We start from the raw sequence: 57,671 nt of genomic DNA on the forward strand, positions 1-57,671 counted from the left end.
CCTCGTTTGCTGGCGGTTACCAGGCTGTCGCAGCGGGGGAAAGCGCAGTCGCAGTCGGCAACTCCGCCAATGCCGCATTTGAAAACTCCATCGCGATCGGCAATAACGCGATCGCAAACAACTCGAATAGTGTCGCGCTCGGCGCGGGATCGGCAACGACCATCGGCGCTCAATCGGGGTACGCCGCTTATGGTCTGACCGGATCGCAGACGTCAACGGGTGAAGTCAACGTCGGTAGCCGCACGATCAGCGGCGTTGCGCCCGGCGCAGCGGACACCGACGCTGTGAACGTCGCACAGTTGAAGGCCGTCAGTGACCAGACGACCGCAGCAATCGCGAACGCGACCACCGCGTCGGAAGGCGCGGTCAAATACGATCGCAATGCCGACGGCTCAGTCAATCACGACAGCGTGACTCTCGAAGGCACTAGCGGAACGGCGCTTCACAACGTCGCAGCCGGCGTGGAGTCCACCGACGCCGTGAACGTCGGCCAGTTGAACGACGCTATCGGTCAGGTCAACGCGTCAGTTGGCGATGTTGTCAATAACGCCGTGAACAACGCAGTCACAGCGGCGGTGAATAACGCCGTGATCGACGCCAGCGACCCCTTATTCAGCGCAGATGGCGATCGCAACACAGACGCGGCATCAGCCACCGGCACGAAAGCGGTTGCGGTAGGTGCGCAGGCAGTGGCTACGGGCGCTGGCTCGATCGCAATGGGCAGTGGCGCTCAGGCTACAGCCGATAACGCTATGGCGCTCGGTCAAAACGCTGTGGCAAGCGGCACAGGTTCAGTCGCCATGGGCAACGGCGCTCAGGCTTCCGCCGAGAGCACTACAGCAGTCGGCCAGAATTCGGTGGCGTCCGGCGCCGGTGGTGTTGCCTTGGGTAACGGCGCGCAAGCAACTGCCAACAACACGGTAGCACTGGGCCAGAACTCAGTCGCGGATCGTGCGAACACGGTTTCGGTGGGTGCGGCAGGGAGCGAGCGTCAAATCACGAACGTCGCAGCCGGCACGCAAGGCACCGACGCGGTCAACGTGAATCAGTTGAACCAAAGCGCGGGCAGTACGCTCAAGTCGGCCAACGACTACACCGACTCGCAGACCGAAGGTGCTCGTCGTGACGCATACGCCGGCACGGCGGCAGCATTGGCAGTCGCAGGCTTGCCACAAGCGGTATTGCCAGGCCGTGGCATGGTGGCGTTGGGCGGCGGCACTTACGGCGGACAGTCGGCTGTTGCTATCGGGATTTCGCAACTGTCCGAGAACGGCATCTGGGCCTACAAGGTCAGCGGCACGACGAGCACGCGCGGTCAGTTCGGCGTTTCCGTCGGCGCGGGCATGCACTGGTAATTCAGCGCAGTCAGGTAGAGGTAGTGTCGCGGGCGAGCTGCAAAAAGCCCGCGACATCGAGTCAATGAAAACAACGGATCCGATCAAGAGATGAACTTCACCCTCCGCAAGCCATCGCGTGCACTTCCTTTCGCTGCGTCGCTCGTCGCGGCCCTTCTGTTGTCGGGCTGCGGTACGGGCAGCCGGTTGTCCAGCAATGGCAGCCAGGACCAACTGGTATTTCCGGCAGTCGACTCGGCATCGAGCCACGGCGGTAGCTACCCGTTGACTGAGGCCCTGCGCAAACTCAAGCCCGGCATGAACAAAAACCAGATTGCGGCTCTCCTGGGCCGTCCGCAATTCCAGGAAGGATTCTTCGGCGTCCGCGAATGGGACTATGTTTTGAACGTCACGAACGAGGCTGGTGCGCCGCAAATGGTTTGCCAGTTGAAAGCAGTGTTCACTTCAACGGACGAAGCGCGCAATTTTTATCGCAAGTGCGGCGATAGCGTGGAAACGTTGGCCGACGGAAAATGGCAAAAGTATACGGTGACGCCGGTCAGCACGCAGGCCAGCGGTTCGGTAAACACTGGCACTGAGCCCAGCGTTTTAACAGCTGCGCCACTGAGTCTCGAAGTCATACAGGCCTCAGGCGAAACAACAAAGTAACGCTGTAGAACCTGTAAAGCGCGAGCCGGCTACCCGCCGCGTCTCGCGCTTTTTTACGTCCGTTATCGCTGCATTGATTCCCATACTTTGTACAAACGCTTGACCGAAATTGGCATAGGCGTCCGAAGCTCTTGGGCAAATAACGACACACGCAACTCTTCCAATAGCCATCGGTATTCGCTCAATCGCGCGTCCGGCACCCCGCCTCGTTGCGCAATCGCCCGCTGATAGTTTTGCACTAGCGGCGCAATCTCCGCCGACAACCGCGCGTCCCGCACCGCATCCGCTTTCAACTTGTCGATACGCAACACCATTGCGTTCAGATAACGCGGAAAGTGAGACAACTGCGCGTAAGGCGTATCAATAATAAAACGCTTGCCGATCAGCGCGTTCAACTGACCGGCCATATCCGCGTACGGGGCACCGAACGATTTAGCCTGCGCCAATTTCTTCGACACCACCGCGTAATCCGCCAGAACCTGTCCGGCCAACCGAGCAATTTCCTGAGCCAACAGCGTCAAGCGGCTCTTGCCGGAATCGCGACGCGCATAGAAATCGCGGTCGTTATCGGGAAGCGGATCTTGCAGGCACGCACGATCCAAGGCCGTTTCTATGATCTGGCTACCCAACTCTTCCTGTGAACCCAGCGCCATGTACTGCAAGGACATCTCACGCAATCCGCTCAGATTGCGCTCGAGATACCGGATGGGCTCACGCAGTTGCAATGCAAACAACCGACGCAAACCGGCCCGATGAATCCGCGCCGCTTCTTCCGGCGAATCGAATACTTCAACGTCGCAATGCGTTCCCCGATCCACCAACGCGGGATATCCGAACAGCGTCTGACCACGCCGCCGGATTTCAAGCAATTCGGGTAACTTACCGAAATCCCACGTGCTGAGGTTTTCGTAGAGCGCGGTACTCGAAGAATCTGATGCCGGAGCGCTTCGAGTGACAGGAGCCGACGCGTCATTGCCGACATCCAGCGTCGCGCCCGCAGCGAGCTTCTGGAAATGCTGCTGTGCCTGACCGCCCAGTTCAGTCCGCAACTGGGCAAGGTTACGGCCCATCGCGAGTTGCCGGCCGTGTTCGTCGATGACCTTGAAGTTCATGAACAAATGCGCCGGCAGCGTTTCGAGCTTGAAGTCCGACGATTTCATCGCGATTTGCGTCTGCTCGCGAATGTCGGCAATCAGCGCTTCAAGCAAACCGCCCGCGCCGAACGTCTTGCCGCTGTGCCGCTCGACCACGCCCGCCGAAAACTCGGGCAGCGGCACGAGATGCCGCCGCAATTTCTGCGGCAACGACTTCAGCAGTAACTGAATTTTCTCTTTCAGCATGCCGCGAACCAGCCATTCCGAGCGCCGGGCATCGACTTGATTCAAGCCGAACAGCGGCACGGTTAGCGTCACGCCATCGCGAGGAGAACCCGGTTCGAAATGATAGGTCAGCGTCATTTCGATGCCGGCCATCGTCATCCGCTTCGGAAACAGGTCGGTCGTGATGCCGGCGGCTTCGTGGCGCATCAGGTCATCGCGGGAGAGGAACAACAGGCGCGACGCGCCCTCTTTCTTTTCCTCATCGCGATACCAGCGCTCAAACGCGGCGCCCGAATAGATGCCCTTCGGCACCAGCGAATCGTAGAAACCGAAGATCAATTCGTCGTCAACCAACACATCCTGCCGACGCGACTTGTGCTCCAGTTGTTCGATATCCGCGAGCAGCTTGCGGTTATGCGCGAAAAACGGCAGCTTCGTCTCGAACTCACCATCTACAAGCGCGCCGCGAATGAACAACTCGCGCGCCCGCACCGGATCCTGTTTCCCAAAACTCACCCGCCGACGTGCATAGACAGTCAGACCATGCAACGTTGCGCGTTCGAACGCCGCAACCTGCGCGGCTTTCTTTTCCCAATGCGGCTCGGAAATCGATTTGCGCAGCAAATGCGCACCGACTTGCTCAAGCCATTCAGGCTCGATCTTCGCAATACAGCGCGCGTAAAGTCGGCTCGTTTCCACGAGTTCGCCCGCTACAACCCAGCGCCCTGCCTTCTTCAACAAAGCCGAACCCGGCCACAGATAAAACTTGATCCCCCGTGCGCCAAGGTAATACGGCTCGTCATCGGCCTTGAGGCCCACGTTTCCGAGCAAACCGGTCAGCAACGCGAGGTGAATCTGCTCAAACGTTGCCTCGGATTCGTTCAGACGCCAGCCATGTTCACGCACGACGGTCAGCAATTGCGAATGCACGTCGCGCCATTCACGCAGGCGCACGTGGTTCAAGAAGTTCGCGCGACAGGCATCGGTGAGCTGCTTGTTCGACTTCTTGTGCGTGATCGCATCCTCGAACCACGCCCAGATTTTTGTCCACTGCAGGAATTCGGAGCGCTCATCGGCGAATTTCTTGTGCGCCAGATCCGCTTGTTCCTGCGCTTCGATCGGCCTATCGCGCGGATCCTGAACGGACAACGCGCTTGCGATGATCAACACTTCACGCAACGACTGATGGTCGCGCGCAGCGAGAATCATCCGGCCGACGCGCGGATCGAGCGGCAAACGCGCGAGTTCGCGGCCGAGCGGCGTGAGCGCGTTGTCGTCATCGACGGCGCCGAGTTCGTTCAGCAGTTGATAACCATCGGCGATTGCACGACCCGGCGGTGGTTCGAGAAACGGAAACGTTTCGATGGCCGTCAGGTGCAGCGACTTCATCCTCAAGATCACTGCGGCCAGCGATGACCGCAGGATTTCCGGATCGGTGAAACGCACGCGAAGGTTGTAATCGTCTTCTTCGTAGAGACGAATGCACACGCCGTCGGCCACGCGTCCGCAACGGCCCGCGCGCTGGTTCGCCGAGCTTTGCGAAATTGGTTCGATCTGCAACTGCTCAACTTTGTTCCGATACGAGTAGCGTTTCACGCGCGCCAAGCCGGTATCGACGACGTAACGAATTCCCGGCACCGTCAGCGAGGTTTCCGCGACGTTCGTCGACAGCACGATGCGCCGAGCATTCGATGTCTTGAACACGCGCTCCTGCTCGGTCGCGGACAGACGTGCGAACAACGGCAGGATTTCCGTGTGCGGCGGATGGTGTTTGCGCAACGCTTCGGCGGCGTCGCGGATTTCGCGTTCGCCGGGGAGGAACACGAGGACGTCGCCGGGACCTTCCCGGCAGAGTTCATCGACGGCGTCAACGATCGCTTCCATCAGATCGCGGTCGTTTTCACGCTGATTTCTCGGACGATCAGGCCGCTCTTTTTGCTGCGTGCCGGGCGTGGTTCCTTGCGCGGCTTTCACCGCCGGACTGTCCTCTTCAACGGGCCGATATCGCACCTCGACCGGATATAGCCGCCCACTCACTTCAATGACCGGCGCAGGTTTTTCATCGCTGCCGAAATGACGGGCGAACCGATCAGCATCGATCGTCGCCGATGTCACGATCACCTTCAAATCCGGACGCCGCGGCAGGATTTCACGCAGATAGCCGAGCAGGAAGTCGATGTTCAGGCTGCGCTCGTGCGCTTCGTCGATGATGATGGTGTCGTAGGCGGCGAGCAGCGGATCGGTCTGCGTTTCAGCCAGCAAAATACCGTCGGTCATCAGTTTCACCGATGCCCCCGGCGACAAGTTGTCCGTGAAACGAACCTTGTAGCCGACGACTTCGCCGAACGGCGTGCCGAGTTCTTCAGCGATCCGCCGTCCTGTCGCCGATGCCGCGATACGTCGTGGCTGCGTATGACCGATCAGTCCTGAGCCGCCTGCGCCAAGACCACGGCCGAGGGCCAGGCAGATTTTGGGTAGCTGCGTTGTTTTTCCAGAACCCGTTTCGCCGCTGACGATCACGACCTGATTTGCCTGGATCGCGGCAGCGATTTCATCGCGTCGAGCGGAAACAGGAAGCGTTTCAGGAAAACGAATCGGCGGAATGGGATTCGGCTCGACCACTCGGCGCGGACGCGGCGTGTCGCGACGCGGCGCGCTTGGAGCGTTGGTTGGCGCGTTCGAGCGTTGCTGAGTGTTTTGGGACGCACGTGCTTCTTTAGGCGGTCGTGCTTCTTGAACGACTGAACGGGCAGCGGTGCCGGCCGATCCGGTCCCGCCGTCTGGTGGACCGCGACGCACGCGCTGCTCGCCGCTCGGCCCGGCGTGTTCCGCCTTTTCCCGTGAGGGGTGCGCCGGCGCCGAATCAGGTGCAGCCAAAGCTTCGGCCACTGCCGCCACAGGCGGGTTGCGCGAACGGTTTGCTTCCCGCGGTCGCTGCGCTTCAGGATTACGTCCCGCCTTCGGGCCACGTTCGTGGCGTTCCGGGCGCGCATCGGCAGTGGCCGTTTTAGGATGAACGGCGGATTGAACACCGTCGCGCGCTGAATCTCGATCAGCCACGGCCTTGTTCACCACGTCCGGACGTGCGTGCGTGCGTGCGTCGTGAACCGTGTGTTTTTGATCCGGAGCCCGGTTATGAACCGGCGCGGCTTTTCCGCCAAGCCCCCAATGTTCCTGCGCGCGATTGCTCGTTGATGCTTGTCCGGTAGCGCCGCGGCTATCGATGCCAGACGCTGGTTCGCGCCGAACCTCTTCGGCATGTGCCGGACGCTTTCCTGGGGCCCGCTGTTGTTTCGATGCGTCAGTAGCGGCATCAACAGGGTGAACTGTGGGCCTGGACGTATTGGCTGCCGGGGACGTTACTGGAACCTTGACGCCCGCCCGTTTCGCCACCGATAAATCGCGCTGGCTCGAAACCCGTGCATCCGCACTCTGGTCAGATGAAACAACGGGACCGACCGCCTTTTCGGACAACAAAGTCGATAACAAGTCCAGACCGCCGCGCTCGTCTTTTCGCCGCGCGGGCTCCCGGGGAGGCGGAGCTGCACTAGAAGACCCAGTCGATTGATTGCGGGAAGACAACGGCGAAGGCGAAGCCGAGGACGAAACCCCCGCGCCCTTCTGAACATTTTTCTTCGCGGTCTGCGAGGAAGTTGAGCTTGTGCCCGCACCACCCGCCGCCGCTTTCGAAGCCCCGGCGGCAGACTCACCCGAGGCACCCGCAAACCGCCGCGCAGCCGCTTCCTTCTTGCGATTGACGGCGTTATCGGCGGATTCCTCCCCCTCGTTTTCCCCATCGCTTTCGCGCGCCGCTGCATCGCGCAGCAGCGCTTCACGCAGCTTTTTCAACTGCTCCTGGGGGTCAAGCTTGTCCGCATCGGCGGGACGTTTGGAAACATTCGGCATAGCACGGCATTATAATCCCGGCATGAATTCTCAAACCGACCTCCCCGCCGCGCCTCCGCCGGTTATCGCCGAGCCTGAAGCGCCCGATCAACACGGCCAGTTCGTGGAATGGATGCGCTCCGTCGCACCCTATATTCACGCGTTCCGAAACAAGACCTTCGTGGTTGCGTTCGGCGGCGAACTGGTACAGGAAGGACGTCTGAACGCGCTCGTTCAGGACGTCGGCCTGTTGCATGCCATGGGTATTCACGTCGTGCTCGTGCACGGTTCGCGACCCCAGGTGGAAGAACAGCTGAACCTGCACGGCGTGGAGTCAGAGTTTTCGCACGGCTTGCGCATCACAGACGCCCGCGCGCTCGAATCCGCGAAAGAAGCCGCCGGCGAAGTGCGCCTCGACATCGAAGCGGCGATCAGCCAGGGCTTGCCGAACACGCCGATGGCGCATGCGCACATCAGCGTGGTATCGGGCAATTTTGTGACAGCGCGGCCGGTCGGCATTCTCGACGGCGTCGATTTCCAGCACACCGGCGTGGTGCGCAAGATCGACGGCGACTCCATTCGCCATTCGCTGACCAGCAGCAAACTCGTGCTGCTTTCGCCGCTCGGTTTTTCGCCGACGGGTGAAGCGTTTAATTTGTCGATGGAAGATGTCGCGTCGGCAGCAGCGATCGCGTTGCGCGCCGACAAGATCATTTTCCTGACCGAAACACCCGGTCTCGTCGATGAAAACGGCGAGTTGGTGCGCGAAATGTCGCTCGACGATGCGTACCGGCTGCACGAAGGCGGCGAGCTGCAAGGCGACGCCGCGTTCTACCTGAAGCACACCATTCGCGCGTGCCGCGGCGGCGTGGCGCGGGCGCACATCATTCCCTACGCACTCGACGGCAGCATCCTGCTCGAATTGTTCCTGCACGACGGCGTCGGCACGATGATCTCGTACGAGAACCTCGAAAGCCTGCGCGAAGCGACGCCGGATGACGTCGGCGGGATCCTGACGCTGATCGAACCGCTGGAAATGGACGGCACGCTCGTGCGGCGCGGCCGGCACCAGATTGAACGCGATATCGACCATTTCTCGGTGATCGAGCACGATGGCGTGCTGTTCGGCTGCGTGGCGCTGTATCCGTACACGCAGGAACGCATTGGCGAAATGGCCTGCCTGACGGTCTCGCCCGAAGCGCAAGGTTCCGGCGACGGCGAACGCCTGCTCAAGCGCGTCGAGCAGCGTGCGCGGGCTCGCGGCCTCACGCATATTTTTGTGCTGACCACGCGCACCGAGCACTGGTTTCTCAAACGCGGATTCGTCAAGGTCACGGTCGACGACCTGCCCGAAGATCGCCGCCGGCTCTACAACTGGCAACGTAAATCGCTTGTGTTGATGAAGCAGCTTTAAGCTTATTTCGAGACGTCCGTCCGGCTGCGAGCGCGATCGATTGACGCGGGTCGCTTGGCCCAGCGAGGCGTCCGGTTACCCCGCTACAGGAGAAATACAGATGGCCCGAACGATTCAATGCGCGAAACTCGGCAAGGAAGCCGAAGGACTCGACTTTCCGCCCCTGCCGGGAGAACTCGGCAAGCGGATCTACGAAACGATCTCGAAGGAAGCGTGGCAGGGCTGGCTCAAGCAGCAAACCATGCTGATCAACGAAAATCGCCTGAACATGGCCGATCCGCGCGCGCGTCAGTATCTGCTCAAGCAGACGGAAAAATACTTTTTCGGCGAAGGCGCCGATACCGCGCAAGGCTACGTGCCGCCGACACCAAGCTGATCGGACGAGCCATTTTCTGGCGATAAGAAGCCGGCCTTTCTGGGCCGGCTTTTTCTTTTTGAGAGTGCGGCACGGTCGGGCGAGAGCATCCTTCTCAAGGGCCCGGTTTGCGCATCGTCTTGCATTCTGCTATCATCTCCATCTTTCCAACTGCAATTCAAACTCAATTTCTTAGCAATGACGCGCCTGAAGCTTTCGTTCGAGCGCTAATTCGAGATATCGGCGAGTGGTTGTGGAGGCTTCCACAGGTCTGGATTTGCCGGTGGACAAGTTGCTCTCAAGCCTTCTCAATCCGTGACACAGCACGCAACCGGACTGCATCGCGTTTCATGCACTCCTCGCAAGCGCTCCTCGCGCCTCCGTTGCTCAATTTAGCTGCGTCCAGCCATCTATCCCCGTAGCACCGAGTACCCGTGCACCTGTGCACCATCCACGAAGTGCCATTTCGCGACATCGCCGCGAGGCGTCAGCATTGGCTTTATGCATCGAGGCATCGAGGCGCCGTCAGCGCATCTTTTTGCGCTCCGCGTGCGGGCAATCGCCTTCCGAGGATGCACTGACGTCCGTGCACTGACACTCGCCTCGTCGCGAAACTGCACTTTCCCGGCAATGTGCGCTTGCGCGCACGCCGAACCGCCCCATGGGCGGCCCGGCAACAACCTGGAGCTTCTCTTCATGGCAACACCGAACGACGGCCTCTGGCGACAACCCCAACCCGAAAAAGACCTGACCCTCGACGACATCACCATCGTCGATAAATCGCTGCTCAAACGCGCGGTCGGCGCCATGGCGATCGGCAATGCGATGGAATGGTTCGATTTCGGCGTGTACAGCTACATCGCCGTGACGCTCGGCAAAGTGTTCTTCCCGTCGGCGAATCCGGGCGCGCAGCTGATTGCCACGTTCGGGACCTTCGCGGCGGCATTTCTCGTGCGCCCGCTGGGCGGCATGGTGTTCGGACCGCTGGGAGACCGCATTGGCCGCAAGCGCGTGCTCGCGATGACCATGATCATGATGGCGATCGGCACGTTTTGCATCGGCCTGATTCCGGCGTACGGAAGCATCGGCATTTTTGCGCCGATCCTGCTGCTCGTCGCGCGTCTGGTCCAGGGCTTTTCGACGGGCGGCGAATACGGCGGCGCGGCGACGTTCATCGCGGAATTTGCGACCGACAAGAAGCGCGGTTTTATGGGCAGCTTTCTCGAGTTCGGTACGCTGGTTGGCTACGTATTGGGCGCCGGATGTGTTGCAGTGCTGACCGCGACGATGTCCGAGCAATCGCTGCTCTCCTGGGGCTGGCGCATTCCGTTCCTGATCGCCGGACCGATGGGGATAATCGGCTTGTATATCCGGCTGAAGCTTGAAGAAACGCCTGCGTTCCAACGCGAAGCAGACAAGCGCGAAAGCGAAGCGCACAGCACGCCCAAAGAGCAATTCCGCGACATGTTGGTCAAGCAATGGCGGCCGATGCTGCAATGCGTCGGGCTGGTATTGATCTTCAACGTGACAGATTACATGGCGCTGTCGTATCTGCCGAGTTATATCTCCGCTACGCTGAAATTCAACGAAACGCACGGGCTCTTCATCGTACTGCTCGTGATGGTCCTGATGATGCCGATGACGCTGGGCGCCGGCCATCTGTCGGACAAGGTCGGACGCAAACCGGTGATGCTGTTCGGATGCGTCGGGTTGCTGCTGCTGTCGATACCCGCGCTGAACCTGATCCGCATGGGCACTCTGCTGCCTATTTTCGGCGGCATGCTGATCCTCGGCGTGTTGTTGTCGTGTTTCACGGGCGCCATGCCGTCGGCATTGCCCGCGCTCTTCCCCACCAAGATTCGCTATGGCGCGCTCGCAATCGGCTTCAACGTGTCGGTTTCGCTGTTCGGAGGCACGACGCCGCTGGTCACCGCGTGGCTGGTTTCATCGACGGGAAACCTGATGATGCCGGCGTACTACCTGATGGGAGCATCGGTAATCGGCATTGTTTCGGTGCTGGCGCTTCATGAAACGGCCAGGAAACCGCTGAAGGGTTCGCCGCCGTGCGTGGGTTCGCGCTCGGAAGCGCATGCCGTGCTGCGCGGTGTTCGGCAAGCAGCCGAAATGGACGACCGGATGCCCGAGGCGACCGCACACGCATAACAGCCGTCGATCTGATTGTTAAAAAAGAGGCCATCAAGCGTTCGCTTGATGGCCTCTTTTCTTGTCGCTCAAAAGCGGAACTCGGCCGCCATTCATTTGATCAGCTGCACGATCTCGACTTGTACCTCGCCGTTGTCGATCAGCATGATGCCGAGCGTCACGGGCAGTTTGAATCGACGCGGCCCGGCACTTCCCGGATTGACGAACAGCGTCGCGCCGCGGCGTTCGATCAAAGGTTGGTGCGAATGTCCGGTGACGACCACGTCAATGCCATTCAGCTGCTTCGGAACGTCGGCTATGTCGTGGACGAGATGAATCGCCGTTCCGTCGATATGAAATGTCAGCGCTTCCGGCAGGTCATCGATCCGCGCGCCCGAGTCGTTATTGCCGCGAACCGCTGTGACGGGCGCGAGTTCGTTGAGCGTATCGAGGACAGCGGGATTGCAGATATCGCCGGCGTGAATGATGTGCTCGCAGCCGCGCAACGCCGTGAGCGCCTCGGGGCGCACGAGGTTGTGGGTATCGGAGATGATGCCGATGCGGATAACAGATGACATGAGCTTCGCTCGCAGGACTTTATGGCCCGAGCGTAGCACTGTTCATGTCGATGAAATCACCTTGGCGCAGATCGTTACTCTTGCGTCAGCAGGACTTTCTCCACGCGCCGGTCCGGGACAAGCCATACGATCGCCACAACCGTATATAAGGCCGCGGCGACCCACGGCTCCCAGAATGAGGCAGCAATGGCAACGAGATACAGCACCACCGAGATCTTGCCCTTGCGATCGGCGCCAATGGCGCGCTCCAGCATCGAGTTGGCGCCATGCAGCCCGATCAGCGCGCGCGTGAGGAGGTACCACGCGACGGCCGTCATGAAGAGATCGAAGCCGTAGAGCGCAGTGGGCAATGACGCCATGTGGTTCTCGCCCATCCAGTTGGTGGTGAACGGGAGCAGCGAAAGCCAGAACAGTACGTGGAGGTTCGCCCATAGCACGCTGCCGTTAACGCGCTGGGCTGCGTGCATCAGGTGATGGTGGTTGTTCCAGTAAATACCGACGTACACGAAACTGAGCACGTAGGCGCAAAACACGGGACCGAGGGCGCTGAGAGACGCCAGATCGGCGCCGTGCGGCACCTTGAGTTCCAGCACCATGATCGTGATGATGATGGCGATCACGCCGTCGCTGAATGCCTCGATCCGATTCGTGCCCATCCTCTTCCTCTCTCGTGCTTTTGGCTTTGTTGTCAGCGCCCCGCGCGCGCAACAAATTATGCGCGAGCAACCTGGCGCTGTCGATTTAGCCTGAACGAGAGAAAGGAGCGCCGGGTTTTATCCAGGAACGGAGGAATGGAGCCATTGCAGCAGTTGTAACCCTGCCCCCGCCGCGAGAATTGCCAGCCCGAGGCCCAGACGCGTCCGTTCACGCCATGCGCCAATAGAAATTTCTTTCATTCTCGCCTCCTGACATCGATGGACCGACTTGTTGATCCCGCCGTGGCGGATTTTCATCTACCTGAATACGCGTGCTCAGGTCCGAATGGATGCAGAACGGGAGGCTATCTATTAATTTCCATCCCGCGGAACACGTCGAAAGCTGCCGAAGAGAATTTATGCGCCCGATGAAAACCGGCCGCACAATCGCCGAAAGGCAGCCAGGAGCGAGACGTTCGCGCCGCTCTGGATTGGCCCGTCGGCCGTCCGATGGTAGAATCCCGTCCGCTTGGCGGGGTGATGAAATTGGTAAACATAGCGGACTTAAAATCCGCCGCCTAACGGCTTGCCGGTTCAAGTCCGGTCCCCGCTACCAGCGTCAGATTGATTGAACGTCCCCGAAGCTCAACGCAATAATTACTGTATGTTCATACAGAAGCGGCTCAACGCCGTTGCGCACTTTCCGGATTTCATTTGGCCTGGCTGAAAGGAACGAAGGAAACGAGAAAGCGAACGAAAGAAGCACCGGTCGCGCACTGCAGATCCGTTTTATCGATGCTGAAACCGCCAGTCATCCTGTCTTCGCTTAACCGACTGAAGTAGACTGCGCGTCCCACCTAGCGCGAGCCATCATGAAACATCGAACCTTTTATGCGGTGGCCGCTGCTGCCGTCCTTACCTGCACCGCAGGCTGCACGACCCCGTACCGCAACGGCCAGGAGTGCAAGGCCAAGATGGTGGAAACCTACCCGGACTCCAAGCCCAAACTGACGTATGAAATACCTCGTGTCGCATACCAGGGTGCGCGCGTGGTGGTCGAAGGCAGCTACACCAAACAGATTCCGCCCGTGGGCGTGACCCCTATCAAAGTAACATCGACGCAGGTACAGGCAGCCGTCGAATGCACGTTTGAAGGCGATCAGATCAAGACATTCCAGTGGCTGACACCGGCGGATCTCGCTGAAAAGTACCCGCCGAAACCGGACGCCTCTGCCACGGAGTAACGGTATTCCGCAACGTCGGAAGACATGGTCAAGCCGACACGTCAATGAACCCAGCGGCTCGCGCACCGGCCGACGCCGAACCGATCCACCGTCAGCGGACGTCCGTCGTCTTTAGTATCATCAGCGGCTCGCTTCATGCGTTGAATCCTCGAGCCCTCGCCCATGTCCGCTGCCGCCACCGATTCAAATTCCCACACCCCGCATCAGCCGGAACACCAGCCCCACCAGCCCCACCAGCATTACTCGCGGACAACGCTGCTCGTCCTGGCGACGATCGCAGGCGTATCCGTCGCTAATATTTATACGAATCAGCCGCTGCTCGCGGCGTTTCGTGCGTCGTTCCCGGAAAGCGCCGAGCTGATCGGCGCGGTGCCGGCCGTCACGCAGCTCGGCTACGCGATCGGCATGTTATTGCTCGCGCCGCTCGGCGATCGCTTCGACCGCCGCCTGATCATCCTTCTGCAACTGGCCGCACTTGGCATCGCGCTCGTCGCGGCAACCGCCGCGCCCACGCTCGGCGTGCTGATCGCGGCGAGCCTGGCGCTCGGCATCGTGGCGACCATCGCGCAACAAGCCGTGCCGTTCGCCGCCGAACTCGCGCCGCCGGCGCAACGCGGTCACGCAGTCGGTACGGTCATGAGCGGCTTGCTGATCGGCATCCTGCTTGCACGCACGGTCTCGGGCTTCGTCGCGGAGTATTTCGGGTGGCGAGCGGTGTACGGCGCCTCGGTGGCCGCGACCATCGCGCTTGCCGTACTCGTGGTGATGCGCCTGCCGCGCAGCAAGCCGACTTCGACGCTGCCCTACGGGAAGCTCCTCGCGTCGATGTGGCATCTCGTGGTCGAATCGCCCGCGCTGCGCGAGGCATCGATGACCGGCGGTGCGTTGTTCGCGGCGTTCAGCATATTCTGGTCGGTGCTCACGTTGCTGCTCGCGGGCGAGCCGTTCCATCTCGGGCCGCAGGCAGCCGGTTTGTTCGGCATTGTCGGTGCAGCGGGTGCGCTGGCCGCGCCGCTCGCCGGCAAGTCGGCGGACAAGCGCGGGCCGCGAGCGGTGGTGTCGCTGTGCATCGTGCTCGTGGCCGTCTCGTTCATCGTGTTCGCGATGTCGGGAAGCAGCCTCGTGGGTCTGGTGATCGGCGTGATCGTGCTCGATATCGGCGTGCAGGCCGCGCAGATATCGAATCAATCGAGAATCTACGCGCTCAAGCCGGAAGCACGCAGCCGCGTGAATACGGTGTACATGGTGGTTTATTTCATTGGCGGCGCGGTGGGATCGGCGGTTGCATCGCTGGCGTGGCACGCGTTCGGTTGGGTCGGCGTGTGCGTCGCGGGACTCGCGGCGACTGCGCTTGCCGGCCTGAGCCATTCGCGAAGCCGTTCAAAGAGCGCCGTGCCGGAGGTCTGAAAGGCGGCCGCGCCCGTGCGATTAATTCCGCGCGCGGGCGTAGTGATGCAACGCGTCGAGAACGCGATCGAATTCCAGGGATTTATCGAAGAAATGGCGCACGCCGTATTGCAGGCAGCGCTCGCGGTAGGCCGGCAGTGCATGGTTCGTCAGCACGGCGGCGAAAGTCGAATCGATCATTCCGGTGCGTTGCAAATATGCCAGCACCTCGACGCCCGAGCCCTGCTTGAGCTGCAGATCGACGATGATCGCGTCGAAGCTCTGCGCTTCCAGCAACGCGATCGCCGTCTCCGGCGTATCCGCCCAAGCGGTGACCCGCAGTTCGCCGGACGCATCGATCGCCTCCACCAGGCTGCGCCGGATCAACGGCGAGTCTTCGATCAACAGCACGCGCAGTGGCCGCTTATGCGCGAGACCGGTTTTATCGACGATCGGTTGTTGGCCCACGGCGGGCATCCTCCTTACTCGATCAAACCGTTCTTGATCGCGTAATACGTAAGATCGGCATTGTTCGCGAGCCGCATTTTTTCAAGAACGCGTGCGCGATACGTGCTGATCGTCTTCACCGACAAATGCAGTTCCTCCGCTATTTCGGTCGGAATCTGGCCGCCCGCGAGCTTGCAAAAAATCTGGAACTCACGCTCGGACAAGGCTTCGTGCGGGCGCTCGGTAGCGGGTTTTTCCAGCTTGTCAGCGAGTGCGTCGGCGATGAATTCAGACAAGTAACGATGGCCCCGCGCCACCGTCCGGATGGCCCGCACGATTTCGTCGGGCGCCGCATCCTTGTTCAGATATCCGTTGGCGCCGGCGCGCAGCAGATTGATTGCGTACTGGCTTTCCGGATACCCCGACAGCATCAGCACGCCCTGCTCCGGGCGGATCTGCTTGATCACGCGCAAGGTGTCGATACCGTTCTTGTCCGGCATCGCGATGTCCAGCAACACGACGTCGAACGCACTTTCACGCACGCGCGCGATGGTTTCATCGCCGGTGGACGCTTCGGCGGCGACTTCCATGTCGGGTTCATCGGCGACAAATTGCCGGAACCCGCTTCGCACAATGGCGTGATCGTCCGCTATCAACACTCGAATCATCTGCGCTGCCCGCGGCCTTTTTACAGTGAATCATTGTACCGACGACGCGCGGCGGGATGAACCCGCCGCGCGTCGTCCTGGAGCTTCAGTATTCGCTTTCGCGCGCTTTTACAGCTAACGCGCAATCAACCGTCGAGGCCGTCGAGCAGGTCGGCCATGTCATCGGCGTGCTCTTCTTCGACCGCGAGGATCGTTTCGAAAAGCCGGCGCGTGGTGACATCTTTTTCGCCGAGGTAGCGAATGATTTCGGCATACGTGTCGATCGCAATGCGTTCCGCGATGAGATTCTCGCGAATCATATCGATCAGATTGGCGCCTTCCTTGTACTCGGAATGCGCGCGCGACGCGAGACTATCGGGTGCGAAATTCGGCTCGCCGCCCAATTGGACGATGCGCTCGGCAATGGTATCGGCGTGTTCCTGCTCTTCGGTCGCGTGCTGCGCGAATTCCGATGCAACGGCTTCCGAATGGATGCCCTTCGCCATGAAGTAATGGCGTTTATAACGCAGCGTGCAGACGATCTCCGTGGCGAGTGAATCGTTCAATAGCTTCAGCACGACTTCCTTGTCAGCGCCGTATGTCGACGTAACTGAGCCATCGTCCATATGCTGACGCGCGTTGGCGCGGATTTTTTCCATGTCCAGTACGAAAGGATCGGACTTGCTGCCGGCTTCTTTCGATTGTGCGGGTGCAGCTTTTACAGCAGAGGATTTCGACATTGATGTGCTCCAGAAAGAGAATGGATCTTTTGTTCGGCGGTTGGACGGGTTCGTGGAGGCAGCCTCGCTGGACAAACACATGGACCGCCATCCACAGTCGCTTTCAGTACCGCTCGCATACGGCGTGCCTGCTCGCGAACATCACGTTCGGAATACACCCAGCAGCAACGTAACAACGAAAACCACGAGAAAGATGTAGAAAAGGATCTTCGCAATCTCTGCAGCGCCTGCTGCAATGCCGGTAAAGCCGAACACAGCCGCGATAATCGCAATGATGAAGAAAACAACGGCGTAATGAAGCATGGCGATCTTCCCTCCTGTGAGTTCTTATAGGCTTCGGATCAAGCATTGAATCCGGCTTTCGGGATGAGTCGAGTCGCTTTAAATAACGGTGGTTAAGACCGCTAATCGACAATTTTCTTCGACACGATAAAGCCGAGCACAAGGAACACGACGCACAAGATCAGGAACAGCACGAACAGGAACTTCGCGATACTGGCCGCGCCCGCTGCCACGCCGGTGAAGCCGAGCAAACCAGCGATAACTGCGACGATGGCGAAAAACAATGCCCACTTCAACATGATCCGTTCCCCAATAAGGATGACTAGTAACAGGATGTTAGCGAGGCGGTCATGAGGCGGCATCTGGATGCACGCCGTTTTTCGTGTAGGACTTCACCGACAAACGCTTTCAACTTCAATTCACTTCCGGCTAATGCGGCTTGGCGCCAATCAGCGCTGATTAACGTAAGTCAGCGCAATTCGATCGGCCCTATACGGCGTGAAAAGTTACACTGGCCGCACAGAAAACCCGGCAGCTCCCTATGACTTCCTCTTTACACGAAGGCGGCGCGACGAATCCGGCGGCGGGCGTCACGCGGCGCGCAACCCGGTTCAGCGCGCGTCTGAATGGCTGGATGCGCCGCTGGAGTTGGGCCGTCGCGATGACCGTCGCTATTGTGATTACTGTTGGCGGCCTGGTGATACTCGAATCCGGCCGCATGCGGATTGCCGCGGAATACGAGACCGCGCTCGACGCGAAAGGTGCTACCACCCAGTTGACCGCGCTAGCGGCGGATATCGCGTCCCTGACTGCCGATGAACGCGCGTTCCGTCTCGCGCCCGACAACACCTACACCGACCACTACAACGCGGCGGCAGCGCGGATCAAACAAACGGTTGCGTCGCTCGATGCGTACTATCGGCGCAAAGCGGACGACACCGCGCTCGCCAGTTTCAACCAGGTCAGCACGATCCTCGACGCGCGAATCAACTCGGGACTCGCTGCCCGCTCGGGTTCAGACAGCGCATCGAGCACCGATATCCTCGACAGCGCGCTCGCCCTGCTGCGTCTGAATGAAGAACGGCGGGCGCAGTCCGCGCTCGACGCGAGCCGCGCCGACCAGCGCATTTCCACGTTCTGCGTGGGCGCGTTGTGCGCGTTGAATATCGTGTTGTTCCTGCTGTTGTTTCGCAATCTCGGTATCCAGTTGGACAAGCAAGACCGGGTGCAGCAAAAACTGATTACGCAACAGGAAGAGCTCGACCAGCTCGTGTTTGATCGCACGCGGCAACTTGAAGCCCTTGCATGGCATTTGCAATCGGTGAGTGAAAACGAGAAGACCCAGCTTGCCCGCGAACTGCACGATGAACTCGGTTCAATCCTGACGGCCAGCAAGATGGATGTGGCCTGGGTCAACAACAAGCTAAAGGGCGCCGAGCCCGCGATGGCCGAAAAACTGGGCCGTGCGCTGGCGAATCTCGATCAGGGGATTGCGCTGAAGCGGCGGATTATCGAAGACATGCGGCCAACCGTTCTTGCCAATTTCGGACTGGTCACGGCGCTGCGAACCCTCGCCGATGAAACCGCGCAACGCACCGGCTGGACGCTTGAACTCGCGCTCCCCGATGACGACATCAAGCTCGGCGAAGAAGTCGAAATCGCGTTGTTCCGGGTCGCGCAGGAATCGCTGACGAACGCGGCCAAATACGCGCGGGCATCGAGTGTGTCGATCGCGCTGGCGCTTGATGACGTGAGGGTATCGATGCATATAGCCGATGACGGCGTTGGCATTCGCCCGCAGGACCTGCAGCGCACGCACACGCATGGCCTGCTGGGGATGCGCCAGAGGGTCAGCGCGCGCGGCGGGCGTATTGAAATCGAACGGCGTGTTCCGCACGGAACCGATATTCGTGTCACCATGCCCCGCGCGCGTAACTTCGACGCATAAGGATGGAAAGTGGACGGCCTGTTGGCTTTTATTGGCGGGCGCTCGCACTTAGTTTGTAGGACGGTGCCGACATCAGTTGCAGACTGCACCTACACGATAAAAACATCCGCGCCTACAGCTTGCGATCGCGCAGTTTTTTATGATTCATCGGACCGGTGTGGCCGATTAAAGAAGTGGTAGCCGCGGGTTTTTGGTGCTGGTTTGATCACGTGAGTTGATCCCGGCGGCCGCTTCCGCGATCGGTCTTAGCCAAGGCCACAATGTGTCCGGTATTTGCTTTTGCAGCCGCTTTCGTTATTCGCTTTCGCTGCTGGACATCGAGTGGCCAGGATTCGAACATCGGGTACGCGTTCAAGGCCGAACCGCCAGCGTACCTGCATCAAACTCAAGGGGAATTGCTCATGACTCGAATTATCGCTTTGCTGTTGATCGTTGGATCCGCCGCACTCGCAGCTTGCAACACAGTGGCCGGCGCCGGCCAGGACCTGTCAAAGGGCGGCAACGCCATCACGAATTCGGCCGATAAGCACAACGCCGAGTAAGTGAGAAAGCCAGCGACAAAGGCTTAGCGGTCAGTGACCGACGGCAATTTGTTGCCCACCTGAATCGGAACCGGCCGCGGAATTCGCCAAGATGACGATCAAAAGAACCTCCCTTTGCGGAGGTTCTTTTTTTGCGTCTTAGCGAAAGACATGCGAATTTGCATCAGTTGGCAGTGAAGCATCCAGTCTTTTATTGGACGGGGCCACAAAGTGAACTCCCGAGACCTAAGACCATAACTAGAGTTTTGTGCTGCACTATATCCAGAGTTTTGTGCTTTTTTCAGCGCGCGGTTGTGCGCAAAATTTGGCTAAAGCCAATGCTGAAAGGGCTCACAGCCAATTTTAAGGCTAACGCTTTCATGCGCAAAATGATGTCATGCCCGGTCCTTTTCTTGTTTGATTGATGAGAAATCATGCTGCCGGCCAAGCCCTGAATTTCCATCTTCGCCCTGCGACTTGCGCAACTCAAAAAAACAGCGGCCCGTTTCTCCGGATTTGCTCCGAACGGTCCGCCGTTTTTGAAGTGCCGGTTGTCTGCCGTCGTCCCGCCGTCCTCAAACCAGACCGCGCCTCTTGTAATCGAACCAGAACGACAAAGCCACGCTCGCCAGGATGATGAGGGTCGCCATCACGGTCCACTTCGTGATCACCTCGCCGAGAAACAGCGCGCCTATCACCACGGCCACCACCGGATTCACGTACATGCAGCTGCTCGCGATAATCGGACTCGTGTGGCGAATCAGGTACGCATACGCGACATACGCGGCCATCGAGCCGACGAGCATCAGGTACAGGTAAGCCATGAACGGCGTGAAGCCCATGCTCACGATACGTTCGCCGGACACCCACGCAACGATAGTCGCCATCGCACCTCCAAGGCTGATCTGCAATGCCGTCGATACCAACAAATCAGACGGCAGCTTCAGACGCCCCGCGAGAAACGAACCGCCCGCCCAAAAGAGCGCGCCGCAAAGAATCGCAAGACTGCCTGCAGTCGACCCCGACGACGGATCACCGTGATTCAGTAACGCAATTCCGACCAGCCCCAGCCCGACGGCGACCCACTCGCCCTTCGCCACTTTGCGGCCTGCAATGGCGGCAATAACCGTGGCGAACAGCGGCACGGTCGCCACCATGACGGCAGCCGTGCCGGTCTCGACCGTGCGCATACCGAACGCAAGCATCCCGCTCGACAAACCCACGAGCAACGTTCCGACAGCCGCAGCGTTTCGCACTTCGGCGAAAGTCGGCCAGACCGGATCACGGCGCGCAGCGAAGATGAACAAACCAATGCCGGCGAACAAGTTGCGCAACCCGGACAGCATCAGCGGAGGGAACGATTCCAGCGACAGATGCACCGCCATGTAGGTCGAACCCCATACGATGTACACCACGCAGAGGGCAAGCGCCACGCGGCCGCTGCGAGTCGCGGGAAGCCGGAAGGGGAAATGGTTGGGAAGATTGAATGGCCGACGCGCGGGGGTATCGGCGACAGATTGTGTACTCGTCACGTCCGGCAGCACGTCCGGCGACGGCGACGCAGCGTCGGCTGCTGCCTGCGGAAACGGCAGCACGTCAGCCAAAGGCTGTGACTGCGGTGGCACGAAGGGGTGGGGTGGCGAATCGGAATCCGGCAATCGCGGCGGCAGCGGTGTAGACATCCGTTACTCCGCGGCGAAGATGATTGCAACGCCAGCCGGCCGGATGGCCAAGCTCGCAGTCAACCTGACAGGCAAGCTGAAAAACACCGGTTTCGCTTCGCCCGAAACCAGGCAAAGTGAAGAACGGCGCGTATGCCGCTTGAGCATCGCGGCAAAACGGGCAAGGCAGGACAACATGTCGGAAGCAGAAAAAAGGGTCGGGCAACAACGTGCCGAAGCTCGATAACGGCTTGAAAGCCGGCATGAGCCGCCGCGAGTCTGGTGCGTTTCGGTAAAAAATGTCGAAGCGCGTCCGGGAAAACACGGTGGTCGCCATTATGCAGTAAGCAATGCACACGCACGCGTGAGTGTTACAGATGGTTGCCAACACGCTACGGCGAGGTGTATTGTTGCGGCTGCTAACGCGGGGGTCCTGCGCTGCATATCGGCATCCATCGCTGGATTGCCGGTGTGTCGCGGGTGAGAAATACCCTTTGAACCTGATCTGGATAATGCCAGCGCAGGGAAGCGTTCGGATTTCGCAGCGCTTGGGGTCTTCAGGGTCTATCTCTTCCTCGCGCATCCCCGCCAAGTCCGCTCGTCTCCCCTCTGCTTTTCTCCAGTCTCCCAGCGCTAGCGTTTGACTCAGCCGTTTCTCGTGCGGTCTCGTGCCATTGGGTGCAATTTCGTGCGCGTGGCGTTTATCGCCGGCCGGCTGGGAAACATCCGTCCCCACAGCAACCAACTGCATGGGACCGGAAGAAGCGCAAGGGACCGGAGCAGGCACTCAATGGCTAACTCCGGCCGACACGCTAACTCCGGTCGACACAGGAGAGCCGCATGAATGCCAACCCGAAATTCCTGTCTGACGACGCCGTCGTCGACGCTGCCGCCATCGCGCCGCTGCCCAATTCACGCAAGATCTACGTGACGGGCTCGCGTCCCGACATCCGCGTGCCGATGCGCGAAATCACGCAGTCCGACACCAACGAAAGTTTCGGCAGCGAAAAAAATCCGCCGGTGTATGTCTACGATTGCTCCGGCCCGTATTCGGATCCGGACGCCAAGATCGATATCCGCTCGGGTCTGCCGGCCGTGCGCCAGGGATGGATTGAAGAACGTGGCGACACCGAGTCTCTCGGCGGCCTCTCGAGCAATTTCGGTCGCGAGCGCGCCGCCGATCCGGCCACCGCCGACCTGCGTTTCAAGGGTTTGCATCGCACGCCGCGTCGCGCCGTACCGGGCAAAAACGTCTCGCAGATGCACTACGCGCGCCAGGGCATCATCACGCCGGAAATGGAATACATCGCGATCCGCGAAAACCAGCGCCGCGCTGAATATCTGGAATCGCTGCGCACGAGCGGCCCGAACGGCGAAAAACTCGCCGCGATGATGGGCCGCCAGCACCCCGGTCAAGCGTTCGGCGCACAGGCTTTCGGTGCCAACGCGCCCAAGGAAATCACGGCTGAGTTCGTGCGCGAGGAAGTGGCCCGTGGCCGGGCGATCATCCCGGCGAACATCAACCACCCGGAAAGCGAGCCGATGATCATCGGCCGCAATTTCCTGGTGAAGATCAACGCGAACATCGGCAACTCGGCGGTGACGTCGTCGATCGGCGAAGAAGTCGACAAGATGACCTGGGCGATCCGCTGGGGCGGCGACACGGTCATGGATCTCTCGACCGGCAAGCATATCCACGAAACGCGCGAATGGATTATCCGCAACAGCCCGGTGCCGATTGGCACGGTGCCGATTTATCAGGCGCTCGAAAAGGTCAACGGCAAGGCCGAAGACCTGACCTGGGAAATTTTCCGCGACACGCTGATTGAACAGGCTGAACAAGGTGTGGATTACTTCACGATCCACGCCGGCGTGCTGCTGCGCTACGTGCCGATGACCGCAAACCGCATGACGGGCATCGTCTCGCGCGGCGGCTCGATCATGGCTAAATGGTGTCTGGCTCATCACAAGGAAAGCTTCCTGTATGAGCATTTCGAGGACATCTGCGAAATCATGAAGGCCTACGACGTGAGCTTTTCGCTCGGCGATGGCCTGCGTCCCGGCTCGATCTACGATGCCAACGACGAAGCCCAGCTCGGCGAACTGAAAACGCTCGGCGAGCTGACGCAGATCGCGTGGAAGCATGACGTGCAGGTGATGATCGAAGGTCCGGGCCACGTGCCGATGCAGCTCATCAAGGAGAACATGGACCTGCAACTGGACTGGTGCGACGAAGCGCCGTTCTACACGCTTGGGCCGCTCACCACGGATATCGCGCCGGGTTACGACCACATCACGTCGGGAATTGGCGCCGCGATGATCGGCTGGTTCGGCACGGCCATGCTCTGCTACGTCACGCCGAAGGAACACTTGGGCCTGCCGAACAAGGACGACGTGAAGACCGGCATCATCACGTACAAGCTCGCGGCACACGCGGCCGATCTGGCGAAGGGTCATCCGGGTGCTCAGGTGCGGGACAACGCTTTGTCGAAGGCGCGCTTCGAATTCCGCTGGGACGACCAGTTCAATCTCGGACTGGACCCGGACAAGGCACGGGAATTCCACGATGAAACCCTGCCGAAGGACTCAGCCAAGGTCGCGCATTTCTGCTCGATGTGCGGTCCGCACTTCTGTTCGATGAAGATCACCCAGGACGTCCGTGAATATGCGGCGAAACAAGGGGTATCGCATATCGAGGCGCTTAAGCAAGGCATGGAAACGAAGGCGATCGAGTTCGTGAAGAAGGGCTCTGAGATTTACCAGCGCACTTAAAAAACGGCCGGGCGCCTGCAAGGGCGCGAGATCCAGTGATGATTAAGAGCGGCCTGTCGCATGCCATATGCGACAGGCCGCTTTTCGTTTGAGAAGCTCAGACAAATTTGTCTGCCGAATACGATGATCGGGCACTGTTTCTGCTTCTTGATTGAAAGAATCGGCAGGAAATATCCCTCGCCGGTCTAACAGCAACCCGCGATTTATCGTTTTTGGAGAGTTGAAATGGACAAGATCAAACAGGTTGGCGCTGCTGCTCTCATCGCCGCACTTCTCGGCGGCCTGTCTGCATGCGACCAAATGAGTACCCGTCAACGCGATACGGCGGTCGGCGCGGGCGTCGGCGGCGTAGCGGGCGCAGCACTCGGTGGCAGCGCGTTGTCGACAGTGGGCGGCGCGGCCGCAGGCGGCTTGATTGGTAATCAGGTCGGCAAGTAAGTTGGCGGTGAATTGATACGTTTTGTTCGAACTGCTTTGTCCGGTCGCCGTGCTAAAACACTGCGGCGATCGGGTAGCAACGAATCTCAATGTTTGAGCCGTCCACAACCAGGGCAAGTGGAACCGATCGAAACATTGGGTAACCGCCCTGCACTTTCCCGCATTTCGGCGATGCGCTAGGCTCCTGGCATCCCGTTCATTCGAACGGTCGCGTTTCGACGCAATGAGGAGTCGCACCATGAGCCCAAAGCTCGCACTATCCGCCCTTGTGGGCGCTTTGAGCTTGAGCGCTTGTTACGTCGTGCCGTACGGTTCGTATGGTTATTACCCGGCGTATCCGACCTATCCGGGCACGCCGGTAGTCAGCACAGCGCAAACGCAACAAGAAATTCCCGTTGAGCCAGCGGGCGCGCCCGGCACCGGCTATGTGCAGCAGAATTATCAAGGCGCCGATAACACCCCGGCGTCCGCGTATGCCTCAACCATGCAACCGCCGCAGCAATACGCCGCGGCCCCGCCAGTAGTCTATGCGCCGTATCCCGCTTATTACCCGAGCTATCCGGTCTATGCGCCCTATCCGGCCTACCCAGCCTACTACGGCGGCTACGGATATCCCGCATATGGCTATGGGTCCTCCCTGTCGATCGGCTTTGGCTGGGGCGGCGGTGGGCGCGGACATTATTATCGGCACTGAAGGCATGACTGAGCGGTATCACTGAGCGCACACCCTCCGCGTTTCCCCTTGGGCGAGCCTTACCCGTTCGATGTAACCCTTTCACACAAACCGCGCTGTCATAGCGCGGTTTGTGTTTACACGTCCGAGTTGATTACGACGTCCAATCGCGCCAGTAGTGCGCCACGGGCGGCTCCACGGCAGTCCCCGTGATGTGGCACGATTTTCGCTGTGATCCCTGTTCGCAGCGCCACTCCGGACGCTGCCGCCGCAGGAATCCTCATCATGCTGGTCTTCGCGCTGGTCCTACTCTGGCTTGCCGCCTGCCTAGGCGTAATCTCCGTCTGGGTATTGCGCTCGGTTTCGTTCGACTCCCCTAAGACCGGGGCCGATGCATCAGAGATGCATGAACCCACTACACGCTGAAGCTTCGATGGACGTTCGAAGGACCCAAGGTATGGTTAATCCTTCCTTGACGCGCGCCATCCTCGCCCTATGCTTAGTCCAGACGCGTTAGGCAAGCGCTTAGTTACAGCCGTGCGTCGGGCGTCGGCGCGCTTTTTGCAAGGCGAACGAAGCTCACGGGGCTACCAGTACCGGTCGCCATGACTGGAGAACGCAACGCGTTCAACAAAATAATCATCAAAATAAAACCAGGAGACGATATGTTTCATCAGATTCTGACGCCGGTCGGCGGCTCGCTCGGCTTGTCCTTTCTCGTCGCGGTGCTGCCTATCGCGGTCGTGCTGGTGCTGCTCGGTTGGGCGCGCCGGCCCGCCTGGCAAGCGTCGCTCGCCGGCTTGGTCGTTGGTATAGTCATCGCCATCGCCGTGTGGCATTTCCCCGTGGGCCTCGCGATCGATTCTGTCGCGGCGGGCGCTGTGTTCGCCGTCTGGCCGGTCATGTGGATCGTCTTCACTGCGATCCTGCTCTATAACATCGCGCAACGCTCCGGCCGCTTCGAAGCGTTCCGGGTATGGATGATCGACAATCTCCCGAACGATAGGCGCATCGTTCTGGTGGTGATCGGCTTCTCCTTCGGCGCGCTGCTGGAAGGCATCTCCGGATTCGGTACGCCAATCGCCATTACGAGTTCGCTGCTGATCCTGCTCGGCTTTCCGACGCTCGAAGCGCTCACCTTCACGCTGATCTTCAACACTGCGCCGGTCGCGTTCGGCGCGCTCGGCGTGCCGATCACCGTGCTTGGCGCCGTGACCCATCTGTCGCCTGACCTGCTCGCCAAGATGGTCGGCCGCCAGTTGCCGTTCTTCGCCCTGCTGCTGCCGTTTTATGTGATCGGCGTGTACGCGGGCTTTCGCAACATGCTCAAGATCTGGCCGGTGCTGCTGGTCTCCGGCGGAGCGTTTTCGCTCACGCAATTCATCACGTCGAACTACGTCAACTATTCGCTGACTGACGTGCTGTCGTCGATGGTGTCGCTGATCCTCACCATTGCATTCCTGCGCGTATGGAAACCGGCACCGGACGAACGTTTTGCCGTCAACGTGGACCGGGCCAATCAGGTGCGCGGCAAGCTTTCCGGTGGCCACGGCTGGGTGCCATGGATCGTGGTATCGGTGGTGGTGATCGTGTGGACGATCGCAAAGATCTTCCTGATCGGCGATGTCAAAGTGCCATGGCCGGGTCTCCACAACGCCGTCTTTATCACGCTTTATAACCAGCCTTACGGTGCGATCTGGGACTTCCAGCCGCTCGCGACGGGTACTGCGATCTTGTTGGCATCGATCATCACTGCCCTGATCGTGCGGTTGCCCGCGAGCGAGTTCGGTGCGTCTATCGTGGATACGTGGATCCAGACGCGCATCGCCATTCTGACGGTGGCGACCATTGTCGGACTCGCGTACCTGATGAACTACTCCGGCATGAACTACACGCTGGGACTGGGCGTGGCGTCGGTGGGAGCGTTCTTTCCGCTGGTGTCGGCGTTCCTCGGCTGGGTGGCGGTGTTCCTGTCCGGTAGCGATACCTCCGGCAATGCCCTGTTCGGCAATCTGCAAGTGGTCGCGGCACGGCAGCTCAATCTGAACCCAATCCTGATGGCCGCGACGAATTCATCCGGCGGCGTGATGGGGAAAATGATCTCGCCGCAAAACATCTCGACGGGTGTAGCCACCACCGAACTTAAAGGCAAGGAAGGCGTGGTTTTCGCGAAGACCTTCAAGCACTCCATCCTGTTGACCGTGCTGCTCGGCGTGCTGGTCTGGCTGCAGCAGAATGTGCTGACGTGGATGATTCCGCATTGAGGAGAAAGCGGGCGAGCTTCCTGAACTTCGCGAGGTTGTTTTGATCTTCGATAGCCCCGCCACTCGTGTATGCGAGTGGCGGGGCTTGGGCTTCTGATGCGAGCACGGCGATGGAGTCGGTAAGCGTCGAGCGGGCCAAAAGCCGAATACCGTACGAGACATCCCGCCTGCACTCACTCTCCCACCACCCTTCCCCGCGTTGCCTTCACCGCGCCTCGCCGCACTTTTCCATCGACTCTTCGTAACTGCGACGCCCGCGTAGGTTTTGTCGCCACGCGCGTACGGCGTGTCACGCTGACGCGCTGGATCATTTCGTCGAGGCGCGCCAGCGCCGCCGCGCGATTCATGTCCTGCGTGCGGTGTTCCTGCGACTTGATGATGATCACGCCTTCACGCGTGATGCGACTGTCGCGTAATGCGAGCAGACGCATCTTGATCGTTTCCGGAAGCGACGACGCCTGGATGTCGAAACGAAGGTGAATGGCGCTCGACACCTTGTTGACGTTCTGCCCGCCCGCCCCCTGTGCACGCACGGCGCTCAGCTCGACCTCGTTCGGCTGGATTACATACTCGATCGAATGATTCACAATGCCGCCTCCGCGATGCGCGCGGCGAGACCCGAGTCACGCCGAGTGGGTGTCCGGACGGCCTGTGCGAAGACATCCGTCGAGCCGATCACATCGATGCGGCTACGCGCCCGCGTGATCGCCGTATAAACCAGTTCCCGCGACAACATGCGGCCAAACGCGCTCGGCAAGACCAGCGCGGCGTGATCGAATTCCGAGCCCTGCGATTTGTGGACCGTCAGCGCAAACGCCGTGTCGTGCGGCGGCAACGCAGCGGGCGAGAGCATCCGTAACGTGCCGTCGGCCATCCGGAAGCAGACCTGCATCGCGCCACTGGCCGCCGGTAGCGCGATGCCGATATCGCCATTGAACACGCCCAGCGCGTAGTCGTTGCGCGTCACGATCACCGGCCGCCCCGCGAACCATTGAGCGCCTGCGCTCAGCGTGACGGAAGCAGCCGCCCGGACCCACGCCGATACGCGCGCGTTGATTTCATCGACGCCACGCGGCCCGTGACGCGTAGCAGCGAGAATACGAAAGCGATTGAGCGCATCGAAAAGCGGTGCTGCCCCGGTTCCCGCGTTGAGCGTTTCGGCGAGCGTTCGCGCGTACTGTTCGAAACCGGCGTTCAGGAGCGCCAGCGTGCGCTCGGAGAGATGAGGTCCCGTATCGTCGATAAGCAATGCCGCCTTGGCAGGGTTGTCCAGGTTGTCAAGCGTCAAGGCGCTCAGCGCGTCACCAACAGAACCGCGACGGATCGCGACTGACAATCTGCCTATATCCGAATCCAGACCGAACCGATAATTACGCTGCAACCAAACAACGCAATCGGTCAACGGACTTATCACGGTTTGGTCGAGTGCAACGGGCGCCGCCGGATGCCAGTCGACTTCGGGCAAGCCGGCGAACACCTCGTAAGCCTCGTTGCCATCGTCGGGGATCAGATAACCGGGTTCGTCGATCCACATGGGCTCCGTTTCAAGCAGCGCCGCCTGAATATCCGCATCAGTTTCGCGAGCACTCGGCAACGCGGCGATGAACTGCGCTGCCGGCATCGACAGCGCCGCAGCGATTCGTGCCGAGCCTGAATCGCTGAAAACCGGCCTCGCGCTCAGTTCCGCGAACACAGCGCCCGCTTCCACCGCGGCAAGCTGATCCTTGTCGCCGAGCATCACCAGCCGCGCGCCGGGCGCGACCGCTTCGAGAAGATGCGCGGCGAGCGCGACATCGATCATCGACGCCTCGTCGATCACGATCACATCGAACGGCAGCGGATTGTCGCGATGATGCCGGAAGCGCCCGTTCGCCTGTGTGCCAAGCAAACGCTGCAGCGTGAACGACGTGCGCGGCAAACGCTCGGCCAGTTCTGGCGGCAACACACTGGCGCGTTCGGCCAGTGCCTCCTGCATGCGCTGCGCCGCTTTACCGGTAGGCGCCGCGAGCGCGATGCGCAAAGCCGGGTTTTCGTCGAGCAGACACGCGAGCACGCCGACAACCGTCGTTGTCTTGCCCGTTCCCGGACCGCCGCTTACGATCGTGAGGCGCCCGGACAACGCCACGAGCGCGGCCACGCGTTGCCAGTCGATGTTGTCATCGTCGTTCTCTGACGCTGCGAAATAGCGCCCTACGCGCGCTTTTAGCTCAGCAGGATCGGGCGGATTGGCCGACACCTGGGCACGCTCGACCAGCGCTCGCGCGAGCCGCCGTTCGTAGTCGAAATAGCGGGCGAGATAGATGCGCCGGCTGGAATCGATAACGAGAGGAAGCAGATCCGCAGCGGCTTTATTTCCATCGCATACCACGCCGCTTGCCAGCAACGCCGCATGTACCGTAGAGCTGGTTTCGCCATATCGCTGCGCGAGCGAATCGAGCGCGATACATACGTGCCCTTGGGTCGTCGCCCGGCTGACTGCAAACGCCGCGCGCTGAGCCCAGCGTACATTGCCGGCGTTTCCCTGAAGGCGCTTCGATAACCCGCCTATCCGCCGCGCGAATCCGTCGGCGAGCGCAATGTTGTCGTCGGAGACAAGAGTCAGGTCGGGCGCGTTCATGCGGCAACTCCTTGCATCAGTCGATCGATCGCCTCGATCAGTTCCAGCGATGGCTTGCCAACATGCACGCCCGCAGGCCTGTCACCGTCGCGCCAATCCGGTCGTACGCCGCGCACGAACAAATACAAATATCCGCCGATGTGCCGCTCAAACGCGTAGTCACGCAACCGCAATCGCAAATAACGATGCAGCGCGACCGTGTAAAACAGCGCCTGCAAGTGATAGGCATGCGAGGCCATGGCGGCGTGGAGAGCCTTGTCGCCGTAATCGGCGGGCGTCAGCCCAAGATGATTCGACTTCCAGTCGACGATCCAGAAACGCCCTTCATGTTCGACAATCAAGTCGATGAACCCCTTGACGTAACCGCGCAAGGTTCCGGCTTCCAGCGCGACGTCGGAGAAGCCGTGCGCGACGAGCACGCGCCGCAACGCCGTGAAATCCAGCGATTCCGCCGGGAACAGGAACTCCAGTTCATTCATGCGCCGCTTGGTGGGAATTGAGTCGAGGCGCATGCCGGGTACAAGTTCGGTTGCCACTGTATCGGCGAGCAGACGCAACATCATCGCGGGCAGGTTCGCGGCTAAAGAGTCAAACGCGGAAGTGGGAATGGGATGTTCACGTAACGCATTCTTGATCGCTTCAGACCACGTTTCAGAGTCTGTGAAATCCGCGAGTTCGTACATTCGATGCAGGCATTCACCCGCCGACGGGCCGCGCGGAAACAAGAGGATATCGTCGGTGCCGAGCTGGATCGGAGGCAATGGAGTTTCAATTTGCGCAAACGCCGCAATTGCATCGATGCGCTCGTCGTGGTCAGGACATTCATCGGTAGGCTGCGCCTGATTCGATTCCTCGCGCGCACCGGCCGCGATCATGGAGCTGAAGCTGGCGGTCCGCCAACTGTCACGCAACACGCGACGGCTGGTTCGCGGCTGCGGCGTGAAGCCCGCATCGCGATTCACCACGAGCGGCTCGCGCACGTCGATCACAGGCAAGGGCTCGACGGAGATGGAACCCGTCGCAAGCGCTTGCCAACTTCCGATTACGTCGTCTTCTTCGGGCGGCTCGCCAAGCCAGTCGTTGAACTCACGGCCAGCGCCCGCGATCAGCCAGTTCAGCACGCTGCGCCGCGATTCCTTCGCCGATTTCCCGATCAAATAAACACCTCCGACCAGATAACACTTGTATACAGCGCGCGTGAGCGCCACATACACGAGCCGCGCGCGTTCGGCCGCCTGCTCGCGCGTGGCGAGCGCGGACGCGCGTTCACCCTCTTCGTCGGTATAGCCGTAATGCAATATGGCCGTGCCGTCGTCGTGATATTCACGTGCATCGGGCAAGCCTGTAGACGGCGGGTCGCGCAACGCCCCATCGTTCAGGAATGGGCAGAACACGACCGCGTATTCCAGGCCCTTCGATTTGTGCACCGTGACGATCTGCACGAGATTGCGGTCGGACTCAAGGCGCAATTGCGCGTCTTCTCCGCCGCCCTGCTCCGCGCGCTGCGCCGCCAGCCAGCGCAGCGTGGGCGCAATGCCAGGTTGAACCGCGCCGCGCGCCTGGATCAACTCGGCCAGATGATTGACGTTGGTCAGGCGGCGCTCGCCGTCCGGCCCGGCAACCAGCCGTTGCGCGAGCAGCAGCTCACGCGCGAGCGTGCGCCACATCACCGCAAAACCACGTTCGTGCCACAGCATCCTGTAACGCGAGAAACGTTCGACCCAGCTCATGGCATCGATTGCGGCGGAGCCTTCAACGGCTTCGCTATGCTCCATGTTCCACAACGCGGCTGCATCGAGCCCGAGCCAGTCCGTTGCGAGCGCCGCGCGCAGGCGGCGCAAGTCGCCAGGGGTATCGATAGCAGCCAGCAAGCGCTCGATCTGCTCTGCATCGAACGTACCGAATACCGATGCCTGTGCCAGTTCCACGCTGCCCACGCCCCAGCTTGCGAGGACCCGTTTCACGAGACTGCCCTGCCGATGCGTCTGCACAAGCACAGCAATCTGGCCGGGCGACAGGGGCTTCTCGCCTATCGTCACTTCGCCGTTCTGAGCGCCGCGCAGCAAACGCACGATCTCTGCCGCGCAGGCCTCCGCCGCCTGGCGGTTGGCATTCGTTTTCGACAGCGTCGAATCGCCTTGCGGCAACATCCATACGCAGAAATCAGCGGTATCGGAATATGCGGCGGACGCGGTGTTGTCATTGAATGGCTTGCGCTCGCGCGTGCCTGCACGCACTGGCGAGTACGTCAGTCCATCGAGAATGAACGCCGCAGGGTTCGCACCGAAAATCCGGTTGCAGGCATCGATGATCGGCTCAGTCGAACGCTGGTTCACCGCAAGCGTGTATCTCGCCGATGCCTGCTTGCGCGCCGTCAAATACGTATGCAGGTCGGCGGCACGAAAGCTGTAGATGGCCTGCTTCGGATCGCCGACCAGGAACAACGGCCCTTGCGGCGCGAAGATGCTGTTGAAGATCGCAAATTGCAGCGGGTCCGTGTCCTGGAATTCATCGATCAATGCAGCCGGATAACGAGCCCGAAGTGCATCCGCGAGCCACGGATTGGCATCCAGCGCCTGATACAGATTCGACAGCAAGTCGTCGAACGACACCACGCGCCTCGTCCGCTTGCGCACCGCCAGTTCCAGCGGCGCGTAGTCGAGCCACTCGCGCACGATGCCAAGCCATGCCGCGCGCTGCGCCGCTTCCGCGGCGGCAGCAGCGGCAGCCAGCGTCTCGGCGTGATCGAAGAACGGATGCAGCGGCGGCTCGTTCTTCACCTTCGTGCCTTTCTTCAACGCGCTCGCCGTGAGCTTCAGCGCTTCTTTCGGCGGAGCGGCATGACAATCGTTGTCGGCGAAATAGTCGGACCATGCAGCAATTGCTGCATCGATCAGCGTGCGTTTGTGCGTGGTCTTGCTGAGCTTCGCTTCGGCGTCGATCAGCAACTGCACGATGGCGTCGCGCTCGGCATGCCACACCGCGCACGCTGTATTGAACAACGCCTGCGCGTCCTCACGGCCGGCAAGCTCGGACTCACCCCAGCGCAACGTGGCAAGCGGCTTTTTAAGCCGACGCGACAGCTGTGCATCAAGCGATGCCGGTCCGGCGCCCTTGCTCACAAGCCAGGCCGCAAACGATGTATCCCGCGCTGCCGCCGGCTCGACCCGTTCACGCCAGAAGTCCGCTGCCATCTCGAAGCGCAATGCGCTGTCGTCAGCTTCCAGTTCGAACGCGAACGGCATGGTTGCAGCGAACGGCGCCTCTTGCAATGCACGCTGGCAAAACGCGTGGATCGTGTGGATGGCAGCCTGATCGAAGGTATGCAGGGCAATCCTGATGCGCTTGAGCGCTTCGTCAGGATCAACGCGTTCAAGCGTAGTCTCGAACAAGCGATCGAGGAACGCGTCGCCCGCGGTGTCGCCGGTTTCCATCGCGTGCGCGATTTGTACGAGCCGCGAACGGATGCGTTCATGCAGTTCAGCCGTGGCCGCTTTCGTGAACGTCACCACCAGGATTGCGTCGGCAGCGAGCTTCTTTTCGAGCAGGAGCCGAACGTACAGCGCGCAGATGTTCCACGTCTTGCCCGTTCCCGCTGACGCTTCGATCTGGTTCACGCCGTCGAGCGAACATTCGAAGACGTCGAGTTCGCCGGCCGTGTCGGTCGTTAGTGTGGTTGATTCAGTGCGCGTCATGCGTCGCTCCGCATGTGCTGGATCAACGGTTCGAAGACGATCTTCGCCAACGTAACAAAGGTGTCATCGAGTCTCAGTTCAGCACCGCGAAACGCGATGCGCAACGCGGGGTCGTCGGATTCACCCCGCGTCCTGTCCGATATCCACACGCCCTGCGCCTTGGATTCACTCTCCTTGACCCATGTCCAGGCGCTCTTTGGAAAGAAGCGCAACGGTAAGCGCCGCCCGGCGCGATATAACGCGGCGAGTGTCGCCAAGTGCGCGTGAGGATCGTCGACTGGCGTCAATTCGAAACCACTCGATTGCGCACCGCGACCGTGCCACACAGTGCGTCGCGGGCCATCGGGCAACGCGGCGCAATAGGCCAGATGTGCAAGCCATGCAGAGAGATAGTCGCGAGCGCGCGGCACGTCATATCGGTAAATGATCTGGCCTTCGTCGGTTAGCAAATTCAACGTGCCGTGAAACTGCATAGGCTGTAAAGCGTCGGCTTGCAACGCGGCGTTATAGTGGCCGAACAACTCGGCATCCGGCCAATGTGGCTTGATATCCAGCGTGAACGGCAAGCGCGCCGCGCCTTCTCCCGTCGCGACCCGCACCCGGTTGGCAAGCGAATGCAACGCGCCAATTTCCCGCGATTGCCACACGCCGCCCGTCGCACCGCCTGGCATTTCGGGACTCGCACGCGCGACCCGCCTCGCACGATCGAGCCCGTGCGCTTCATTGTCCGCGTTGAGCGCAAGCAGCGCGGGGAGTACCCGATCGGCCAGCGCTGCACGGCCCGGATATTCGAGCTCGAACGGTTCTGTATCGCCGAGTTCGGTCTCGGCGTCGAAGAGCGAAATGCCGAGCCGATCACGCAAGATCGCGCGCGCCGGATGTCGCCAGAAACGCTCGAAGTCATCGAATGCAACGGGTTCCACTTCTTCTGCCGGCAACGGTTCACTGAAGAACTTCATTGCCGGCTCGATCTTTCCAAGCGCGAGCGCCTGCGCCAGTTCCGCACGCTCCGGCTCGTAGGTGAACAGCGGCGCGCTGAAGTACTCGGGCGCGAACGGCTGCAATGGATGCTCGAACACGAAGCGGGCGCGCGCGCTCGCAAGCTCGTCCGGCGATGCCCCCTCGCCCGCCACCGTTTGTTCCAGATAGTCGAGCAATTCGTCGATCAGCGCGGCGGGCGGCAGCGCGGCGTTGTCGCGAATGCTGCGGCCCGTGTAGGCGATCATCAAACGGTCCCGCGCCGACAACAGCAAGTCGAGGAACAGGTTGCGTTCGTCGTCGCGGCGCTGCCGGTCACCGAGTTTGCCGAAGCTCGCCATCAGGTCGAATTCGTCGGCGCGTGCGAGGCTCGGCAACATGCCGTCGTCCATGCCGAGCAGGCAGACCACGCGATACGGCAATCCTCGCAAACTCGTCAACGACGAGAACGTTACGCCGCCCCACGGGACGCCGCCACGCGCGGCGTCGTCGAGGGCGTCGGTAAGCGCCGAGCGCAGAACTTCGGCGGCAATTTCAGCGTCGACAGCACCTTCGCTCATGGACAGCATTAGTGAATCGAGTGTCGACCGGACGTCGGCAATTGAGTCCGCAAACGGCAGGCCGGCATCGAAGAACTGCGTGAGCGCATCGAGCAGCAATTGGGTCCAGGCCTGCGGCGTACGCGGTGTGGCTATCCGTTCGCCGAACGCATCAATGTCGTCGATAAACCGCGTCAGCCGCCCGAGCAATTCCGCATCCGATCCCTGCGCGCCGCCAACCGGCAGCCATTCGTCGACCGGCGCACCGCCGTCGGGTAGCGCATAACCAAGGAAAAGCCGTGTGAGGGCGTCGGAGAACGTGTGGCGCGCCGCCGGCACGTCCGCGGCAGTGACGGCCGCGGGCGTGAGCCCGCGCCGTGCACCGGCCGCCGCAAGCCACGTCTGCGCAGTTTCCAGCGCGACGGCGTCTATGCCATAACGCGCCGCAACCGCGTCGACCCGCAACCACTCGATCAAATCGGGCGCGCCCACGCTGCGTTCAGGCAACGCCAGCCAGTCGAGCAACACGCGCGCAACCGGGTTTGCCTGCGAAGGCGGCAGACCGGTAATCCGATACGGAATGCGCCTGCGCTCGCCGGCCACACCAGCGGGCGCGGTGCCAAACACGCCGTCGACAAGCGGACCCGCCGCCGCGAGATCCGGAAACGCCACGAGCACATCTGAGGGCTGCAGCCCATCGATCTCGTCGAACCAGCCGAGCAACCGGTCGTGCAACACTTCAAGCTGCCGCGACAGGCTATGGCACACATGGATTTCGATACCGGGTTCGAGCGCTTCGTCAGGCGCTTCAACCTCGTTCAAATTGAGGATCGCGTTCTGCACGCGGGCAAGCCATGTTGGCGCGGGATTCTCCTCAAAATGACTGGCTTCCCGCGACGCGGCGCTCTCCGTCAACTCGCGCAGCATATGCAGTTGCGCCTGCGTCTGGCGTCCCCATTCGGCGAGCAGCGGATGGCCCACCTCCTGAAAATCCAGCTTCCCCGCGAGTTCAAGCTGCTCCACCCGCGCCTCACTCACGATGTCGAACCAGAACTCGCGGCACGGATCGATGGCATAGATGCGCACGTCGATCCATCGCGACAACTCGCGCAACAGCGCAATATGCAACGGTGGCATGGTGGGCAGCGCGAACACGCTCACGCGCTCCGGCCATTCGGCCTTCATCACGGCGTCGAGATCGAGTTTCGGCGATTCGGTCAAGAACCGGTAAGCGGGCGGCGTGGGATCGTGAGCGCCGGAATTCTCGGCGAGATCAGCTAGCAGCGCGCGCCATAGCGAAGCCTGCCAGCGTTCGTCCTCGCGCTGGATTTCCGTGGCGTTCGGCAGGCGCGGACCGTTCGCGTCGATTGCCCCGCCAGCCGACGCCAGGATCGACCCGCCGGCCTGCCATTGCAGCAGCCATTCCGGCCGATACGTCAGATAGTGATCGAACACCGTTGCAATACGGCGCGCGAGTTCGTAACGCATGGAGTCGTCGGCGGCGTCAAGGTAGGCACGCAGCCGCGACGAACTCTCGGGCGCCGCATCCGTCATTGCACCGAGCAAGCGGAAGCAGCGCCACACCAGCCGGTCGGGTGCAAACGGCGATTGCTCGGGCACGGTCAAAACGTCACCTATCCTGGCCCACAACCACTGTGCGAGATAACACAGGTCCACGTTTGCACAGATGCCAAAGCGCGCGGCCATGTCCAGCTCTAGCCGGCGGCGCACCGCGGCACTTGGCACGATGATCGTCTGGCGCGCGAACGGATCGCCGCCATTTAGCGCGAACGCGGCGACGTCGTCGAGCAGCGCCTGCGACAGCGTTTCATGGCGATTCGAATAGAAAAGTTCGAGCATGGATCCTGCTAGGTGGGCATTGAAGGCAACGGCTCGTTCGACTAAGACAACGGACATGTCGCCGAGTGAAACGACAGGATAGCAAAGGCCGTTCTTAACCGGCATTCGTCCGAACGGCCTAGGTTTAGATGCCGTCGAGTTGGGTTAGACTCGAAGCCACATTAAGTCAGGTCCGGATGTCGATAAGGCACTCCGGGGCCATGCCGGGACCTGAGACATTCGAAGACCCGGGCAGCAAATTAGGAAGTCGATGCGTTACTCGCTAGAAATCAGAAAATTCATTTATAGCCAGTACTTCTTCGGTGGCTTGCGGATCGCGCTCGGCGTGTCGCTGCCCGCCATCCTGATGTTGACCGTGTTTCACAATCGTGAACTCGGCTTCACCATTGCGACCGGTGCGCTGGGCGCGAGCGTTGTCGACATGCCGGGGCCGTTGAAGTACAAGCACAACGAGATGCTGGCGTGTACGGTCATCGGCTTCTTGTCGGCGCTGGCTACCGGCATCGCGAGCGCGAACGCAGTGACGCTATGGCTGACCGTCGTGCCGCTCACCTTCGTGCTGTCGCTTGTGGTGGTGTACGGCAACCGCTGGCCGCAGATCAGCTTCGCCACGCTCTTCATGATGATCGTGACGCTGGAGGAGCACTTCACGCCCATGCAGGCGCTCGTCAACGCTTCATGGATCTTGCTTGGCGGCCTTTGGTACACCTACTGGGCGACCTTTGTCAGCCGGTTGCTCGTCTATCGCATCGAGCGCCAGGCGCTGGCTGAGAGCGTGTTCAGATGCGCCGAATACCTGATCGCGCGTTCAGCTTTTTACGATCTGGACGCCAATCTCGACGAGTGTTACCGAAAGCTGATCGAAAACCAGATCGCGGCGGTCGAGCGTCAGGATGCGGCACGCGACATCGTGCTGCGCAACCTGCCGAAACTGCGAAGCGGCAAGCTCGATGCCCGCCGCGTCATGCTCTTCAACCTCTTCATCAACGTAGTCGACCTGCACGAGATGTTCGTGGGAGCGCACACCGATTACCCGCTCGTGCGCAACACTTTCGGCGGGCAGGACATCCTCATTTTCTATCGCGACCTGATGAGAAAGACCGCGCTCGATCTCGAGGACATCGGCCTGGCCGTGCTGCAAAACCGGCCGGCGCGAGCGCGAATCAACGTGAAAGCCGAGTTGCGCGCGATCGAATACGAACTCGACCAGATGCGCCGCCACGACGTGCCGCAGAAAAATCCGGAAGCGTATTCGGCCGTGTCCGCCGCGTTCAGGAGGCTGTGGAGCGCGACACGGCTGATCGACAAAATGCGTCGCCAGACGCGGCATGATCCGAGCATCACGGAAACGGTGATTCGCGTTGATCCAACTTTGTCGCGTTTTGTGTCAAGCCGGCGCGTGCCGTTCATGCAGATTTTCTCGAACCTGACCATGGCCTCGCCGAGCTTCCGGCACGCGCTGCGCGTGACCATTGCAGTGGGCGTCGGATTCTGGCTCGGACGTCTGCTGCCGCTTACCAATGCTTACTGGATCGTGATGACAACCGTCATCATTCTCAAGCCCGGCTATTCGCTCACCAAACAACGCAACGTGCAGCGGATTATCGGCACCGCTATCGGTTGCACGGCGTGCGTCGGGCTAATCCTGGTGGTAAAGGACCCGCACGTCTTGCTGGTTGCCATGTTCGCCTGCATGGTCATGAGTTACAGCTTGCTGCTATTTAATTACACGGCAAGCGTGGTGTTCACATCGGCTTATGTCTTGCTGATGCTGCACCTGCTTGCGCCGGGCGGCATGCGGCTGATCGGCGAACGTGCCATCGACACAGCCGTCGGATGCGCCATCGCCATTGCCGCCAGCCACCTGTTCCCGTACTGGGAATACCGGCTGATGGGCAAGCAAGTACGCGACATGATCGGCGCGATGCGAAGCTATCTCGAGGCTAGCTGGTGGTGGACTGGCAAGCCGTCCGCTCAGGCTGAAGCGAAGAGCCCGGCGGACGCCAATCTTTTCGCCGATGCCAACGCCGGAACAGCGCAAGCAGCAACGGCTGCGCTTGCGCGGGTGGAAGCCGGCGCAACAGAACTCGCGACAGCGGGGAATACGGCTCCTGGCTCGGCGCGTGGAAATGAGGACGGGCTTTCAGCCATTGTCAACGAGCACGTAATTGCGTCGGCGGAGACCGTGGTGTCGAACGGAAGCAACGCAGCAGGGGTCGCGAACAACGAAATAGCCGCCAACCTCAATACACAAGCTGCCGCCGCTTCAGCCATGGATACTTCCGGCGAAGCGCAGCCGCCGGCGTCGGTGAAGCCCGTGGACGGGCCAGACAGGACGCCCGCGGGCGCCACGGTGAACACTTCAGGCCAGCCAACCATCGCCGAAACCAGCAGCACCCGTCCCGCCGTGGCATCGAAGAAAAAAACCGCAGCCGGCGAAAGCGCAACCGCAACCGCTATTTCAGGCGCTTCCGCCGCAGCTGCCATTGCAGCAGAAGCGCTTGACAGCGACTTCCGCTATCGCCTCGCGCGCAAGAATGTGCATATAGCGTTTGCGAATCTCGGCCAAGCGTTCCAACGCATGATGCTCGAACCGAAAGCGCAGCAAAAGTTCGTGCCTGAACTCAACGACCTGCTGATCCGCAGCCACGTGCTCGCGTCGCAGATCACCGCGGCGGGGCCGCTGCTGCAATCGGTTGGAAAATCTGCCGCGGGACACGCGGCGCAGCCCGTGCAGCGCGCGCTGACTGTCATCCGCGACAATCTAACGCAGGCGCAGGACGGTGTGCCCGCACCGGAAGATCAAGCCGAGCAGTCGAAGCTGCTCACGCGCGAACTGGATTCAATGGTGGTTGGCGCTGAGCGCGCCGAAGATATTCCGGTCGATGCCGTTCAGGATCTGAAGCTGCTTGCGCATCAGTGCAAGCAAATGCTGACGGCGTCGCTCTTGATTCGCAAGGACGCGAGCCTGATCAATCTGCCGGAGTGACCGCGTGGCAGCCGCCGCTTCGCACAATGCAGTGCGCAAGCGGCATGCCGGAAAACGTTACTGTGAAGCACCCGCAGCAGGGGCAGCGGGTAAGGTAGCGCTCGCTGCTTCCGGCGGATTTTCTCGTTCGTACTCGCGCCTGTCGCGGATCGCGTTGAAAAACAACGTGCCGATTACCAGCAGCACCACGACCACGATAAGAATACTGATCGCGAAGGTGGGGTTCTTCCGCGTCGGGGCCTTTTTGCGGCGGTCATCGGTCATGAAATTGAAGCTCTAGTGGGATTGGACGAAGCGCACGATCTTACCCGACATGGATTTCAGAAGGGTTGCGGCGACCTTTCCTTCCAACCCGCAGAACGCGTTCCACCTCGACCGCAAATATCAATTCCCGGTGACTCCGAGCGGCGCGCGTACCGGCAGCGCGGTGGAATATTTGATCTGTTCCATCGCGAAACTCGAACTCACGTCGTAAAGCGGGACAGCGCGAATCAGCGATTTGTAGACTCGATCGTAATCGTCGATATCCGACACCACCACGCGCATCAGATAGTCCGTTTCCCCGCTCATTCGATACACCTCGACGACTTCGGGAATGTCGCGCACCGCGCGCGTGAAATCCTCCGCCCAGGTCTGCGTGTGCTGATTGGTCTTCACCGCGACAAACACCGTTGTCCCGACCCCCAGCTTGCGCGGATCGCACAGCGCGACCTGAGCGCGGATCACGCCGGTTTCCTTCAGCCGTTGCACGCGCTTCCAGCATGGCGTCTGCGAGAGATTGACGCGCGTCGCCAGCTCGGCAATCGGCATTGTCACGTCTTCCTGCAGCAGCTCCAGCAACTTGCGATCGATAAGGTCCATGCCCACAGCCCGCCCCTTGTAGGAAATTATTCTACTTTTATGCGTCTTGACGAAATTATATGGAAACTTTTTCCGCCTGCAAACCGGTATAAAAGAAGCTCAGCTTTCCACTCCTTTCCGCCTGATTTCACCTGTCTGACGAGCCTTGCCATGACCTCTGCCCTTGATACAAAGTCGCCGCTCGCGCGACTATCCCATGCCCTCGATCAAGCCTGTTGTCTCGATCCATCTTCGGCGGAATTCGCGCTTGGCGTGCGGTCGGCTCTCAAAGAAGTCTCCGGGCAAGCCGGCTTTTTGACCGATGCCCAGCGCGAAGGCGGGCTGGATTGTTATCGACGGCATTTGCTGGTTGCCGATCCGCTCGGCCGATACGCCGTCGCCACGCTCGTCTGGCAACCCGGCCAGGCAAGCCCGGTGCACGGTCATCACACCTGGTGCGCTTATACGGTCATCGAAGGAACGTTGTCCGAAACGCTCTTCGCGTGGGATGCCGACACGCATCGAGCAGTTCAGACGCGCCGCCACGACCGGGCGCGCGGCGCGGTGTCGTTTGTCGGCGCGGGGCGCGGCGCAATTCACCGGTTGGGCAATGTATCGGCCACGGGCCGCACCGCGCTCTCGCTTCACGTTTATGGCGTGCCCGGCGCGCATATTTCGACGCACGTCAACGATCTCGTCGCGGCTGCCGCTTAACGCGCGTCGGCAAGGTCGGCAGGCTCATGCAACGGTCCTACCCTCGCCTATGCTTTCCCTGGCTCGGACGCCGTAGGAATCTGCGGCGGCACTTGCGCGGATTGATCCGTCGGCGGCGGTGCGGGCTGTGACTTGTGTGAAACATCGCGCGCCATGGCTGCCGCGCTGCGTTCCACCGGCGACAACGGAGCCGGTTCCGTCAACTCCTCCAGATCGTTCAAATCCGACTCCATGCCCACGGATTCCCGCGACATCCGAAGTTGCATCTGCGGCACCGGCACGTCCATGCCGATCTCGTCCATCTTGCGCTTGACCCTGACGTTGAACGCCCGCGCGACACTCCATTGCTTCAGCGGCTGCGTCTTGATCTGTCCTTTCACAACCATCCAGTTGGGATCGAAACGATCCAGCCCCCACACCTCGATAGGCCCAAGCATCTCGCGCCGGTATCGAAAATCGGCCATCAACTCCGCACCGACTTCACGAATCATTTGCGTGATCTGGTCGACATCGGCGGAGAACGGCACCCGCACTTCGAACACCGCATAAGCAAAATCGCGCGACAGGTTCTTCACCACCTTGATTTGCGAAAACGGAATGGCGTGAATTGCGCCCTGTCCGTCGCGCAGTCTCACGGTACGGATGGTCAGCGTTTCCACCACGCCCGCGTGACCGCCATCGACTTCAATTGAATCACCGACCGAAATGGTGTCCTCGACGATGATGAAAAGTCCCGTGATGAGATCGGCCACCAGCGACTGCGCGCCAAAGCCCACCGCCAGGCCGATCACACCGGCGCCGGCAAGCAACGGCGTCACGTTCAGCCCAAGATTTGCCGCGGTAATGATGGCGGCAACGGTCAGCAGTCCCACGAACACCACGTTGCGGATCAGCGGCAGCATGGTGCGCGCGCGCATGCTCGGACCGCGGCCTTTGCCGCGCGGCGTGTTGGGATTGAGCGCCTCCTGAATCCCGGTATCAATAAGAATCCACACCAGCCAGGCGATAAGAATAGTCAGCAGGATTGCGCTCACCGCATGCGTGATGCCGCGTGCAGCTACGCTTTCCTCAGCCAGTTTGGTGAGCGAAAACCCCCAGAAACGCGATGCAAGTTCGAGGAAAGCCAGCCAGATCGCCAGCACGACCATGCGGCCGAAGAACTTGAAAAGCCGCCGCACATACGCCGATTGCCGGCGCGTCTTGCGTTGCGGCAGTCGCGTAACCCGCAGAACGACGGCGCTGAGAAACAGCCCGACCACCAGCAGGCCGGCCGTTGCAATCGCCATTTGCAGGACGTTCTCGGACGTGCCGATACCCGCAAGCGTCGCGATCACCGAAGCCGATGCCAGCAGCAGCATTGGCACTTGCCAGAGCGAGCCGACCACCTCGAACGTTTCGGTCGCCGCCTTGTGCTGGCTGCGCTGCTCATACGAACGGCTGCGGATCAGATGGGACACCGGCCGCCTGAACGCGAGCGTGAAATAGCCGGTCAGGATCGCCGCGCCCATGTTCGCAACCGTTGAGAGAAGCCCCGCCAGATTCGTGCCGAGCTGTTGCGCCACGTCGTAGTTCGATGCGGCGTCGCCGAGTGCGCCGAGCGCGCCGATGAGAAAGATCAGTCGACGCGCATGCAGGATCAGCAGATGCACCGCCACCCGTCGATGCGCGGAGCCGAACAGCGAGAACATGATCAGGCATATCGATGAAAATACGGCGCCCGCGACAATCGCGTACGCGGTCACCATCGCGAGCGTGCGGCCGAGCGAGACCGGCATCATTCGCACAAAGGTCAGCGCCGCGACAAACGCGAACAGGTACGGCCCGACCCGCCGCAGCGCGAAGATCAGAAGCTCGCTGGTGGTCGGGTTGGCACGCAGGCCGAAATGAACGTTGTAACGCTTATGCAGATACCGCTGGAGATAAACCAGCAGAAAAGCGCAAACGCCCCAGCCGGCCAGCATCAGGCAATAGTTGAACACCGTGTGGCCAAAACTCTCGCGGCTTTGGCCCGAGACAATGGTGAACAGCTCGTTGCCCGCAGCGTTGAAGCGGCCGCCCCAATAGTTGAACGGCGTACGGCCACGGCTGAAGTCCGCTTCCACGCTCGACAGGCCCGATGCGATCGCCCCGAGTAACCCCGTTTTGGGCGTGATGGCGGCAACGACCGAGGACGCGGCCGACGTCGCCGTTGATGTCGTTGTTGTCGAGCTCGCCGACGAGGCCGCAGCCACCTCCGGTAACACCGCCGCGCCGGAACCGTCGGATGCAGCCGATGAGCCGGCCGGTTGCGTGGCGGCCTCGGCGTCATGCTTGGCATCGCGAAGCTTTTTCAACTGCGCGACTAGCGCCGTGCGTTCACGGTCATTGTCCAGCGTGGAGATGACCGTGTCGAGCGAGCGCGTCAGATCCGCGTCGCTGGCCGAGGTGGCCGTGGCATCCGCCGAGCCGGAAGCCGCGGCCGATGCCGAACCGGGGTCGGATGCTGCCGGTTTGTTGATGAGTTCCTGAAATGACGGCAACGTGAGCGCCGGAGGCGCTGCGTTGGCGTTCAGGGCAAAGATCGTGAGCGCCGAGCTGACCAACGCGGCGAATACCAGCGCGCCAGCGAGCGCCCGGATGCGGCTTGGTTTCATGGCGGTGCGCAAAAGACAAAAAGGTAAAAGACCGCCAGTTTAGCCGCTGCGCCGGAATAATCTTTAGACAAAACGGTCACGCCGGTAACGAGACGTTAGCCCGCGAACGCCGTATTTTCCGCGCTGAGAAGTGCGGCAGGTCGCGGAACTCCGGCGAGCCGCCACCTATTTGTCCATATCGGTGCGCGCGTTTCCAGGGTCGGCTGTCGTGGCGGACGAACCGCTCGATGAACTACCCAAGCTGGTTCCCGATGCGCCGCTTTGACCGGCAGAGCTTGCCGACCAGTCCTGCAATTTGTGGCCGGCGGACTGCAAACCCGCGCCGGTGTCGCTTGCAGCATTGACGATAGCCGCATTCGTTGCGCTTGCCGCGCCCTCCAGATTGGCTCGGGCAGCGGCCGCCACACCGCTCGCCGACATATCGGGCAACGTGCCGGCTCCCTGTAGGTTCTGCTGCGCGGACTGCTTGACCGAGTCAACCTGCTGGTTGACATAGTTCGCCGCCTGATCGAATTTCTGGCCCGCCTGGCTGGCTACGTTGTTCAACGCACCGGCGGCCTGCCCTGCAGCGGCGTCATGCTTCTCACACGCGGCAAGAAGCCCAAGCGCAACGGCGGCGCCGGCCAGCCGATTCATCCATTTCTTTTGCATCGTCATTGATTGTCCTCTTGGGCGAGCAAGGTGCAGCCACCCGGTTGTTACATTTACCGCTTCAACGGCACTTCAAAAGCTATCTCGAACCCCATGATAACCGTGCACGCCCGCCCACTACCTCCAACCGCGCGATGCTGGCCGTTCGGCCTGGTTTCAGGCGTATCCCGCATAAATCGCAATAACACCCTCTGCAGCTTCCGCGAACAGTTGAAATTCGATCCGCTTTAAGACGCTTCTGATTCATTTCGTCGACGCCGTTTCTTATAGTGCGGCCATCCCTGAATTCGATATTGAAGTGTTGTCATGATCCTGATGAACCTGCTAGTTGCCCTCGTTGCCGGCCTGATCCTTTTCGAGCCCTTCACGCGCACGCCCATGTCGCGTTCAACGCGATTTTCCGACCATCGCAACCGGGCCATGCGTGCCTTTGTGCAGGCAGGCGTGGCGCTGCTCGCTGCCATGATTGTCGCGACCAGCAATCCCGCGCCGCAGCAGGTTTCACCTGTGCTCGTGTTCGGCAGCGCGGCAGTGTTGGCTATGGCAGGCATTTATTGGGCGCTGCGCGGTCGGCGCTTGCTGAAGCCCGGCAGGATGTTTGCTGCGCACCGCTAAGCGGTTTGATCGGCAGGAGCCTTTCAGCGGCATAACAGCCCTGCACGGTCCTGCGCATACCAACGCTTCTCACGATGCCCTTTCGTTTCGGAAGGGCATCGCCGTATTAACGTGTCGACGTGTCGACGTGTCGACGTGTCGACGTTTTGGCGAGCGCATTAAATTCTTTTAGTTCACCCGAAAATACTAAACATGCGCGGGGGAATCAATTGAGAAACCTGAGATAAGGTAGCGTAAGGTCCTGAGTCGCCCGCACTACTGTCCTACGGTCATCACCACCTGCACCAGGCAACACCACCCTTGCGCGCGCGTATCCCGCACTTCGTGCAGGCAAAAAAAAGGCGCTACGTTGCCGTAGCGCCTTAAAAGTTCTAGCCATTCCGAGGGCCGTGCTAGAACCTGAGAGCTGGTTATCGATCGCAATTCGACGCACATAACTAGCGCTTCCGGAGTGCTTTCGAAATCGGGTTCCATTTTTTACGTTATGCGAAACCGAGTCAAGCGAAATTTCGAGGATTGAGCGACTATCAGACAATATGGTACGTGGGTTTGATGACAAAAAGGGGGCCGGCAGATGCACGTTTTCATTGCTGGATAGTACGATTCCGGAGAGCTGCGGTGCGCCTGCTAGTCAGTATCGACAAACGGCGTCTCTGGCCTTTCCAACGAAACCAAGTTCCGAAAAATAATGCAAACAACTGAGAGCCGGCCTACGAGCCGGGAAAAGGAAAAAGGGCGTGATGGAGAAGAAGTCGTCGCATTATCGCGAGGGCTTGATGTACTCCGTCGTATCGCTGCCGCTGACGCGCCCGTCAGCAATCGCGAGTTAGCCGAATGGACGGGCATTCCAAAACCGACCGTTTCGCGGTTGACAGCGACTTTGGTCAGCGCCAATTTGCTGTTTCAATTACCCGACAGTGAGCGGTTCGTACTGACCGCTTCAGTGCTGGAATTGAGCAACGGTTTCCTGCGCAACTTCGACATCCGGGCGCGAGCGCGGCCGTTTCTTATCGAACTGGCGGACCGGACCACGCTGAGCGTCCATCTGGCCGTACGCGACAGGCTGGACATGGTCGTCATCGATACCATCCGGCCGCGTTCGGCCGTGCTCGTATCGCGGCTCGAAGTCGGCTCGCGGATGGACCTGGGACGCACGGCGGTCGGCCGCGCGTATCTGGCGGCGCTCGGCGAGCCCGACAGGGCCGGCCTGCTCGACAGCCTGCGGATCGCTTCGGGCGATGACTGGCCGAGTATCGACGGCAGCTTGAAGCCGGGCCTGGAAGACGCAATGCGCCGTGGCTTCGCGATCTCGACCGGCGAGTGGCATCACGGACTCAATGCCGTAGCGGCGGGCTTTGTCGGCCCGTCGGGGCAACGCTACGCGGTGAATTGCGGCGGTGCTGAATATCAGGCGCCACGAGACGTACTGCTGAGCGAGGTTGCACCCGCGTTGCTGGAATGCGTCGCGAAAATCACGCACGAGATCGGCGGAACACCGTCCGCGCGCTTGAGCGAATAACGCGTCCATTAACGCGTCAATGAAAGCGTGTAACGCTTGGACGACGGTAAAACACCGGATGTGCTTGCATCGGCACATCCGGTGTTTCGCTATGTATCGTTGCGCTTCCGGCGCAAAAATCATTGAGCGCGCCTTTTCAGCCCACCGCCAGACCCCTCAAATACACTAGACGATACGATGTCGGTCGACCTTCCCGTCCCTCCGGGGCGATGGTTTCGAATTGCCTTCTGTCCCCGCTAGCAATCGTAACGATCGTAATCAATCGAAAGAAAGATAGCTGGACTGCAACGAAGCACGGGACGTAGCATCATGCTTCGCGCGCCCGGGCCACCTTTCGATTCTTTCAATCTAATGGCGGGCTCGCCACGTGACTGGCCACTGCGTCGCGTAAAGTGCGTGACGCGAATGACGCGCGTGACCTATATATCGACCGCGGTCCCGGCACGCTTCAGAACCATCGGCACGAACGCCGGCCATGTTAATCCGCCAGCACCCCAAGACAGTTTGCAAGCCCACCGACTCACCGAGCCACTGAAACGATGGACGAACAAAAAAAACACCCAGCACCACCGCCTTACTCTGAAACCCGTTCGCCCACCTCCCAAGCCTCGACTCCCGTTCCGTCCGCCGTCCAGCCCCGCCGGCGCCGGCTTGTATGGATCGTTGTCGTTATCCTGATCGTGGCGGGCCTGTTTGCATGGCATCCGTGGAATCGTGGTGGCGCTGATAATTCGCAGCACGCGCGCCAAGGCGGCGGCCGGCATGGTGGCGGCGGTCCTGGTATGGCGACTCCGCCGCAACCCGTGCATGTCGCAACGGTCACACAAGGTGAAATGCCGGTAGTGATCAACTCGCTCGGGACGGTGACGCCACTGGCGTCGGTGACGGTCAAGACGCAGCTCAACGGTACGCTGCAGAACGTCGCGTTCCAGGAAGGCCAGATGGTCAAGAAGGGCGATGTACTGGCTCAGATCGACCCTCGCCCCTACGAAATCTCGTTGCGTAACGCACAAGGCACGCTCGCGAAAGACCAGGCGCTGCTGCAGACTGCCCGCATTGACCTGAAGCGCTATCAGATGCTGCTCTCGCAGGACTCGATCGCGAGCCAGCAAGTAGACACGCAGGCGTCGCTCGTGCAGCAGTACGAGGGCACGGTCAAGTCGGACCAGGCAAATGTGGATACGTACAAACTCGACCTGACCTACGCGCGTATCACGGCGCCGGTGTCGGGGCGTGTCGGCTTGCGGCAGGTCGATCCGGGCAACTACGTGACGACCGGCGACACGAACGGCGTCGTGGTCATTACCCAACTGCAGCCCATCAGCGTGATTTTCACGACGTCCGAGGACAATCTCACTGCCATCCTGAAGCCGTTGCATGCGGGGACGAAGATGTCGGTGACCGCTTATGACCGGGCCAACACCAAGTCGCTCGAAAGCGGTTATCTCGAAACGATCGACAACCAGATCGACACCACCACGGGCACCGTCAAGCTGCGCGCGACCTTCGATAACAACGAAAGCATGCTGTTTCCGAACCAGTTTGTGAACACGAAACTACTCGTCGATGTCATCAAGGACGCGGTCATCGTGCCCACGCCCGCGGTGCTCAACGGGTCGTCGGGCGCGTTTGTCTACGTGGTGACGCCGGACAATACGGTGACCGTGCGCAATGTGAAGATCGGTCCGGTCGATGGTGAACGCACCAGCATCAAGACGGGTCTGCAAGTGGGCGAACGCGTGGTGATCGACGGTTCCGACCGCCTCAAGGAAGGCGCGAAAATCACGATCCCGGCAGACAAGCCTAAAGCCGCTTCCGGAGCGTCAGGAGCGGCTGCGGCATCGGCGGCATCGGGCGCGCATCGCGGCCATCATCGCAAACAGTCGCAGTGAAGCGCTCATGATCCATAACCGCACTGCACCCGCATGAATCCATCACGTCCTTTTATTCTGCGTCCGGTCGGCACGGCGCTGCTGATGGCGGCAATCATGCTGGTCGGCCTCGTCGCGCTGCGTTTCTTGCCGCTGTCCGCGTTGCCCGCCGTCGACTATCCGACTATCCAGGTGCAGACGTTCTATCCGGGCGCGTCGCCGGATGTGATGACCACGTCGGTCACAGCCCCCCTCGAGAAGCAGTTCGGGCAGATGGCGAGCCTGAACCAGATGTCGTCGCAAAGCTCGGCGGGCGCGTCCGTCATCACACTGCAATTCAGTCTCGACCTGCCGCTCGATATCGCCGAGCAGGAAGTCCAGGCGGCTATCAATGCAGCGGGCAACCTGCTGCCGTCCGACCTGCCCGCTCCGCCGATCTACGCGAAGGTGAACCCCGCCGACGCGCCCATCATCACGCTCGCGATCAGTTCGAAGACCTTGCCGCTCACGCAGGTCCAGGATCTCGCCGATACCCGTCTCGCGCAGAAGATCTCGCAAGTCGGCGGCGTTGGGCTGGTGTCGGTCAGCGGCGGCAATCGGCCGGCTGTCCGGATCCAGGCGAACACGCGTGCGCTGGCGTCGTATGGACTGAACATCGACGACTTGCGCACCACTATCTCGAACCTGAACGTCAATACGCCGAAGGGCAATTTCGACGGCCCCTCGCGGGCCTATACGATCAACGCAAATGACCAGTTGACCGATGCCAGCGCTTACCAGAGCGCGGTTATCGCGTATAAGAACGGCCGGCCGGTAATGCTGACGGATGTGGCGACGGTCGTCTCCGGTCCGGAAAACACCAAGCTTGGCGCGTGGGTGGACAACACGCCGGCCATCATCCTGAACGTGCAGCGCCAGCCGGGCGCGAACGTGATTGCGGTTGTCGACGGCATCAAGAAGATCCTGCCGCAGTTGCAGGCGGCGTTGCCGGCCGCGCTCGACGTGCGCATCGTCACCGACCGGACCACGACCATTCGCGCCTCGGTGCGTGACGTGCAGTTCGAACTCGCGCTCTCCGTGGTGCTGGTCGTGCTCGTGATCTACCTGTTCCTCGCGAACGTCTGGGCCACGCTGATTCCGAGTTTGTCCGTGCCGGTCTCGCTGATCGGTACGCTGGCCGTCATGTATTTGTGCGGCTTCTCGCTCGACAATCTCTCGCTGATGGCATTGACCATTGCGACGGGTTTTGTCGTCGATGACGCGATCGTGATGATCGAGAATATCGCGCGTTACGTGGAAGAAGGTGAGCCGCCGCTCGAAGCAGCGTTGAAGGGCTCGAAGCAGATCGGCTTCACCATTATTTCGCTGACTGTCTCGCTGATTGCAGTGCTGATTCCGCTCCTGTTCATGGGCGACGTGGTCGGCCGTCTGTTCCACGAATTCGCGATCACGCTGGCGGTGACCATCGTGATTTCGGCAATCGTCTCGCTCACGCTCGTGCCCATGTTGTGCGCCAAGCTGTTGCGTCATACGCCGCCGAAGGAGAGTCATCGCTTCGAAGCCCGGGCGCATCAGTTCATCGATTATGTGATCGGGCGATACGGCGTCGCGCTGACCTGGGTGCTCGACCGGCAGCGCTCGACGCTGGTGGTGGCGCTTCTTACGCTCGTGCTGACCGCCCTGCTCTATATCTGGATTCCGAAGGGTTTCTTCCCGATCCAGGATACCGGCGTGATCCAGGCGATTACGCAAGCGCCGCAAGCCGCGTCTTATCAGGCAGTGGCCGAACAGCAGCAAGCGCTCGCAGCGCAGGTCCTGAAGAACCCGGACGTTGAAAGCCTCACCTCGTTCATTGGCGTGGATGGGACCAATATCACGTTGAACAGCGGCCGGATGCTGATCAACCTCAAACCGCGCGACGACCGCAGCAATACGTCGAGCGACGTGATCCGCGCGCTGCAGAAAGACGTGGCGAACATTCCCGGGATCCGGCTCTACATGCAGCCGGTGCAGGATCTGACGATCGATTCCACCGTCAGCCCGACCCAATACCAGTTCATGCTGACCGACCCGAATTCGGCAGAGTTCGCGGAATGGGTGCCGAAGCTGACAGCGCGCCTTCAGCAAGCGCCCGAACTGGCGGATGTGGCGACCGATCTGCAGCAGAATGGGCAATCCGTGTATGTGGAAATCGACCGGTCGACGGCTGCGCGCTTCGGCATTACGCCCGCTACCGTCGATAACGCCCTCTACGACGCATTCGGCCAACGCATCATCTCGACCATCTTCACGCAGTCGAACCAGTATCGCGTGATCCTGGAATCCCAGCCAACCGAGGCGCACTACAGCGAGACGCTCAACGGCATTTACCTGCCTTCGTCCACGGCAAGCTCGGGGCAAGTGCCGCTATCGGCCATCGCGACCTTCCATGAACGCGCGGCACCGCTGCTGGTCACGCACCTCGGGCAATTCCCCGCGACCACCGTCTCGTTCAACCTCGCGCCGGGCGCGTCGCTGGGGGCGGCCGTGAAAGCGATCGATCAGGCGCAAAAGGACATCGGCTTGCCCGCCTCGTTCCAGATCCGTTTCCAGGGCGCGGCGCTGGCGTTCCAGGCGTCGCTCTCGAACGAATTGTTCCTGATCCTGGCCGCGATCGTGACCATGTATATCGTGCTCGGCGTGCTGTATGAGAGCTTTATCCATCCGATCACGATCCTGTCCACGCTGCCCTCGGCGGGCGTCGGTGCACTGCTTTCGCTGATGATCACCGGGCACGATCTCGACATCATCGGGATTATCGGCATCGTGTTGCTGATCGGCATTGTGAAAAAGAACGCCATCATGATGATCGACTTCGCGCTCGAAGCCGAACGCGAGCAAGGCAAAAGTCCGCGCGACGCGATCTACCAGGCGTGTTTGCTGCGCTTCCGGCCGATCCTGATGACCACCATGGCCGCGCTTCTTGGCGCCTTGCCGCTGATGCTCGGCTGGGGCGCCGGTTCTGAATTGCGTCGTCCGCTCGGGATCGCGATTGTTGGCGGGTTGATCGTGTCGCAAGCGCTGACGCTGTTCACCACGCCGGTGATCTATCTCGGTTTCGATTCGCTCGCCCGTCGCGCGCGGGCGCGTTTTTACCGGAACGCTCCGCCCCGTCCGGCGAGCCCGGTGAGCGACCAGGAGTAAGCGCATGAACCTGTCGCAACCGTTTATCGCGCGCCCGGTCGCCACTACGCTGCTGGCAATCGGCATTGCGCTCGCCGGCCTGTTCGCGTTCACGAAGCTGCCGGTCGCGCCGTTGCCGCAAGTCGACTTCCCGACCATTTCGGTCCAGGCGAGCTTGCCCGGCGCGAGTCCGGAAACCGTCGCGACCAGCGTGGCGAGTCCGCTTGAGCGCCATCTTGGTTCAATCGCCGATGTCACCGAAATGACGTCGCAAAGCTCGGTCGGGTCGGCGCGCATCACGTTGCAGTTTGGTTTGAACCGCGACATCGATGGCGCCGCGCGCGACGTGCAGGCGGCCATCAATGCAGCGCGCGCCGATCTTCCCACGGCGCTCAAAAGCAATCCTACGTATCACAAGGTTAATCCCGCCGACGCGCCGATCCTGATCCTCGCGCTCTCCTCCCCCACGCGTACCGCCGGTTCGCTCTACGATTCCGCCGCGACCGTGCTGCAGCAAACGCTTTCCACCGTGCCCGGTGTCGGCGAAGTGGACGTGAGCGGCTCGGCGAATCCGGCCGTGCGGGTGGAACTGGAACCGAACGCGCTGTTCCACTATGGCATTGGCCTGGAAGATGTCCGCGCGGCGCTGGCATCGGCGAATGCGAACAGCCCGAAGGGTGCTATCGAATTCAATGGCACCCACTTCCAGCTTTATACGAACGACCAGGCGAGCAAGGCCGATCAGTATCGCGACCTGGTAGTGGCTTACCGGAACGGCTCGGCGGTGCATCTGCGCGACGTCGGTGAAGTAGTCGATTCAGTCGAGGACCTGCGCAACCTGGGTCTCATCAACAACAAGCGCGCCGTGCTCGTGATTCTCTACCGGCAACCGGGCGCGAACATTATTGACACCATCGACCGCGTGAAAGCGATGGTGCCGCAACTCCAGGCCGCGCTCCCCGCCGATGTCGAGATCACGCCAACCTCCGATCGCTCGACCACGATCCGCGCGTCGCTGCACGATACGGAATTCACGCTGATTGTGGCGGTGGCGCTGGTCGTGATGGTCGTGTTCCTGTTCCTGCGAAACTGGCGCGCAACGGTGATTCCGAGCGTGGCCGTGCCGATCTCGATCATCGGCACGTTCGCCGCCATGTACCTGCTCGGCTTCTCGCTCGATAACCTCTCGCTGATGGCCTTGACCATCGCGACGGGGTTCGTGGTCGACGACGCCATCGTCGTGCTTGAAAACATCTCGCGGCATATAGAGAACGGCGTCCCGCGCATGAAAGCCGCCATTCTTGGCGCGCAGGAAGTGGGCTTCACGGTGCTGTCGATGAGTATCTCGCTGGTCGCCGTGTTTATTCCTATCTTGTTGATGGGCGGCATTGTCGGCCGCTTGTTCCGCGAATTCGCGTTGACGCTGTCGCTGGCGATTGCCGTTTCGCTGGTCGTCTCGCTGACCGTCACGCCCATGATGTGCGCCCGTTTGCTGCATGAACCGCACGAACAGAAGCCGCCCGGCCGGTTTTCTCGCTGGCTCGAACGCCAGTTCGTGCGGATGCAGAACGGGTACGCGCGCACGCTCGGCGTGGCGCTCGCGCATCCGAGAATCGTATTGCTGGTGTTGCTCGCGACCATCGGCTTGAATGTGTATCTGTACATCATCGTGCCAAAGGGATTTTTCCCGCAGCAGGATACGGGGCGGCTCGTCGGCGGCATTCAGGCTGACCAGAGCACCTCGTTCCAGGCGATGAAAGGCAAGTTTTCCGAGATGATGCGGATCGTGCAAGCTGATCCGGCTGTGGAAAGCGTCGCCGGATTCACCGGTGGGCGGCAGACCAACTCGGGCTTCATGTTCATTTCGCTGAAACCCAAGAGGGAGCGCAAGGTATCGGCTGAACAGGTGATCCAGCGGTTGCGCGCGCCGCTGTCCGATGTCGCCGGCGTGCGGACGTTCCTGCAAGCCGTGCAGGACATTCGCGCGGGCGGACGGCAATCGAATGCGCAATATCAGTTCACGCTGCTGGCTGACTCCACCACCGATCTCTACACGTGGGGGCCAAAGCTCACCGACGCCCTGCTCACCCGCCCCGAACTCACCGATGTCAATTCCGACCAGCAGCAAGGCGGTCTCGAATCGTTTGTAACCATCGACCGGGCGACGTCGGCGCGCCTGGGTATCCAGCCAGCGCAGATCGACAACACGCTCTACGACGCGTTCGGCCAGCGCCAGGTGTCCACCATCTACAACGAGTTGAGCCAGTACCACGTGATCATGGAAGTCGCGCCGAAATACTGGCAAGACCCGGAGATGCTCAAGCAGATCTACGTGAGTACGTCGGGTGGAACCGCGAGCGGGGCGGCATCGACGAACGCGACCACGACGACGTCGACCTCGGCTTCCACCTCAACGTCAGCATCGACGTCCACGAGTTCGAGCAGCGGCACGTCCTCAACCGACACCACCAGTTCGCTCGCGCTGGCGTCCATCCGCAACGCCGCGACCAACGCGATTGCCGCGAGCGGAAAGTCCAGTTCGTCGGCGGGCGCGGCGGTGTCGACGTCGAAGGAAACCATGATCCCGCTCTCGACCATTGCCAAGTTCGGACCGGGCAACACGCCGTTATCGGTGAATCACCAGAGCCAGTTCGTGGCGTCGACGATCTCGTTCAACCTGCCGCCCGGCAAGTCGCTCTCCGATGCCACCGCCGCCATCTACGAAACCATGGCGACCATTGGCATGCCCAGCACGATTCACGGCAGTTTCGCGGGCACCGCGCAGCAGTTCCAGGATTCGACCAAAGACCAGCCGATCCTGATCCTCGCCGCGCTGGCTGCGGTGTATATCGTGCTTGGGATTTTGTACGAGAGTTACATCCATCCCATCACGATTCTCTCGACCTTGCCCTCGGCGGGCATTGGAGCGTTACTCGCGCTGCTGCTGTTCCAGACGGAGTTCAGCATCATTGCGTTGATCGGGGTGATCTTGCTGATCGGCATTGTGAAGAAGAACGCCATCATGATGGTCGACTTTGCTATTCAGGCGCAGCGGCATGGCGCTGCAACATCGCGCGAGGCGATTGAGCAGGCGTGTTTGCTGCGTTTCCGCCCGATCATGATGACCACCGCTGCGGCTTTGTTAGGTGCGTTACCGTTGGCATTCGGGACGGGCGAAGGATCGGAAATGCGCGCGCCGCTGGGGATCGCGATTGTGGGCGGCTTGATCGTGAGCCAACTGCTGACGCTCTATACAACGCCGGTGGTTTATCTTTATATGGACCGGATTCGGATTTGGTCTGAGGAACGGCGGGCGCGAAGGGGCCGGAGAGGGCCGGCTCGAGTCGTTGAGTGAGGAATTGGGATTGCGATCGGGATTGGCGCGGATGGCTGTAAGCCGTAAAACTCAGGCGTCAACGCCCTTCTCCGTGCATTAATCCCGAAAATCGCTTACCGTTTTAGCTCCTGCCCACACAGAAGGAGCGAATCAGCAATGAAAGTCCTGCTTATCGGCGCGAGCGGCCGGACCGGTCGCCACATTGCCCGGCAACTACGCGCTGCATCCCTTCCCTTCAAAGTCTTGCTGCGCAAATCCGCGCAACGCGGTGAGTTCGCCGCGCTCGGCGCCGAGATCGTGCTTGGCGATCTGACACACGATTTCTCCCACACCTTCGACGACGTCACGCATGTCATCTACGCCGCAGGATCGGCGGAAAGCGAAGGTGTGAATGAGGAACGGGCGATTGACCGCGACGCGGTCCAACGTACCGCCGACTACGCGAAACGCCGCCGCACAAAACAACTCGTGGTCATCAGCGCAATCTCCGCCTACTGGCCTAAATCGAGCCCGCTTGCCCTCAAGCACTACTCGAAAATGAAGCGCGAAGCCGACGACTACGTCCAGGCAAGCGGCGTCCCGTACGTGATCTTGCGGCCGGGACCGCTCTCCGATGAAATCGGCCGTGGCACGATCGTGCTCTCCACGCAACGCAGCGCGGATGCGGCGCCCGTTTCACGCGAGGATGTTGCACGCGTCGCGGTGGGATGCATCAAACGCGATGTGCGTGACGAGGTGATTGGTTTTATCGGCGGCGATGTGCCAATAGACGATGTGCTCGATACCGTTCAGACAGCCCCGATCAACCGATAACCCACGCCGGTTTCAGTGACGATATGTTCCGGCTGCGCGGCGTCGCGTTCAAGTTTCTGCCGCAGATGCGCCATGTAAATGCGCAGGTAGTGGTGGCTTTCCACATGCGACGGCCCCCACACTTCCCGCAGTAACTGGCGATGCGTCAACACGCGGCCGGCGTGCCGAACCAGCGTGGAAAGCAGCCGGTATTCGATCGGCGTCAGGTGCACGAGCACGCCAGCACGCGTGACCTGGCGCAGGCCGAGATCGATGGAAACGTCGCCGAATTTCACCAAAGGCGATTCACTCGATGCCGCCTGATTGCGACGCCGCAAGTGCGCGCGAATCCGCGCCATCAGTTCCGATACGCCGAACGGCTTGGTCAGGTAATCATCGGCGCCTGCATCGAGCGCGGCGACCTTCTCCTCTTCCTGCGTACGCGCCGACAACACGATCACCGGCAACTCGGTCCAGCTTCGCAGTTCGCGGATCACATCGAGACCGTCGGTATCGGGCAGGCCGAGATCGACGATGACCAGATCCGGCTTGCGCGTGGCCGCCTCGACCAGCCCCTGTTTACCCGTTTCCGCCTCGTGCACGGTAATGCCCTCGGCCTCGAGCGACGCGCGCACAAAGCGGCGAATCTGCTTCTCGTCCTCGATCAACACGACAGTGAGGTTAGGTTCGCTCATGAGGTTTTATGAAGGCTTGGGTCCGGCGGAGAAAGATCGACGAAGTCCTGTTCGGCTTCATCGGAGAAACTGGGTACTGGGGGCGCTGCATCCACGGGCAAGGTGAACCAGAAGCGGGCGCCCTGGACCTGCGGGTGCGGGAGGATATCGTCCAGCCGGTTATTCGCGCCGATTGTACCGCCGTGCGCCTGCACGATCGCGCGGCAAATCGAGAGCCCCAACCCGATGCCCGGCTTCGCCGATTCCTTCTCGCCGCGCGTGAATTTCTCGAACACACGGTCGCCCATGTTCGCGGGCAGACCCGGACCATTGTCATCGATATAAACACGCACGAACGGCTTGCCATTCACATTCACACTCTCCGCGCCAATCACGAGCTTCGAGCCCGGCGGCGTATATTTCGCGGCGTTCTCCAGCAGGTTGGAGAAGAGGCGTTCCATCAGCACGGCATCGAGTTGCAGGAACGGCAGGTCGGCGGGCAGACGCACCTCGACCGGACGGCCGCTCAGAACGCGCCGGCACGCCCGCAACGCCGCGCCGACCGTCTCTTCAAGCAGCGACCACTGCCGGTTCAGCCGCAGACCACCCGCCTGCAAGCGCGCCATGTCCAGCAGGTTCGTGACAATACTGGTCATGCGCAGCGATTCATCATGGATCGCCGCGATCAATTCGGCATTGGCCGGTGAGCGGGCGTCACCGCGCGCTTCCGCCAGCATGGACGCAAAACCAACGATGGTCGTCAGCGGCGTGCGCAAATCGTGCGAGATGGCGGACAGCAGCGAATTGCGCAAGCGTTCGGACTCCATGCTC

Annotated in this window: 42 protein-coding genes, 1 tRNA gene and 1 riboswitch (1 of these 44 running past the window's edge); of the genes, 23 read left to right on the top strand and 20 right to left on the bottom strand. The window is 60.8% G+C overall.

What is annotated here, in order from left to right:
- Both ACSQ83_RS00005 and ACSQ83_RS00010 read left to right on the top strand, forming a co-directional pair.
- On the top strand, positions 1 to 1,355 hold a 1,355-nt coding region (locus ACSQ83_RS00005; protein ID WP_436226854.1), incomplete at its 5' end, for a YadA family autotransporter adhesin.
- A gap of 186 nt (positions 1,356 to 1,541) precedes the next feature.
- Positions 1,542 to 2,003 (top strand): outer membrane protein assembly factor BamE, encoded by a 462-nt coding sequence (locus ACSQ83_RS00010; RefSeq protein WP_436226855.1) that lies wholly within the window; start codon positions 1,542 to 1,544, stop codon positions 2,001 to 2,003.
- A 62-nt stretch (positions 2,004 to 2,065) separates the two neighbouring features.
- On the opposite strand, the gene hrpA is transcribed toward ACSQ83_RS00010, so the two are convergent.
- Entirely contained in the window at positions 2,066 to 7,228 is a 5,163-nt protein-coding gene (gene hrpA, locus ACSQ83_RS00015) for an ATP-dependent RNA helicase HrpA (RefSeq protein WP_436226856.1), read from the bottom strand.
- Positions 7,229 to 7,250: 22 nt separating this feature from the next.
- On the opposite strand from hrpA, the gene argA reads away from it, so the two are divergent.
- From argA to proP, 3 genes are all read left to right on the top strand, one after another.
- Positions 7,251 to 8,621: an amino-acid N-acetyltransferase gene (gene argA / locus ACSQ83_RS00020; protein ID WP_436226857.1), complete on the top strand. Its 1,371-nt coding sequence runs from the start codon at positions 7,251 to 7,253 to the stop codon at positions 8,619 to 8,621.
- A gap of 100 nt (positions 8,622 to 8,721) precedes the next feature.
- Positions 8,722 to 8,997: an oxidative damage protection protein gene (locus ACSQ83_RS00025; RefSeq protein ID WP_031363859.1), complete on the top strand. Its 276-nt coding sequence runs from the start codon at positions 8,722 to 8,724 to the stop codon at positions 8,995 to 8,997.
- A 675-nt stretch (positions 8,998 to 9,672) separates the two neighbouring features.
- Positions 9,673 to 11,139 (top strand): glycine betaine/L-proline transporter ProP, encoded by a 1,467-nt coding sequence (proP, locus tag ACSQ83_RS00030; RefSeq protein ID WP_436226858.1) that lies wholly within the window; start codon positions 9,673 to 9,675, stop codon positions 11,137 to 11,139.
- 92 nt (positions 11,140 to 11,231) lie between these two features.
- Here proP and ACSQ83_RS00035 read toward each other — a convergent pair whose 3' ends face one another.
- From ACSQ83_RS00035 to ACSQ83_RS00045, 3 genes are all read right to left on the bottom strand, one after another.
- Positions 11,232 to 11,696 (bottom strand): metallophosphoesterase family protein, encoded by a 465-nt coding sequence (locus tag ACSQ83_RS00035; RefSeq protein WP_436226859.1) that lies wholly within the window; start codon positions 11,694 to 11,696, stop codon positions 11,232 to 11,234.
- Positions 11,697 to 11,770: 74 nt separating this feature from the next.
- The gene (locus tag ACSQ83_RS00040) at positions 11,771 to 12,352 is read right to left on the bottom strand and encodes a TMEM175 family protein (protein WP_414948144.1); all 582 of its coding nucleotides are present in this window, start codon (positions 12,350 to 12,352) and stop codon (positions 11,771 to 11,773) included.
- Between the two features lie 117 nt (positions 12,353 to 12,469).
- Complete coding sequence (locus tag ACSQ83_RS00045; protein ID WP_414948143.1) at positions 12,470 to 12,592, bottom strand: hypothetical protein; 123 nt, start codon at positions 12,590 to 12,592, stop codon at positions 12,470 to 12,472.
- A gap of 270 nt (positions 12,593 to 12,862) precedes the next feature.
- Here ACSQ83_RS00045 and ACSQ83_RS00050 point away from each other — a divergent pair.
- From ACSQ83_RS00050 to ACSQ83_RS00060, 3 genes are all read left to right on the top strand, one after another.
- Positions 12,863 to 12,947 (top strand) — tRNA-Leu (locus tag ACSQ83_RS00050).
- Positions 12,948 to 13,203: 256 nt separating this feature from the next.
- The gene (locus tag ACSQ83_RS00055; protein ID WP_414948142.1) at positions 13,204 to 13,575 is read left to right on the top strand and encodes a hypothetical protein; all 372 of its coding nucleotides are present in this window, start codon (positions 13,204 to 13,206) and stop codon (positions 13,573 to 13,575) included.
- A gap of 162 nt (positions 13,576 to 13,737) precedes the next feature.
- Positions 13,738 to 14,982 (top strand): MFS transporter, encoded by a 1,245-nt coding sequence (locus ACSQ83_RS00060; RefSeq protein WP_436226860.1) that lies wholly within the window; start codon positions 13,738 to 13,740, stop codon positions 14,980 to 14,982.
- A 21-nt stretch (positions 14,983 to 15,003) separates the two neighbouring features.
- Here the strand turns inward: ACSQ83_RS00060 and ACSQ83_RS00065 are convergent, their stop codons facing one another.
- The 5 genes from ACSQ83_RS00065 to ACSQ83_RS00085 form a co-directional block, all read right to left on the bottom strand.
- A complete protein-coding gene (locus tag ACSQ83_RS00065) occupies positions 15,004 to 15,429 on the bottom strand; it encodes a response regulator (RefSeq protein ID WP_436226861.1) in 426 nt (141 codons plus the stop codon).
- A gap of 14 nt (positions 15,430 to 15,443) precedes the next feature.
- Complete coding sequence (locus tag ACSQ83_RS00070; RefSeq protein WP_414948139.1) at positions 15,444 to 16,076, bottom strand: response regulator; 633 nt, start codon at positions 16,074 to 16,076, stop codon at positions 15,444 to 15,446.
- A 125-nt stretch (positions 16,077 to 16,201) separates the two neighbouring features.
- Entirely contained in the window at positions 16,202 to 16,795 is a 594-nt protein-coding gene (locus ACSQ83_RS00075; protein ID WP_436226862.1) for a ferritin-like domain-containing protein, read from the bottom strand.
- 141 nt (positions 16,796 to 16,936) lie between these two features.
- Positions 16,937 to 17,098 carry a DUF1328 domain-containing protein gene (locus tag ACSQ83_RS00080; protein ID WP_074264073.1) on the bottom strand — a complete coding sequence of 54 codons (162 nt, stop codon included), beginning with the start codon at positions 17,096 to 17,098 and terminating at the stop codon, positions 16,937 to 16,939.
- A gap of 101 nt (positions 17,099 to 17,199) precedes the next feature.
- Complete coding sequence (locus ACSQ83_RS00085; protein WP_436226863.1) at positions 17,200 to 17,376, bottom strand: DUF1328 domain-containing protein; 177 nt, start codon at positions 17,374 to 17,376, stop codon at positions 17,200 to 17,202.
- A 242-nt stretch (positions 17,377 to 17,618) separates the two neighbouring features.
- Here ACSQ83_RS00085 and ACSQ83_RS00090 point away from each other — a divergent pair, with 242 nt between their 5' ends.
- Positions 17,619 to 19,025 (top strand): sensor histidine kinase, encoded by a 1,407-nt coding sequence (locus ACSQ83_RS00090; RefSeq protein ID WP_436226864.1) that lies wholly within the window; start codon positions 17,619 to 17,621, stop codon positions 19,023 to 19,025.
- A 401-nt stretch (positions 19,026 to 19,426) separates the two neighbouring features.
- Positions 19,427 to 19,567, top strand: coding sequence for an entericidin A/B family lipoprotein (locus ACSQ83_RS00095; protein WP_414948136.1), 141 nt, complete (start codon positions 19,427 to 19,429; stop codon positions 19,565 to 19,567).
- A gap of 554 nt (positions 19,568 to 20,121) precedes the next feature.
- Here the strand turns inward: ACSQ83_RS00095 and ACSQ83_RS00100 are convergent.
- A complete protein-coding gene (locus ACSQ83_RS00100) occupies positions 20,122 to 21,228 on the bottom strand; it encodes an EamA family transporter (RefSeq protein ID WP_414948135.1) in 1,107 nt (368 codons plus the stop codon).
- 43 nt (positions 21,229 to 21,271) lie between these two features.
- On the opposite strand from ACSQ83_RS00100, the gene ACSQ83_RS00105 reads away from it, so the two are divergent.
- The 5 genes from ACSQ83_RS00105 to ACSQ83_RS00125 all read left to right on the top strand — a co-directional run bounded on the left by ACSQ83_RS00105 (position 21,272) and on the right by ACSQ83_RS00125 (position 27,354).
- A complete protein-coding gene (locus ACSQ83_RS00105; protein ID WP_436226865.1) occupies positions 21,272 to 21,454 on the top strand; it encodes a hypothetical protein in 183 nt (60 codons plus the stop codon).
- Between the two features lie 169 nt (positions 21,455 to 21,623).
- A riboswitch (TPP riboswitch) is annotated at positions 21,624 to 21,752 on the top strand.
- A gap of 295 nt (positions 21,753 to 22,047) precedes the next feature.
- Entirely contained in the window at positions 22,048 to 23,979 is a 1,932-nt protein-coding gene (thiC, locus tag ACSQ83_RS00110) for a phosphomethylpyrimidine synthase ThiC (RefSeq protein WP_436226866.1), read from the top strand.
- A gap of 225 nt (positions 23,980 to 24,204) precedes the next feature.
- Positions 24,205 to 24,417, top strand: a complete 213-nt coding sequence (locus tag ACSQ83_RS00115; RefSeq protein WP_414966910.1) for a glycine zipper 2TM domain-containing protein — start codon at positions 24,205 to 24,207, stop codon at positions 24,415 to 24,417.
- 238 nt (positions 24,418 to 24,655) lie between these two features.
- Positions 24,656 to 25,111 carry a hypothetical protein gene (locus ACSQ83_RS00120; RefSeq protein ID WP_414966909.1) on the top strand — a complete coding sequence of 152 codons (456 nt, stop codon included), beginning with the start codon at positions 24,656 to 24,658 and terminating at the stop codon, positions 25,109 to 25,111.
- A 644-nt stretch (positions 25,112 to 25,755) separates the two neighbouring features.
- The gene (locus ACSQ83_RS00125; protein WP_414948130.1) at positions 25,756 to 27,354 is read left to right on the top strand and encodes an L-lactate permease; all 1,599 of its coding nucleotides are present in this window, start codon (positions 25,756 to 25,758) and stop codon (positions 27,352 to 27,354) included.
- Positions 27,355 to 27,527: 173 nt separating this feature from the next.
- Here the strand turns inward: ACSQ83_RS00125 and arfB are convergent, their stop codons facing one another.
- Genes arfB through recC form a run of 4 tightly spaced genes read right to left on the bottom strand, consistent with a single transcriptional unit; the run spans position 27,528 to position 37,043 of the window.
- The gene (gene arfB, locus ACSQ83_RS00130; RefSeq protein WP_414948129.1) at positions 27,528 to 27,941 is read right to left on the bottom strand and encodes an alternative ribosome rescue aminoacyl-tRNA hydrolase ArfB; all 414 of its coding nucleotides are present in this window, start codon (positions 27,939 to 27,941) and stop codon (positions 27,528 to 27,530) included.
- Positions 27,938 to 29,971: an AAA family ATPase gene (locus tag ACSQ83_RS00135; RefSeq protein ID WP_436226867.1), complete on the bottom strand. Its 2,034-nt coding sequence runs from the start codon at positions 29,969 to 29,971 to the stop codon at positions 27,938 to 27,940. Before ACSQ83_RS00135 ends, arfB begins: the two co-directional genes overlap by 4 nt.
- A complete protein-coding gene (recB, locus tag ACSQ83_RS00140) occupies positions 29,968 to 33,666 on the bottom strand; it encodes an exodeoxyribonuclease V subunit beta (protein ID WP_436226868.1) in 3,699 nt (1,232 codons plus the stop codon). Before recB ends, ACSQ83_RS00135 begins: the two co-directional genes overlap by 4 nt.
- Entirely contained in the window at positions 33,663 to 37,043 is a 3,381-nt protein-coding gene (recC, locus tag ACSQ83_RS00145; protein WP_436226869.1) for an exodeoxyribonuclease V subunit gamma, read from the bottom strand. The genes recB and recC overlap by 4 nt, the downstream gene beginning before the upstream one ends.
- Before the next feature lie 250 nt (positions 37,044 to 37,293).
- Here recC and ACSQ83_RS00150 point away from each other — a divergent pair, with 250 nt between their 5' ends.
- Entirely contained in the window at positions 37,294 to 40,032 is a 2,739-nt protein-coding gene (locus ACSQ83_RS00150; RefSeq protein WP_436226870.1) for an FUSC family protein, read from the top strand.
- Positions 40,033 to 40,089: 57 nt separating this feature from the next.
- On the opposite strand, the gene ACSQ83_RS00155 is transcribed toward ACSQ83_RS00150, so the two are convergent.
- Both ACSQ83_RS00155 and ACSQ83_RS00160 read right to left on the bottom strand, forming a co-directional pair.
- The gene (locus ACSQ83_RS00155; protein WP_414948124.1) at positions 40,090 to 40,296 is read right to left on the bottom strand and encodes a hypothetical protein; all 207 of its coding nucleotides are present in this window, start codon (positions 40,294 to 40,296) and stop codon (positions 40,090 to 40,092) included.
- 120 nt (positions 40,297 to 40,416) lie between these two features.
- The gene (locus ACSQ83_RS00160) at positions 40,417 to 40,899 is read right to left on the bottom strand and encodes an Lrp/AsnC family transcriptional regulator (RefSeq protein ID WP_414948123.1); all 483 of its coding nucleotides are present in this window, start codon (positions 40,897 to 40,899) and stop codon (positions 40,417 to 40,419) included.
- Positions 40,900 to 41,043: 144 nt separating this feature from the next.
- Between ACSQ83_RS00160 and ACSQ83_RS00165 the strand changes: the two genes are divergently transcribed.
- Positions 41,044 to 41,586, top strand: a complete 543-nt coding sequence (locus ACSQ83_RS00165) for a cysteine dioxygenase (RefSeq protein WP_436226871.1) — start codon at positions 41,044 to 41,046, stop codon at positions 41,584 to 41,586.
- A gap of 47 nt (positions 41,587 to 41,633) precedes the next feature.
- Here the strand turns inward: ACSQ83_RS00165 and ACSQ83_RS00170 are convergent, their stop codons facing one another.
- Positions 41,634 to 44,219 carry a mechanosensitive ion channel family protein gene (locus ACSQ83_RS00170; protein WP_436226872.1) on the bottom strand — a complete coding sequence of 862 codons (2,586 nt, stop codon included), beginning with the start codon at positions 44,217 to 44,219 and terminating at the stop codon, positions 41,634 to 41,636.
- A gap of 165 nt (positions 44,220 to 44,384) precedes the next feature.
- Positions 44,385 to 44,876, bottom strand: a complete 492-nt coding sequence (locus ACSQ83_RS00175) for a hypothetical protein (RefSeq protein ID WP_414966902.1) — start codon at positions 44,874 to 44,876, stop codon at positions 44,385 to 44,387.
- Positions 44,877 to 45,176: 300 nt separating this feature from the next.
- On the opposite strand from ACSQ83_RS00175, the gene ACSQ83_RS00180 reads away from it, so the two are divergent.
- The 6 genes from ACSQ83_RS00180 to ACSQ83_RS00205 all read left to right on the top strand — a co-directional run bounded on the left by ACSQ83_RS00180 (position 45,177) and on the right by ACSQ83_RS00205 (position 56,187).
- Complete coding sequence (locus ACSQ83_RS00180; RefSeq protein WP_436226873.1) at positions 45,177 to 45,485, top strand: hypothetical protein; 309 nt, start codon at positions 45,177 to 45,179, stop codon at positions 45,483 to 45,485.
- Between the two features lie 688 nt (positions 45,486 to 46,173).
- Positions 46,174 to 47,004 carry an IclR family transcriptional regulator gene (locus tag ACSQ83_RS00185; RefSeq protein WP_414966900.1) on the top strand — a complete coding sequence of 277 codons (831 nt, stop codon included), beginning with the start codon at positions 46,174 to 46,176 and terminating at the stop codon, positions 47,002 to 47,004.
- Between the two features lie 539 nt (positions 47,005 to 47,543).
- Positions 47,544 to 48,896: an MdtA/MuxA family multidrug efflux RND transporter periplasmic adaptor subunit gene (locus ACSQ83_RS00190; RefSeq protein WP_436226874.1), complete on the top strand. Its 1,353-nt coding sequence runs from the start codon at positions 47,544 to 47,546 to the stop codon at positions 48,894 to 48,896.
- Between the two features lie 33 nt (positions 48,897 to 48,929).
- Positions 48,930 to 52,058: an MdtB/MuxB family multidrug efflux RND transporter permease subunit gene (locus ACSQ83_RS00195; protein WP_414948116.1), complete on the top strand. Its 3,129-nt coding sequence runs from the start codon at positions 48,930 to 48,932 to the stop codon at positions 52,056 to 52,058.
- Positions 52,059 to 52,062: 4 nt separating this feature from the next.
- Positions 52,063 to 55,392, top strand: a complete 3,330-nt coding sequence (locus ACSQ83_RS00200; RefSeq protein WP_436226875.1) for an efflux RND transporter permease subunit — start codon at positions 52,063 to 52,065, stop codon at positions 55,390 to 55,392.
- A gap of 138 nt (positions 55,393 to 55,530) precedes the next feature.
- Positions 55,531 to 56,187, top strand: coding sequence for an SDR family oxidoreductase (locus ACSQ83_RS00205; RefSeq protein WP_414948114.1), 657 nt, complete (start codon positions 55,531 to 55,533; stop codon positions 56,185 to 56,187).
- Here the strand turns inward: ACSQ83_RS00205 and kdpE are convergent.
- Both kdpE and ACSQ83_RS00215 read right to left on the bottom strand, forming a co-directional pair.
- Positions 56,163 to 56,861 carry a two-component system response regulator KdpE gene (kdpE, locus tag ACSQ83_RS00210; RefSeq protein WP_414948113.1) on the bottom strand — a complete coding sequence of 233 codons (699 nt, stop codon included), beginning with the start codon at positions 56,859 to 56,861 and terminating at the stop codon, positions 56,163 to 56,165. The genes ACSQ83_RS00205 and kdpE overlap by 25 nt on opposite strands.
- Positions 56,858 to 57,671, bottom strand: partial view of a DUF4118 domain-containing protein gene (locus ACSQ83_RS00215; RefSeq protein WP_436226876.1) — the 3' end only. The gene runs 2,051 nt beyond the window's last position; the window shows 814 of its 2,865 coding nt (coding positions 2,052-2,865); the start codon falls outside the window, past its right edge — the gene reads right to left on this strand; the stop codon is at positions 56,858 to 56,860. Before ACSQ83_RS00215 ends, kdpE begins: the two co-directional genes overlap by 4 nt.

Origin of the sequence: Caballeronia sp. LjRoot29, assembly GCF_964252755.1 — a bacterium.
Taxonomy (GTDB): Bacteria; Pseudomonadota; Gammaproteobacteria; order Burkholderiales; family Burkholderiaceae; genus Caballeronia.

Coding starts and splice junctions, on each gene's coding strand:
- ACSQ83_RS00195 (WP_414948116.1), top strand. CDS start 48,930: ATGAATCCATCACGTCCTTTTATTCTGCGTCCGGTCGGCACGGCGCTG.
- ACSQ83_RS00100 (WP_414948135.1), bottom strand. CDS start 21,228: ATGTCTACACCGCTGCCGCCGCGATTGCCGGATTCCGATTCGCCACCC.
- ACSQ83_RS00200 (WP_436226875.1), top strand. CDS start 52,063: ATGAACCTGTCGCAACCGTTTATCGCGCGCCCGGTCGCCACTACGCTG.
- ACSQ83_RS00205 (WP_414948114.1), top strand. CDS start 55,531: ATGAAAGTCCTGCTTATCGGCGCGAGCGGCCGGACCGGTCGCCACATT.
- argA (WP_436226857.1), top strand. CDS start 7,251: ATGAATTCTCAAACCGACCTCCCCGCCGCGCCTCCGCCGGTTATCGCC.
- ACSQ83_RS00165 (WP_436226871.1), top strand. CDS start 41,044: ATGACCTCTGCCCTTGATACAAAGTCGCCGCTCGCGCGACTATCCCAT.
- ACSQ83_RS00040 (WP_414948144.1), bottom strand. CDS start 12,352: ATGGGCACGAATCGGATCGAGGCATTCAGCGACGGCGTGATCGCCATC.
- ACSQ83_RS00085 (WP_436226863.1), bottom strand. CDS start 17,376: ATGTTGAAGTGGGCATTGTTTTTCGCCATCGTCGCAGTTATCGCTGGT.
- ACSQ83_RS00055 (WP_414948142.1), top strand. CDS start 13,204: ATGAAACATCGAACCTTTTATGCGGTGGCCGCTGCTGCCGTCCTTACC.
- ACSQ83_RS00060 (WP_436226860.1), top strand. CDS start 13,738: ATGTCCGCTGCCGCCACCGATTCAAATTCCCACACCCCGCATCAGCCG.
- recC (WP_436226869.1), bottom strand. CDS start 37,043: ATGCTCGAACTTTTCTATTCGAATCGCCATGAAACGCTGTCGCAGGCG.
- ACSQ83_RS00150 (WP_436226870.1), top strand. CDS start 37,294: ATGCGTTACTCGCTAGAAATCAGAAAATTCATTTATAGCCAGTACTTC.
- hrpA (WP_436226856.1), bottom strand. CDS start 7,228: ATGCCGAATGTTTCCAAACGTCCCGCCGATGCGGACAAGCTTGACCCC.
- ACSQ83_RS00190 (WP_436226874.1), top strand. CDS start 47,544: ATGGACGAACAAAAAAAACACCCAGCACCACCGCCTTACTCTGAAACC.
- recB (WP_436226868.1), bottom strand. CDS start 33,666: ATGACGCGCACTGAATCAACCACACTAACGACCGACACGGCCGGCGAA.
- ACSQ83_RS00170 (WP_436226872.1), bottom strand. CDS start 44,219: ATGAAACCAAGCCGCATCCGGGCGCTCGCTGGCGCGCTGGTATTCGCC.
- ACSQ83_RS00080 (WP_074264073.1), bottom strand. CDS start 17,098: ATGCTTCATTACGCCGTTGTTTTCTTCATCATTGCGATTATCGCGGCT.
- thiC (WP_436226866.1), top strand. CDS start 22,048: ATGAATGCCAACCCGAAATTCCTGTCTGACGACGCCGTCGTCGACGCT.
- ACSQ83_RS00180 (WP_436226873.1), top strand. CDS start 45,177: ATGATCCTGATGAACCTGCTAGTTGCCCTCGTTGCCGGCCTGATCCTT.
- ACSQ83_RS00095 (WP_414948136.1), top strand. CDS start 19,427: ATGACTCGAATTATCGCTTTGCTGTTGATCGTTGGATCCGCCGCACTC.
- ACSQ83_RS00175 (WP_414966902.1), bottom strand. CDS start 44,876: ATGACGATGCAAAAGAAATGGATGAATCGGCTGGCCGGCGCCGCCGTT.
- ACSQ83_RS00090 (WP_436226864.1), top strand. CDS start 17,619: ATGACTTCCTCTTTACACGAAGGCGGCGCGACGAATCCGGCGGCGGGC.
- ACSQ83_RS00120 (WP_414966909.1), top strand. CDS start 24,656: ATGAGCCCAAAGCTCGCACTATCCGCCCTTGTGGGCGCTTTGAGCTTG.
- proP (WP_436226858.1), top strand. CDS start 9,673: ATGGCAACACCGAACGACGGCCTCTGGCGACAACCCCAACCCGAAAAA.
- ACSQ83_RS00115 (WP_414966910.1), top strand. CDS start 24,205: ATGGACAAGATCAAACAGGTTGGCGCTGCTGCTCTCATCGCCGCACTT.
- ACSQ83_RS00125 (WP_414948130.1), top strand. CDS start 25,756: ATGTTTCATCAGATTCTGACGCCGGTCGGCGGCTCGCTCGGCTTGTCC.
- ACSQ83_RS00185 (WP_414966900.1), top strand. CDS start 46,174: ATGCAAACAACTGAGAGCCGGCCTACGAGCCGGGAAAAGGAAAAAGGG.
- ACSQ83_RS00105 (WP_436226865.1), top strand. CDS start 21,272: ATGGCCAAGCTCGCAGTCAACCTGACAGGCAAGCTGAAAAACACCGGT.
- ACSQ83_RS00135 (WP_436226867.1), bottom strand. CDS start 29,971: ATGAACGCGCCCGACCTGACTCTTGTCTCCGACGACAACATTGCGCTC.
- ACSQ83_RS00025 (WP_031363859.1), top strand. CDS start 8,722: ATGGCCCGAACGATTCAATGCGCGAAACTCGGCAAGGAAGCCGAAGGA.
- ACSQ83_RS00045 (WP_414948143.1), bottom strand. CDS start 12,592: ATGAAAGAAATTTCTATTGGCGCATGGCGTGAACGGACGCGTCTGGGC.
- ACSQ83_RS00155 (WP_414948124.1), bottom strand. CDS start 40,296: ATGACCGATGACCGCCGCAAAAAGGCCCCGACGCGGAAGAACCCCACC.
- kdpE (WP_414948113.1), bottom strand. CDS start 56,861: ATGAGCGAACCTAACCTCACTGTCGTGTTGATCGAGGACGAGAAGCAG.
- ACSQ83_RS00035 (WP_436226859.1), bottom strand. CDS start 11,696: ATGTCATCTGTTATCCGCATCGGCATCATCTCCGATACCCACAACCTC.
- ACSQ83_RS00070 (WP_414948139.1), bottom strand. CDS start 16,076: ATGATTCGAGTGTTGATAGCGGACGATCACGCCATTGTGCGAAGCGGG.
- ACSQ83_RS00075 (WP_436226862.1), bottom strand. CDS start 16,795: ATGTCGAAATCCTCTGCTGTAAAAGCTGCACCCGCACAATCGAAAGAA.